54 protein-coding genes, 1 tRNA gene and 1 pseudogene (1 of these 56 cut by a window edge) are annotated in these 56,170 nt (G+C 62.7%); 37 read left to right on the top strand and 19 right to left on the bottom strand.

Going from position 1 to position 56,170, the window contains the following annotated elements:
- From O3297_RS26390 to O3297_RS26340, 11 genes are all read left to right on the top strand, one after another.
- Nucleotides 1-332: the 3' end of a ParA family protein gene (locus O3297_RS26390; RefSeq protein ID WP_034752687.1), read on the top strand. Its footprint begins 439 nt before the window's first position; the window shows 332 of its 771 coding nt (coding positions 440-771); its start codon lies off the left edge, out of view; it ends in the stop codon at nt 330-332.
- 64 nt (nt 333-396) lie between these two features.
- Nucleotides 397-1,284 (top strand): ParB/RepB/Spo0J family partition protein, encoded by an 888-nt coding sequence (locus O3297_RS26385; RefSeq protein ID WP_034783839.1) that lies wholly within the window; start codon nt 397-399, stop codon nt 1,282-1,284.
- Nucleotides 1,285-1,554: 270 nt separating this feature from the next.
- Nucleotides 1,555-1,923 carry an ATP synthase subunit I gene (locus O3297_RS26380; protein WP_305050876.1) on the top strand — a complete coding sequence of 123 codons (369 nt, stop codon included), beginning with the start codon at nt 1,555-1,557 and terminating at the stop codon, nt 1,921-1,923.
- 51 nt (nt 1,924-1,974) lie between these two features.
- On the top strand, nt 1,975-2,784 hold the full coding sequence (gene atpB, locus O3297_RS26375) for a F0F1 ATP synthase subunit A (protein ID WP_046681851.1): 810 nt from the start codon (nt 1,975-1,977) through the stop codon (nt 2,782-2,784).
- Nucleotides 2,785-2,843: 59 nt separating this feature from the next.
- The gene (gene atpE, locus O3297_RS26370) at nt 2,844-3,122 is read left to right on the top strand and encodes a F0F1 ATP synthase subunit C (protein WP_034752695.1); all 279 of its coding nucleotides are present in this window, start codon (nt 2,844-2,846) and stop codon (nt 3,120-3,122) included.
- Nucleotides 3,123-3,165: 43 nt separating this feature from the next.
- Complete coding sequence (locus O3297_RS26365; protein WP_034752697.1) at nt 3,166-3,636, top strand: F0F1 ATP synthase subunit B; 471 nt, start codon at nt 3,166-3,168, stop codon at nt 3,634-3,636.
- Between the two features lie 2 nt (nt 3,637-3,638).
- A complete protein-coding gene (locus O3297_RS26360; protein ID WP_034783838.1) occupies nt 3,639-4,184 on the top strand; it encodes a F0F1 ATP synthase subunit delta in 546 nt (181 codons plus the stop codon).
- Nucleotides 4,185-4,262: 78 nt separating this feature from the next.
- Nucleotides 4,263-5,804: a F0F1 ATP synthase subunit alpha gene (gene atpA, locus O3297_RS26355; RefSeq protein ID WP_034752701.1), complete on the top strand. Its 1,542-nt coding sequence runs from the start codon at nt 4,263-4,265 to the stop codon at nt 5,802-5,804.
- Between the two features lie 62 nt (nt 5,805-5,866).
- On the top strand, nt 5,867-6,742 hold the full coding sequence (gene atpG / locus O3297_RS26350) for a F0F1 ATP synthase subunit gamma (protein WP_034783836.1): 876 nt from the start codon (nt 5,867-5,869) through the stop codon (nt 6,740-6,742).
- Between the two features lie 29 nt (nt 6,743-6,771).
- Nucleotides 6,772-8,172 carry a F0F1 ATP synthase subunit beta gene (gene atpD, locus O3297_RS26345; RefSeq protein WP_034752705.1) on the top strand — a complete coding sequence of 467 codons (1,401 nt, stop codon included), beginning with the start codon at nt 6,772-6,774 and terminating at the stop codon, nt 8,170-8,172.
- Between the two features lie 62 nt (nt 8,173-8,234).
- Nucleotides 8,235-8,654: a F0F1 ATP synthase subunit epsilon gene (locus O3297_RS26340; RefSeq protein ID WP_034752707.1), complete on the top strand. Its 420-nt coding sequence runs from the start codon at nt 8,235-8,237 to the stop codon at nt 8,652-8,654.
- Nucleotides 8,655-8,711: 57 nt separating this feature from the next.
- Here the strand turns inward: O3297_RS26340 and rsgA are convergent, their stop codons facing one another.
- The 7 genes from rsgA to O3297_RS26305 form a co-directional block, all read right to left on the bottom strand.
- Nucleotides 8,712-9,776 (bottom strand): ribosome small subunit-dependent GTPase A, encoded by a 1,065-nt coding sequence (gene rsgA / locus O3297_RS26335; protein ID WP_305050872.1) that lies wholly within the window; start codon nt 9,774-9,776, stop codon nt 8,712-8,714.
- A gap of 356 nt (nt 9,777-10,132) precedes the next feature.
- The gene (locus tag O3297_RS26330) at nt 10,133-10,687 is read right to left on the bottom strand and encodes a hypothetical protein (RefSeq protein ID WP_305050871.1); all 555 of its coding nucleotides are present in this window, start codon (nt 10,685-10,687) and stop codon (nt 10,133-10,135) included.
- 64 nt (nt 10,688-10,751) lie between these two features.
- Complete coding sequence (gene speD / locus O3297_RS26325; protein ID WP_099389714.1) at nt 10,752-11,123, bottom strand: adenosylmethionine decarboxylase; 372 nt, start codon at nt 11,121-11,123, stop codon at nt 10,752-10,754.
- Nucleotides 11,124-11,125: 2 nt separating this feature from the next.
- On the bottom strand, nt 11,126-11,296 hold the full coding sequence (locus O3297_RS26320; protein ID WP_157814714.1) for a hypothetical protein: 171 nt from the start codon (nt 11,294-11,296) through the stop codon (nt 11,126-11,128).
- Complete coding sequence (locus O3297_RS26315) at nt 11,293-12,756, bottom strand: DUF4178 domain-containing protein (RefSeq protein WP_305050870.1); 1,464 nt, start codon at nt 12,754-12,756, stop codon at nt 11,293-11,295. The genes O3297_RS26320 and O3297_RS26315 overlap by 4 nt, the downstream gene beginning before the upstream one ends.
- Before the next feature lie 10 nt (nt 12,757-12,766).
- Nucleotides 12,767-13,813 (bottom strand): SPFH domain-containing protein, encoded by a 1,047-nt coding sequence (locus O3297_RS26310; protein WP_305050869.1) that lies wholly within the window; start codon nt 13,811-13,813, stop codon nt 12,767-12,769.
- A gap of 27 nt (nt 13,814-13,840) precedes the next feature.
- On the bottom strand, nt 13,841-14,227 hold the full coding sequence (locus O3297_RS26305) for a DUF350 domain-containing protein (RefSeq protein WP_034783828.1): 387 nt from the start codon (nt 14,225-14,227) through the stop codon (nt 13,841-13,843).
- A 59-nt stretch (nt 14,228-14,286) separates the two neighbouring features.
- On the opposite strand from O3297_RS26305, the gene O3297_RS26300 reads away from it, so the two are divergent.
- Nucleotides 14,287-15,798, top strand: coding sequence for a polyamine aminopropyltransferase (locus O3297_RS26300; RefSeq protein WP_070258319.1), 1,512 nt, complete (start codon nt 14,287-14,289; stop codon nt 15,796-15,798).
- Nucleotides 15,798-17,429 carry an NAD(P)/FAD-dependent oxidoreductase gene (locus O3297_RS26295; RefSeq protein ID WP_305050867.1) on the top strand — a complete coding sequence of 544 codons (1,632 nt, stop codon included), beginning with the start codon at nt 15,798-15,800 and terminating at the stop codon, nt 17,427-17,429. Before O3297_RS26300 ends, O3297_RS26295 begins: the two co-directional genes overlap by 1 nt.
- A gap of 61 nt (nt 17,430-17,490) precedes the next feature.
- Here O3297_RS26295 and mmsB read toward each other — a convergent pair whose 3' ends face one another.
- From mmsB to chvE, 3 genes are all read right to left on the bottom strand, one after another.
- Nucleotides 17,491-18,702 (bottom strand): multiple monosaccharide ABC transporter permease, encoded by a 1,212-nt coding sequence (gene mmsB, locus O3297_RS26290; RefSeq protein ID WP_034783824.1) that lies wholly within the window; start codon nt 18,700-18,702, stop codon nt 17,491-17,493.
- A complete protein-coding gene (gene mmsA / locus O3297_RS26285; RefSeq protein ID WP_305050866.1) occupies nt 18,692-20,233 on the bottom strand; it encodes a multiple monosaccharide ABC transporter ATP-binding protein in 1,542 nt (513 codons plus the stop codon). The genes mmsB and mmsA overlap by 11 nt, the downstream gene beginning before the upstream one ends.
- 113 nt (nt 20,234-20,346) lie before the next feature.
- Nucleotides 20,347-21,369, bottom strand: a complete 1,023-nt coding sequence (gene chvE, locus O3297_RS26280) for a multiple monosaccharide ABC transporter substrate-binding protein (RefSeq protein WP_223278970.1) — start codon at nt 21,367-21,369, stop codon at nt 20,347-20,349.
- A gap of 429 nt (nt 21,370-21,798) precedes the next feature.
- Here chvE and O3297_RS26275 point away from each other — a divergent pair, with 429 nt between their 5' ends.
- From O3297_RS26275 to gabD, 15 genes are all read left to right on the top strand, one after another.
- On the top strand, nt 21,799-22,956 hold the full coding sequence (locus O3297_RS26275; RefSeq protein ID WP_305050864.1) for a fumarylacetoacetate hydrolase family protein: 1,158 nt from the start codon (nt 21,799-21,801) through the stop codon (nt 22,954-22,956).
- A 28-nt stretch (nt 22,957-22,984) separates the two neighbouring features.
- A complete protein-coding gene (locus tag O3297_RS26270) occupies nt 22,985-23,752 on the top strand; it encodes an SDR family NAD(P)-dependent oxidoreductase (protein WP_305050863.1) in 768 nt (255 codons plus the stop codon).
- Nucleotides 23,749-25,536, top strand: coding sequence for an IlvD/Edd family dehydratase (locus O3297_RS26265; protein WP_305050862.1), 1,788 nt, complete (start codon nt 23,749-23,751; stop codon nt 25,534-25,536). The genes O3297_RS26270 and O3297_RS26265 overlap by 4 nt, the downstream gene beginning before the upstream one ends.
- A 153-nt stretch (nt 25,537-25,689) precedes the next feature.
- Nucleotides 25,690-26,664 (top strand): D-xylose ABC transporter substrate-binding protein, encoded by a 975-nt coding sequence (gene xylF / locus O3297_RS26260; RefSeq protein WP_099389834.1) that lies wholly within the window; start codon nt 25,690-25,692, stop codon nt 26,662-26,664.
- Between the two features lie 120 nt (nt 26,665-26,784).
- Nucleotides 26,785-28,356 (top strand): D-xylose ABC transporter ATP-binding protein, encoded by a 1,572-nt coding sequence (xylG, locus tag O3297_RS26255; RefSeq protein WP_151092015.1) that lies wholly within the window; start codon nt 26,785-26,787, stop codon nt 28,354-28,356.
- Nucleotides 28,353-29,495 (top strand): sugar ABC transporter permease, encoded by a 1,143-nt coding sequence (locus O3297_RS26250; protein WP_151092017.1) that lies wholly within the window; start codon nt 28,353-28,355, stop codon nt 29,493-29,495. The genes xylG and O3297_RS26250 overlap by 4 nt, the downstream gene beginning before the upstream one ends.
- A gap of 188 nt (nt 29,496-29,683) precedes the next feature.
- Nucleotides 29,684-30,883 carry a DNA-binding transcriptional regulator gene (locus tag O3297_RS26245; protein ID WP_034783809.1) on the top strand — a complete coding sequence of 400 codons (1,200 nt, stop codon included), beginning with the start codon at nt 29,684-29,686 and terminating at the stop codon, nt 30,881-30,883.
- Nucleotides 30,880-31,647: a hypothetical protein gene (locus tag O3297_RS26240; protein ID WP_305050859.1), complete on the top strand. Its 768-nt coding sequence runs from the start codon at nt 30,880-30,882 to the stop codon at nt 31,645-31,647. The genes O3297_RS26245 and O3297_RS26240 overlap by 4 nt, the downstream gene beginning before the upstream one ends.
- An 84-nt stretch (nt 31,648-31,731) precedes the next feature.
- Nucleotides 31,732-32,745, top strand: a complete 1,014-nt coding sequence (locus tag O3297_RS26235) for a 2-dehydro-3-deoxygalactonokinase (protein WP_305050857.1) — start codon at nt 31,732-31,734, stop codon at nt 32,743-32,745.
- Nucleotides 32,742-34,472, top strand: coding sequence for an L-arabinonate dehydratase (gene araD, locus O3297_RS26230; protein WP_034783805.1), 1,731 nt, complete (start codon nt 32,742-32,744; stop codon nt 34,470-34,472). Before O3297_RS26235 ends, araD begins: the two co-directional genes overlap by 4 nt.
- 13 nt (nt 34,473-34,485) lie before the next feature.
- Entirely contained in the window at nt 34,486-35,382 is an 897-nt protein-coding gene (locus tag O3297_RS26225; RefSeq protein WP_370385450.1) for an SMP-30/gluconolactonase/LRE family protein, read from the top strand.
- A 13-nt stretch (nt 35,383-35,395) separates the two neighbouring features.
- A complete protein-coding gene (locus tag O3297_RS26220) occupies nt 35,396-36,049 on the top strand; it encodes a bifunctional 2-keto-4-hydroxyglutarate aldolase/2-keto-3-deoxy-6-phosphogluconate aldolase (protein ID WP_305050855.1) in 654 nt (217 codons plus the stop codon).
- A gap of 66 nt (nt 36,050-36,115) precedes the next feature.
- Entirely contained in the window at nt 36,116-36,538 is a 423-nt protein-coding gene (locus tag O3297_RS26215; protein ID WP_305050854.1) for a CoA-binding protein, read from the top strand.
- Nucleotides 36,535-37,377, top strand: coding sequence for a PPK2 family polyphosphate kinase (locus O3297_RS26210; RefSeq protein WP_070279946.1), 843 nt, complete (start codon nt 36,535-36,537; stop codon nt 37,375-37,377). The genes O3297_RS26215 and O3297_RS26210 overlap by 4 nt, the downstream gene beginning before the upstream one ends.
- Nucleotides 37,378-37,457: 80 nt before the next feature.
- Nucleotides 37,458-38,912 carry an NADP-dependent succinate-semialdehyde dehydrogenase gene (gene gabD, locus O3297_RS26205; RefSeq protein ID WP_305050852.1) on the top strand — a complete coding sequence of 485 codons (1,455 nt, stop codon included), beginning with the start codon at nt 37,458-37,460 and terminating at the stop codon, nt 38,910-38,912.
- A gap of 6 nt (nt 38,913-38,918) precedes the next feature.
- Here the strand turns inward: gabD and O3297_RS26200 are convergent, their stop codons facing one another.
- Nucleotides 38,919-40,043 (bottom strand): poly(3-hydroxybutyrate) depolymerase, encoded by a 1,125-nt coding sequence (locus O3297_RS26200; RefSeq protein WP_305050851.1) that lies wholly within the window; start codon nt 40,041-40,043, stop codon nt 38,919-38,921.
- Nucleotides 40,044-40,224: 181 nt separating this feature from the next.
- On the opposite strand from O3297_RS26200, the gene O3297_RS26195 reads away from it, so the two are divergent.
- Together O3297_RS26195 and O3297_RS26190 are read left to right on the top strand one after the other, a co-directional pair.
- On the top strand, nt 40,225-40,818 hold the full coding sequence (locus O3297_RS26195; RefSeq protein WP_099389835.1) for a glutathione peroxidase: 594 nt from the start codon (nt 40,225-40,227) through the stop codon (nt 40,816-40,818).
- A 116-nt stretch (nt 40,819-40,934) separates the two neighbouring features.
- Nucleotides 40,935-41,294: a DUF1428 domain-containing protein gene (locus O3297_RS26190; RefSeq protein ID WP_070258351.1), complete on the top strand. Its 360-nt coding sequence runs from the start codon at nt 40,935-40,937 to the stop codon at nt 41,292-41,294.
- A 163-nt stretch (nt 41,295-41,457) separates the two neighbouring features.
- Here the strand turns inward: O3297_RS26190 and pabB are convergent, their stop codons facing one another.
- The 3 genes from pabB to O3297_RS26175 all read right to left on the bottom strand — a co-directional run bounded on the left by pabB (nt 41,458) and on the right by O3297_RS26175 (nt 44,736).
- Entirely contained in the window at nt 41,458-43,302 is a 1,845-nt protein-coding gene (pabB, locus tag O3297_RS26185; RefSeq protein ID WP_305050849.1) for an aminodeoxychorismate synthase component I, read from the bottom strand.
- Between the two features lie 21 nt (nt 43,303-43,323).
- Entirely contained in the window at nt 43,324-43,899 is a 576-nt protein-coding gene (gene slmA, locus O3297_RS26180; RefSeq protein WP_034752791.1) for a nucleoid occlusion factor SlmA, read from the bottom strand.
- 102 nt (nt 43,900-44,001) lie between these two features.
- The gene (locus tag O3297_RS26175; RefSeq protein ID WP_081345803.1) at nt 44,002-44,736 is read right to left on the bottom strand and encodes a pyrimidine 5'-nucleotidase; all 735 of its coding nucleotides are present in this window, start codon (nt 44,734-44,736) and stop codon (nt 44,002-44,004) included.
- Nucleotides 44,737-44,831: 95 nt separating this feature from the next.
- Here O3297_RS26175 and O3297_RS26170 point away from each other — a divergent pair, with 95 nt between their 5' ends.
- Nucleotides 44,832-45,701 (top strand): TraB/GumN family protein, encoded by an 870-nt coding sequence (locus O3297_RS26170; RefSeq protein ID WP_305050847.1) that lies wholly within the window; start codon nt 44,832-44,834, stop codon nt 45,699-45,701.
- 252 nt (nt 45,702-45,953) lie between these two features.
- Here the strand turns inward: O3297_RS26170 and O3297_RS26165 are convergent.
- Both O3297_RS26165 and argB read right to left on the bottom strand, forming a co-directional pair.
- Nucleotides 45,954-46,028, bottom strand: a tRNA-Thr gene (locus O3297_RS26165).
- A 65-nt stretch (nt 46,029-46,093) separates the two neighbouring features.
- A complete protein-coding gene (gene argB / locus O3297_RS26160) occupies nt 46,094-46,987 on the bottom strand; it encodes an acetylglutamate kinase (RefSeq protein ID WP_010393729.1) in 894 nt (297 codons plus the stop codon).
- Between the two features lie 231 nt (nt 46,988-47,218).
- On the opposite strand from argB, the gene O3297_RS26155 reads away from it, so the two are divergent.
- The 3 genes from O3297_RS26155 (at nt 47,219) to O3297_RS26145 (ending at nt 51,742) form a co-directional block, all read left to right on the top strand.
- Nucleotides 47,219-47,416, top strand: a complete 198-nt coding sequence (locus O3297_RS26155) for a cysteine-rich CWC family protein (protein WP_305050846.1) — start codon at nt 47,219-47,221, stop codon at nt 47,414-47,416.
- 95 nt (nt 47,417-47,511) lie between these two features.
- Nucleotides 47,512-50,559, top strand: a complete 3,048-nt coding sequence (locus O3297_RS26150) for a response regulator (protein ID WP_305050845.1) — start codon at nt 47,512-47,514, stop codon at nt 50,557-50,559.
- A 31-nt stretch (nt 50,560-50,590) separates the two neighbouring features.
- Nucleotides 50,591-51,742, top strand: coding sequence for a two-component system response regulator (locus O3297_RS26145; RefSeq protein ID WP_034783788.1), 1,152 nt, complete (start codon nt 50,591-50,593; stop codon nt 51,740-51,742).
- A 4-nt stretch (nt 51,743-51,746) separates the two neighbouring features.
- Here O3297_RS26145 and O3297_RS26140 read toward each other — a convergent pair whose 3' ends face one another.
- Both O3297_RS26140 and O3297_RS26135 read right to left on the bottom strand, forming a co-directional pair.
- Nucleotides 51,747-53,021: a PHB depolymerase family esterase gene (locus tag O3297_RS26140; RefSeq protein ID WP_305050844.1), complete on the bottom strand. Its 1,275-nt coding sequence runs from the start codon at nt 53,019-53,021 to the stop codon at nt 51,747-51,749.
- Between the two features lie 54 nt (nt 53,022-53,075).
- Complete coding sequence (locus O3297_RS26135) at nt 53,076-53,489, bottom strand: CopG family transcriptional regulator (RefSeq protein WP_034783786.1); 414 nt, start codon at nt 53,487-53,489, stop codon at nt 53,076-53,078.
- Between the two features lie 278 nt (nt 53,490-53,767).
- Here O3297_RS26135 and O3297_RS26130 point away from each other — a divergent pair, with 278 nt between their 5' ends.
- The 3 genes from O3297_RS26130 to O3297_RS26120 all read left to right on the top strand — a co-directional run bounded on the left by O3297_RS26130 (nt 53,768) and on the right by O3297_RS26120 (nt 55,986).
- On the top strand, nt 53,768-54,001 hold the full coding sequence (locus O3297_RS26130) for a DUF1289 domain-containing protein (protein ID WP_257217450.1): 234 nt from the start codon (nt 53,768-53,770) through the stop codon (nt 53,999-54,001).
- A 7-nt stretch (nt 54,002-54,008) separates the two neighbouring features.
- Complete coding sequence (locus tag O3297_RS26125) at nt 54,009-54,932, top strand: MBL fold metallo-hydrolase (protein WP_305050843.1); 924 nt, start codon at nt 54,009-54,011, stop codon at nt 54,930-54,932.
- Between the two features lie 100 nt (nt 54,933-55,032).
- Nucleotides 55,033-55,986 carry a nitronate monooxygenase family protein gene (locus tag O3297_RS26120; protein ID WP_034752807.1) on the top strand — a complete coding sequence of 318 codons (954 nt, stop codon included), beginning with the start codon at nt 55,033-55,035 and terminating at the stop codon, nt 55,984-55,986.
- An 80-nt stretch (nt 55,987-56,066) separates the two neighbouring features.
- Here the strand turns inward: O3297_RS26120 and O3297_RS26115 are convergent.
- A pseudogene (locus O3297_RS26115) lies at nt 56,067-56,170 on the bottom strand (IS110 family transposase); the annotation flags it as partial.

Genomic DNA, 56,170 nt, shown 5'->3' with positions numbered 1-56,170 from the left:
CGATGCAGTGCGAGTACTATGCGCTGGAAGGTTTGTCCGACCTGGTCAACACCATCAAGAAGGTGCATGCCAACCTGAACCCGGACTTGAAGATCATTGGGCTCTTGCGCGTGATGTTCGATCCACGCATGACATTATCGCAACAAGTGTCGGCGCAGCTGGAACAGCACTTCGGCGACAAGGTTTTCAATACCATCATCCCGCGCAATGTCCGCCTGGCCGAAGCGCCATCGTACGGCCTGCCCGGCGTGACCTTCGACCCCAGCTCGAAAGGTGCCCAGGCGTATATCGCCTTCGGCGCCGAGATGGTCGAACGCATCAAACATATGTAAACAAGGGGCGAGCGTCTGCACGATTCGATGTAAGCGCTTACTCTGAAAACACGATTAGGACAGCATGGCTACGAAAAAATTAAAAGGACTGGGTCGCGGACTCGACGCTCTGTTGGGCGGCGGGGGCGGCGACTTTGCCAGTCCGGACACGCATCAACCGTCGAACTTGCCCGTGTCGCAAATGCAAGCCGGCAAATACCAGCCGCGCACGCGCATGGACGAGGGGGCCTTGAATGAACTGGCCGCCTCGATCAAGGCGCAAGGGCTGATGCAGCCTATCCTGGTGCGCCCGATCGGGCAAGACACCTTGAGCGGCTTGATCAAATATGAAATCATCGCTGGCGAACGCCGTTTCCGCGCCTCGCAACTGGCTGGCCTGACGGAAGTGCCGGTGCTGGTGCGTGACGTGGACGACCTGGCCGCCGCAGCCATGGCGCTGATCGAGAACATCCAGCGCGAAGACTTGAATCCCCTGGAAGAAGCGCAGGGCATCCACCGCCTGATCGCCGACTTCAGTTTTACGCATGAGCAAGCGGCCACTGCGCTGGGACGCTCGCGCAGCGCCGTGTCGAACCTGTTGCGTTTGATGAACCTGGCCGCTCCCGTGCAGACCATGCTGATGGCCGGCGATATCGACATGGGCCATGCGCGCGCGCTGCTGGCCGTCGATGCGGCCAGCCAGATCACCCTGGCCAACCAGGTTGTGGCCAAGCGCCTGTCGGTGCGCGAAACGGAAAAGCTCGTGACGCGCTCGGTCGAGGAAGCGGCCAACCCGGTCGAGCCGCGGCAGAAGGAAAAGTCCGGCGACATCGCGCGCCTGGAAGAAGAGCTGTCCGATGCGCTGGCCACGCCCGTGGTGTTCAAGATGGGCAACAAGGGCCGTGGCCAATTGGTGATTGATTTTGCCGATCTTGACGTGCTCGATGGTTTGTTGACCCGCTTGCGTGGTTAAATAGCAAGCTGCAAAGACAGGGATCATGCGGGTGTGGACAATCCGGCCATGCTTTCCAGATGCACCACGTGATTCCTTGATAACACGGCTGGAAGCGGCCAGACAAGCGACTTTGCCATATAGTGGTGCAAATGGCGGCGAATAGTCGGTAAAGCGTCAGTTTCACGCAGCAATTGCCCTGCTGCGGTGCAGCAACGTTTGACTCTATAGATCAAAGCCAACTATAATCCCGTGTCTTTGCGTGTGTAGATTTTTCTGGGAACCTGGCAATTGAGTGATTCACAACAAAGTATTGCCAAACCAGTCTACAAAGTAGTTGCATTGCAGCTAGCAATCGCTATCAGCTTTGCCACGGTCACCCTGTTTTTCGGTGGCAGTGTCAGAGGCTGCTCCGCCGCATACGGCGGCGCTATCGCAGTCATCGGTAGCCTGGTGTATGCCCTGCTGGTGGTTCGCGGTTCTAGCGACGCCAACAAGGCATTCCGGGCGCATTTGCGCGCAGAAGTGGTGAAAATATTTATCACAGCGGTGCTGTTTATATTGGCACTGGTGTTGTTTCAGTCGGCCGCCTGGTTATGGCTGATCTTGGGTTTCGCGGTGGCAACCTTAGCATACTGGTTTTCATTGCTCGCTGTTTAATCATTGGTTTTGGGGCCTGTTGTGCTCTGAAACGACAAATCTAAATTCATTATGACCACAGAACACGCTATTGAAGCGGGCCATGCTGCCCCGGCCAACGCCACAGAATACATCAGTCACCATCTGGCCCACCTGAGAAGTGCCGACGGCATGATCAATCTGGATACGTTCTGGATTTCGGCCATTCTGGGCTTTGTTTTCCTGGCTGTTTTCTATATGGCGTCGCGCCGCGCGACGGCTGGTGTCCCTGGCAAGTTGCAAAACTTCGTCGAAATGGTCATGGAAATCGTCAATGACACTATTAATGGGGCCTTCCACGCGAAAAGCAAGGTCATCGCGCCGCTGGCCATCACTATTTTTGTGTGGGTCTGGTTGCTCAACGCGATGGACTTCCTGCCGGTTGACCTGTTGCCGAAGATTCTGAGCTGGTTTGGCGTGCATAAACTGCGCGCCGTGCCGACCGCCGACGTCAACCACACCTTCGCCATGTCGCTGTCGGTCGTGCTGTGCGTGATCGCCTTCTCGATCAAGGCCAAGGGCCTGGGCGGCTGGATCAAGGAACTGTTCACGGCACCGTTCCATGCGAGCGGCCTGATCGGCACGATCGCCCTGGCACCTGTCAATTTCCTGCTGCAAATGGTTGAGCTGGTTGCAAAACTGATCTCCCTGTCGCTGCGACTGTTCGGCAATATGTACGCCGGCGAACTGATTTTCATCTTGATCGCGTTGTTGCCTTGGTGGGCACAGTGGGCGTTGGGTGGTCCATGGGCAATTTTCCATATCTTGATTGTAACTTTGCAAGCTTTTGTGTTTATGGCGTTGACGGTTGTGTATCTGAGCCTTGCGGTTGAGAAACATTAATCATTAACTTTATATTTTGTTTTTTTAGTATCTTTCGTTTTTAAATTTAGGAGAATTTTATGCAAGCTCTGATCGCACAAGTACAAAGCATGACCGTTCTGGCAGCAGCAATCATCATCGGCCTGGCCGCAATCGGCACCGCTCTGGGCTTCGCTATCTTGGGTGGCAAATTCCTGGAAGCTTCGGCACGTCAACCAGAACTGATGCCACAACTGCAAACCAAACTGTTCGTTATCGCTGGTCTGCTGGATGCTATCTCGATGATCGGCGTTGGTGTTGCTCTGCTGTACACGTTCGCTAACCCGTTCCTGTCCGCTCTGACGGCTGTTGCTCAGTAATTCGCTCCAACCCTAGGAGAAACTTTTAGTTAGGAGCAAAGGTATGGACATCAATATGTCGCTCATCGGCCAGATGATCACCTTCGCGGTGTTGGTCTGGTTCTCGATGAAGTTCGTATTTCCAGCGCTGAACAATGCGCTGGATGAGCGTGCCAAACGAATCGCGGATGGATTGGCTGCGGCCGATCAAGGTCAAGCTTCGATGGCTGTCGCTGAAAAGCGTGCGCAAGAGGCATTGAACAGTGCACGTGAAGAAGCGTCGCAACGCGTTGCGGACGCTGAAAAGCGCGCGCAGCTGGTTGCTGAAGAGATCAAGCAAAATGCACAAGCTGAAGCTGCGCGTATCATTGCGCAAGCCCAGTCGGACGCCGAACAGCAACTGTCGAAAGCACGCGAACAATTGCGCGCTCAGGTGGCTGACCTGGCTGTCAAGGGTGCCGAGCAGATCTTGAAGCGTGAAGTTAACGCTACGGCTCACGCCGAAATGTTGCAGCGTCTTGCTGTCGAGCTGTAATCATGGCAGAACTCGCAACCGTCGCCCGTCCCTACGCGGAAGCTTTGTTCCGCGTAGCCCAAGCTGGTAAGGAGTCAAGCAACCTCGCGGCGTGGTCCGAGCTGGTGTCCGAACTGGCACAGATCGGTAGCCACCCCGAGGTACAGGCGTACGCGCGCAATCCGAAAGTTTCGGAAAGCGACGTCGCCGCCACCATCCTGTCGTTGTTGAAATCGCCGCTCAATGAGGAAGTGAAAAACTTCGTCACGATGTTGATCGAAAATGGCCGCATCAGCCTGCTGCCGGAAATCGGCGCGCAATTCCATACGTTGAAAAACGGTCTGGAAGGTGCGGCTGACGCCGAGATCACGAGCGCTTTCGATCTGAGCGAAGGCCAAACGGCCGAGCTGGTCGCAACGCTGGAAAAGAAATTCAGTCGTAAGCTCAACCCTGCCGTCACAGTGGATCCATCGCTGCTCGGCGGCGTGCGCGTGGTCGTTGGCGACCAAGTGCTCGATACCTCGGTGCGCGCCAAGCTGCAGCAACTGCACGCTGCACTGGTGTCGTAAGACACGCGCTTCGGCAGGCCAGCTAAGACAGACCCTTACCCCTCGCGCAAGCTGAGAGAAACACTTTTAGGAGTTAGTATGCAACTCAACCCATCTGAAATCAGCGAGTTGATCAAGAGCCGGATCCAAGGTCTTGACGGCGGCGCTGAAGTGCGTAATCAAGGCACGGTTATTTCCGTCGCCGACGGTATCTGCCGCATCCACGGTTTGTCGGACGTGATGCAAGGCGAGATGCTGGAATTCCCAGGCAATACGTTTGGCCTGGCAATGAATCTGGAACGCGACTCCGTCGGTTCCGTGATTCTGGGTGCCTACGAGCACATCTCCGAAGGCGACACGGTGAAATGCACCGGCCGCATTCTGGAAGTGCCAGTCGGTCCTGAGCTGCTCGGCCGCGTTGTCAACGCGCTGGGTCAGCCAATCGACGGCAAAGGCGCCATCGAGACGAAACTGACGGCCGCGATTGAAAAAATCGCTCCGGGCGTGATCGCCCGCGAGTCCGTTTCGCAACCAATGCAAACCGGCCTGAAGTCGATCGATGCGATGGTTCCAGTTGGCCGCGGCCAGCGCGAACTGATCATCGGTGACCGTCAAACCGGCAAGTCGGCTGTGGCGATTGATGCGATCATCAATCAAAAAGGCCAGGGCATGAAATGTATCTACGTCGCGATTGGCCAAAAAGCCTCGTCGATCAAGAACATCGTGCGCTCGCTGGAACAGCACGGCGCGATGGAATACACCATCGTTGTCGCCGCTTCCGCTTCGGAATCGGCCGCCATGCAATACATCTCGCCGTACTCCGGTTGCGCCATGGGCGAATACTTCCGTGACCGCGGTGAAGATGCACTGATCGTCTACGATGATCTGTCCAAACAAGCTGTTGCATACCGTCAAATCTCGCTGCTGCTGCGCCGTCCACCAGGTCGCGAAGCGTACCCAGGCGACGTGTTCTACCTGCACAGCCGCCTGCTGGAACGCGCAGCACGCGTGAACGCCGACTACGTCGAGAAGTTCACCGACGGCGCCGTCAAAGGCAAGACCGGTTCCCTGACGGCGCTGCCGATCATTGAAACGCAAGCTGGCGACGTGTCCGCATTCGTTCCAACCAACGTGATTTCGATTACCGACGGTCAGATCTTCCTGGAAACCTCGCTGTTCAACGCCGGTATCCGTCCTGCCATTAACGCCGGTATTTCCGTATCGCGCGTCGGTGGCGCCGCCCAGACCAAGGTCATCAAAAACCTGTCCGGCGGTATCCGTACCGACTTGGCGCAGTACCGTGAACTGGCTGCGTTTGCGCAGTTCGCTTCGGACCTGGATGAATCGACCCGCAAGCAGCTGGACCGCGGCGCGCGCGTAACGGAATTGCTCAAGCAAGCCCAATACTCGCCACTGTCGATCTCGCTGATGGCCGTATCGCTGTTCTCGGTGAACAAAGGCTTCATGGACGACGTGCCAGTCAAGCAAGTGCTGTCGTTCGAAGCTGGTGTCCACGCTTACATGAAGACCAAGCAAGCTGCTCTGCTGGCCAAGATCGAAGAAACCAAGCAACTCGACAAAGACAGCGAAGCAACTCTGTCGGCGGCCATTGCTGATTTCAAGAAATCCGGCGCATATTAAGCGGCCAGGCGGCGCCCACTTCGAGTGAGGCGCCGCCCTACGCGCAGAAGGAGTAAGGACTCATGGCATCAAGCAAAGAGATACGAGGCAAGATCAAGAGCGTAGAGAATACGAAGAAGATCACCAAGGCGATGGAAATGGTCGCCGCGTCCAAAATGCGCAAGGCGCAAGACCGGATGCGGGCCGCTCGTCCCTACAGTGACAAGATTCGGAATATCGCCGCCAATCTGGCGACCGCCAATCCGGAATACACGCACCCGTTCCTGGCAGCTGCCCAGGGTACGCAAGCGAAGGCAGTGGGTTTCATCGTTGTCACGACCGACAAGGGTCTGTGCGGCGGCATGAACACCAACATCCTGCGCCAGGTGACGTCGAAGTCGCGCGAGCTGGAAGCAGCTGGCAACCGGGTTGAAGCAGTTGCCATCGGTAACAAGGGTTTGGGTTTTTTGAATCGCATCGGCGTCAAGATCATTGCGCACGCCATTCAAACCGGCGATACGCCCCACCTGGACAAACTGATCGGACCTGTCAAGGTCATGCTCGAAGAGTTCCAGGCAGGCAAGATCGATGCAGTGTACCTGTGCTACACCAAATTCATCAACACGATGAAACAGGAACCAGTCGTGGAGCAATTGCTGCCCCTGACGGCCGACAAGATGGTCGCCGACAAGGGTGCCCACTCGTGGGATTACATCTACGAGCCGGACGCGCAAAGCGTGATCGACGAATTGCTGGAGCGCTATGTAGAAGCGCTGGTGTACCAGGCAGTCGCGGAGAATCTGGCGTCCGAGCAATCGGCACGGATGGTCGCGATGAAAGCTGCAAGCGACAACGCGGGTAGTGTGATCGGCGAATTGAAGCTGATCTACAACAAGACCCGCCAAGCTGCGATTACCAAAGAACTCTCCGAAATCGTCGCCGGTGCGGCTGCGGTTTAAACGAATTTAACTATATTGAAGGAACGAACATGGCTGATGGCAAAATCGTTCAGTGTATCGGCGCTGTGGTGGACGTTGAGTTTCCCCGCAACGCGATGCCTAAGGTATTTGATGCCTTGAAGATGGCAGGCTCGGAACTGACCCTGGAAGTACAACAGCAGTTGGGCGACGGCATTGTCCGTACCATTGCACTCGGTTCGTCCGATGGCTTGCGTCGCGGCATGATGATTCAAAACACCGGCAAACCTATCATGGTGCCAGTCGGTAAAGCAACCCTGGGTCGCATCATGGACGTGCTGGGCAACCCGATCGACGAATGCGGCCCAGTGTCGCACGAGCAGATCGCGTCGATCCACCGCACCGCTCCTGCATACGACGAACTGTCGCCATCGCAAGAACTGCTGGAAACCGGCATCAAGGTGATCGACCTGGTTTGCCCGTTTGCAAAAGGCGGTAAAGTTGGTCTGTTCGGCGGCGCTGGCGTAGGCAAGACCGTCAACATGATGGAACTGATTAACAACATCGCCAAAGCGCACAGCGGCGTGTCCGTGTTCGCCGGCGTAGGTGAGCGTACCCGTGAAGGTAACGACTTCTACCACGAGATGGCTGACGCGAAAGTGGTCGATCTGGAAAACCCGGAGAACTCCAAAGTCGCGATGGTCTACGGTCAGATGAATGAACCGCCAGGTAACCGTCTGCGCGTCGCGCTGACCGGCCTGACGATCGCTGAATCGTTCCGTGATGAAGGCAAGGACGTTCTGTTCTTCGTCGACAACATCTACCGCTTCACGCTGGCTGGTACCGAAGTATCGGCACTGCTGGGCCGTATGCCGTCGGCTGTGGGTTACCAACCGACCCTGGCGGAAGAAATGGGCCGTCTGCAAGAGCGTATCACGTCGACCAAGACCGGTTCGATCACCTCGATCCAGGCCGTCTACGTTCCAGCCGATGATTACACCGATCCGTCGCCTGCTACCACGTTTGCTCACTTGGATTCGACCGTTGCGCTGTCGCGTGACATCGCTTCCCTGGGTATCTACCCAGCCGTGGACCCACTGGATTCGACCTCGCGTCAGCTGGATCCGTTGATCGTTGGTCAAGAGCACTATGACACCGCGCGTGCCGTGCAAACGACCCTGCAACGCTACAAGGAATTGCGCGACATTATCGCGATTCTGGGTATGGACGAGCTGGCACCGGAAGACAAACTGCTGGTCGCCCGCGCACGTAAGATGCAGCGTTTCCTGTCGCAGCCTTTCCACGTCGCTGAAGTCTTTACCGGCGCGCCTGGTAAATACGTTTCGCTCAAAGACACGATCAAGGGCTTCAAAATGATCGCTTCGGGCGAACTCGATCACCTGCCGGAACAAGCGTTCTACATGGTCGGCACGATCGAAGAAGCAATCGAAAAAGCCAAGAAACTTAACTAAGTTAAGTCTGGGCCTAACCCCGCCGCTTACACGGCGGGGTTCTTCAACCCGATAGGACACACATGGCACACACAATTCACGTTGACGTGGTTTCCGCTGAAGAACTGATTTTTTCAGGCGAAGCAGAATTCGTCGCGTTGCCGGGTGAACAGGGCGAGCTGGGTATCTACCCACGCCACACGCCTTTGATTACCCGCATCCGTCCGGGCGCGGTCCGCATCAAGGTAGTCGGCCAGGCTGAAGAAGAGTTCGTCTTCGTTGCCGGCGGCCTGCTGGAAGTGCAACCGGATACCGTGACCGTCCTGGCCGATACCGCGATCCGCGGTCACGACCTCGACGAAGCGAAAGCGCTGGAAGCGAAGAAGTTGGCGGAAGAAAATATCCACAACAAGGATTCGGGCATCGACTACGCGCAAGCGCAAGCCGAGCTGGCCAGCGCGATCGCGCAGCTGGCAGCGATCCAGAAGCTGCGCAAGATGTAATCCATCTGCGCCGCACAAGAAAGGCAGCCTGCGGGCTGCCTTTTTTTTCAGCAAAAATTAGCGGCGCTTGTCCTTTCCCCTTTCCAGTCCCGCCTTCAATATCGTCTTCCACTTGGCGCGCGCGGCAATGCGTTCGAGCGGCGTTTCCTCGCTGCGGCGCGCGTCGCGCAGCAGCTTGTGATAATTACGCAGGCGGTCCCCATCGACGGCGCCGCGCACAGCGCAACCGGGCTCGCTGGCATGCTGGCAATCGCGGAACTGGCATGTCGCTGCCAGCGCCGCGATATCGTCGAACGTGGCAGCCAGCGTTTCCGCATCGGCGTCCGCGCGCCAGCTGCGCAAGCCCGGCGTGTCGATGATGCAGGCGCCGCTGGCGCACAGGTGCAGCGAGCGTGCCGTCGTCGTGTGCCGGCCACGGCCGTCGCCATGGCGCACGCCGTTGGTTGCCTGCTGCGCCGCAGCCAGGGTGTTGGTCAGGCTGGACTTGCCCGCGCCCGATGAACCGAGCAGTACCAGGGTCTGGCCGGCGTCCAGCCAGGGTTCCAGGATGGCCACGTCATACGCATGGCGCGTATCGATGGCAAACAGCGGCACGTGGGACGGCAGGCGCTGTTTGAGCTGCGCCAGCTTGCCCGGCACGTCATCGGCCACGTCGGCCTTGCTCAGCACCACCACGGGGCTGACCTGGGCCGCCAGCACGATGGCCAGATAGCGTTCCAGCCGGCGCGGGTTGAAGTCTTCGTCCAGTCCCATCACCAGCAGGGCCGTATCGACATTGCTGGCGAGCACTTGCCGCCGGCCGTCATTGCCGCGCCGGCCGATCTGCGTGACCGGGGATAAGTGCGCCGTTATCCACAGCATGCCGTAACCATCGTGTTCGGCGACAACCCAGTCGCCAACGGCAAGGATGGTGTCCTGCGCCTGCAGCTCGTGCAGCAGGCGTGGCAGGACCTGCGCCCCGTGTTCCAGGATGCCGTCGTGCACACCGATGCTGTCGCGGTGCACGGCGCTCACGCGCAGCAGCTGCGCGGCGGGGGAAGAGATGTCGAGTTGGGTGGCTGCGCTGGCGATGGCCTGCTGCAGCCCGATAAGGCGTAGTTGCGCAAAATCGAATGTGATCATGGTAGCGTGATTCCAGATTCTGTCGTCCGCGTGCGGACGTGAAGCCTGCGCGTGCAGGCACCGCCAGTCGCCATGACTGGCACGAAAGAAGAGGGAAGTCGGCTACGCGATCACGCGTATGGGGAAGGGCGAGCTAAGGGTGTTAGCGGGGAAAACAGTGAAAACAGTGATCAGGCAGCCGACAGCACGGCAGTATCCGAATGGCGCATGTTGTCTACTCCTGAGGTGTGATGGAAAACGCCAGTGTGCCAGCGGCGCGCGCCGCCGTCAATCGACGGTGTGGCTCAGCTGCACATGCCGTAGGTCGGATTAGTCCGCAGGGCGTAATCCGACACATTGTTGGCGCGATTGTTGAATTAGCTGCACATGCCGTAAGCGCTGCGTTCGGGGAAATAGCGGTAGGTAAACGTGCGCACCGGGTAGCGTTTGCCGGCGACGAGCATGTCGGGCATGGACAGGTCGAAACGCTGCGGCAGCTGGCGCGGCAGTTGCAGGCGCAGCCGCCACTGGGTTTCCTTGCTGTTGCCGACGGCGGCAAACATGATGGGCAGCTTTTCGATGACGTCGACGATTTCCGCCTTCTGGTTCATGCCGCGCTGGTAGATGGTCAGCACTTTCGCCTCGGCGAACGGCTGCTGTTTCGGCTCTTCCAGCAGGAAGGACAGGCGCGTGAAACTGGCTTGCGTGCCGACGGGTAAAGTAAAAATCAGTGCCAGTTCCGTGCCGCCTTCCTTCAGCGTGACGGGTGGTGTGGCATACACGCTGATACCGCGCGGCAGCTCGAAGCGCGAACCCTCCGTCCACGTCTTGCACTCGGGCGTGGTGGCCTGGTACAGGCTGGGCGTCGTGTAGTCATCGCAGGCGGAAACCAGCAGCAGCAGGGGCAGGGCAAGGAGGGCGGAACGGCGCATGGGAGTCACGGTTGGGGGAATGAGCCGACAGTGTAAGCGATCCCCACGCGATCCACCAGCGGGCCTAGGCTTGCCCAGGCGGCGCGCGGCGCACGGATTGCAGCTGGCAGTGCGCCGCCTGCAAGGCATCCTTGATGGCATCGAGCGCCAGTTGCGGCCGGGCCGCGCCGCACATGAAGATATCGACGGCGGCAAAGCCGCATTCCGGCCAGGTGTGGATGGAGATGTGCGATTCAGCCAGCAGCACCACGCCGGTGACGCCCTGGCCTGCGCCAAAGCTGTGGAAATGGCTGTGCAGCACCTGCGCGCCAGCCGTGATGGCAGCGTCGCGCAGCAGGCGCTCGAGCGCGGCGCCGTCGCGCAGGCGTGCCGGCGCGATGCCCGACAAATCGGCCAGCAAGTGGGTGCCCAGGGGCAGATGCGGTGTGGCAGCCATGCTTATTTGTGGCTGCCGCCGCTGGAGCCGCCGCCATAGCTGCCGCCGCCGCTGCCCGTGCGCGAACTCCAGCTGCTGCCGCTGCTGCTGCCGGCCACCTTGAACATGCGCACCCAGTTGGCGGCCGTGACACTGAAGGTCACCATCAGGGCATAGATCACGTATTTACTCATGGGGGATTCTTTGCATTCTTGTCGAGAAAAGCGGCAGGCAGGAACAGCGCCAGGCAGCCCAGCAAACTCCACATCAAGGTGCTGGAGAACGAGACAAACATGGGAATCGCATTCAAGACCAGCACGATGATGATGAAGACCTTGGCGATGCCGCGATGGCTCAGCTGGATATTCTGCACTTTGTCGCCGCCATGGAAGGCGCTGCCGAACCAGGCGGCCATCTGGTCATAGGCGACGGGCACGGAGCGCGACCAGGTCATTTCCTCGCCGGTGAGCTCCGCCGCCAGCTTGGTCTGCCCCTGCTCGAATTCAAACACGCGCGTGCTGTCGCCGACGGCCACCTTCCAGTTGAAGGCGCCCGCCGCATACACGACCTGCGAGCCGTAGTCATATAGTTTGCGGTAGGTGGCGCCATCGAGCGTGCAGGTATCGGCGTCCAGCGACGCCCAGTTGGGCCAGTTCGGCAGCACGTTCGAGCGCGACCAGCCATCGTCCGTCTCCACCAGCCAGAAGAAGCCGGCGCGCGCGTTGTACAGCAGGTATTCATTCCACTCGCTGCCTTCGTCGTCGGCGCGGCGCATCATGCCGATCACCGTGAAGTCCACATTGCTGATCTTCGCGCTGGCGCCCAGCTCCAGCGTGATGTCGGCGTTGTCGTGCACCTGCTTGCCGATGGCCAGCACCTGCGCTTCCGGGCCGCTGGCGTCGAGCTGCGCATGGCAGGCGGGACACACCAGCTGCGCCGCCGCGCCGGGTACATAGCCGATGCCGCTGCCGCAGGACGGGCAGTCGAGCGCGTCGAGCTTGCCGCGGTACTTGCCGGCGCTCCTGGCGATGGCGTCGTCGTCGCGCAGCAGCTGGCACTGCAAGCCCTCCAGGGTGACGGCAACGCCCTGGTAGACGACGGGTTGCGGGCCATCCGTGTAGTCGAGCGTGACAAAGCTGGCGTAGTTGCGGAAGTCCGCCACCTGGATGCGCCAGCCGGCGCCCACCTTGAACGGCAATTCTCCCTGGCCGGCGATGCATTCGGCGCTGCGGATCTCGGCCGCCGTGTACGGTTCGCCGCAGATCGTGTAGCGCCTGCCCGGCGTCAGCTCGGCAAAGGCGGGCAGCGCGTCTTGCGTGCTGCGTACGCGCGTCAGCGTGTACAGGCCGGACGAGTCGCCCAGCCACGCCGTGCTGGCGTCGTCGAACAGCAGATACCACTCGTTCCACGTGCCGGCGCTGTAGCGCTGCTGGATGCGGCCGACGACGGTGAAGTGCACGCCATCGTGCACGCCGGCCGTGCCGACCTGGATCGGCGAGTAATCCTCGAGGACGGCCGACATCTTGCCCACGTCCTTGACGGAATCGGCGTCCTTGAGGATGGTGCTGTGGCAGTACTCGCACACGGCGAGCACGGAAGCGTGCGAGCGGAAGTGGACTTCCGCGCCGCAGCTGGGACAGGAAACAGTTTGCATGCAGTCGCGTTTAGCCGATCAGTTTTTTCAGCAGTTCAGCCTTGGCGCCGTCGTAGTCGGCCGGCGAGATGAGCCCCTTGTCGAGTAGACCCTTGAGTTTTTCCAGGCGCGCCTCGATCGGTTCTTCCGCAGGGGCCGGTGGCGCCGCAGGCGGCGCGGCCGGGGCAGGCGTCGGCTGCTGTAGCGCTCCGCCCATGCTTTGCGCCATCACCTGGCCGATCGACAGCCCGGCGCCCAGTCCCGCGCCGATGCCGGCCATGCCGCCTTCGTTTTGCGCCGCCAGCGGGATCGCATTGGCCACCTGGAATTTCGTGTAGCCGCTCATCTTGTCGGCGCCCAGGCCGCCCTTCATGCCGGCCGAGATGCGCTCGTCCAGCGCCGCCTGCAATTCCTCGGGCAGGCTGATGCTGGCCACATTGAATTCATCGAGACCCACGCCATAGCGTGCAAAGGCCTGCGCCAGGCCATCCTTGACCTCTTGCGCCATCAGCGCCTGGTTGGCCGCCATGTCGAGGAAGGGGACATTCGCGCCGCCCAGCGAGCTGGCCATGCTCGACATCAGAATGCCGCGCAATTGATCTTCGACCTCGTCGCGCGTATAGACTTCGCGCGTGCCGCTGATCTCGGTGAAGAAGGTGCGGGCGTTGGCGATGCGGTACGAGTACATGCCGAAGGCGCGCACGCGGATCATGTCGAAATCCTTGTCGCGGATGGTGATCGGCTGCGGCGTGCCCCATTTGCGGCCAGTCTGCACGCGCGTGCTGAAGTAATACACGTCCGACTTGAAGGGCGAATCGAACAGCTTGTCCCAGTTTTTCAGGTTGGTCAGCAACGGCAAGGTCTGCGTCGTCAGCTTGTGCGTGCCGGGACCGAAGACATCGGCGATCTTGCCTTCATTGACGAAGACGGCCACCTGCGATTCGCGCACATTCAGGATGGCGCCGTTCTGGATCTCGAAATCCTGCATGGGAAAACGCCAGGCCAGTACGCCTTCCGTTTCTTCGTTCCACTGCAGTACGTCGATAAACTGCTTCTTGATAAAGCTGCCGAGGCTCATGATGGTGTCCTTGAATGAGGTAAAACGTCAGGAAATGCAGGCGGCGTTGATGGCGCCGATCGACAGGGAAATGGCGGCCAGCAGGCCGCCGAAGGCGCTGTTGTTCGATTCGATCTGGTCTTTCGACATGCGCAGCAGGCGCGTGGTGACCACATAGGCGAGCAATTGCACCACCATGGCGCCAAAGGCCCAGGCGAAGAACTGCTGGTAGTCGGCTGTGTGCATCAGGGACGAGGCGATGGTGGCGGAAAAGCCCAGCATGGCGCCGCCCAGCGACAGGGCCGCCGCCTGGTTGCCCTGGCGGATCAGCAGCACTTCGTTATACGGCGTGACGCGCGTGTAGATGATAAAAAATACAATCAGCAGCCCGGCGGCCAGTAAAAGATGGATCAGATAGTTTAGGATGGCGGGCACGGCATTCCTCACAATGAGTATTTGATAACGTCAACGCATATTAGAACAAAAAAAGTCCAATGAACAAAAAGATTCTGATTTTGTCCGTCTTCGTGGTCGCTTCCTGCGGCCTCGCGTATGAGCTGATTGCCGGCGCCATGTCCAGCTACCTGCTCGGCGACTCCATCCTGCAGTTTTCCACCATCATTGGCTGCTACCTGTTCGCGATGGGTGTGGGCGCTCACTTTTCCAAGTATGTAAAGGACGACGATGTGCTTTCGCGCTTCGTCGACATCGAACTGGCCGTGGGCTTGATCGGTGGCCTGTCGGCGGCCATCCTGTTCATGACCTTTTCGTGGATGGCCGCGCCATTTCGCACCTTATTGTATGTGATGGTGTTCCTGATCGGCGCACTGGTCGGCATGGAAGTGCCGCTGGTGATGCGCGCCCTGAACACGCGCCAGACGGAATTTTCTGAACTGGTCAGCCGCGTGCTGACATTCGATTACCTGGGCGCGCTGGCCGTGTCCCTGCTGTTCCCGCTGGTGCTGTCGCCGTACCTGGGTCTGGTGCGCACGGGCTTCCTGTTCGGCATGCTGAATGTGGGCGTGGGCCTGTGGAGCATTTATGTGTTCCGCGCCGAGCTGAAAAATCTCACAGGACGTTTGCTGCGCGCCTGTGCCGTGATGCTGTTGCTGATCGCCGGCTTTGCCATGTCGGACCGCATGGTGGCCTGGGGCGAACACGGGCTGTTCGGCGACCAGATCGTGTATTCCACCACCACGCCCTACCAGCGCCTGGTGATCACGCGCTGGAAGGACGATACGCGGCTGTACATCAATGGCAACCTGCAGTTTTCCTCGCGCGACGAGTACCGCTACCACGAAGCGCTGGTGCACCCCGTGCTGGAAGCGTTGCCGTGGGCGCGCCGCGTGCTGGTGCTGGGCGGCGGCGATGGCCTGGCCCTGCGCGAAATCCTGCGTTATCCACAGATCGAACACGTCACCGTCGTCGACCTCGACCCTGCCATGACGGCCGCGTTTACCACGCGCCCGGAACTGGCAAAGCTGAATAACAAGTCGTTCTCGGACAAGCGGGTTACCGTCGTCAATGCCGATGCCGCCGTCTGGCTGCGCAACAACGGCGACATGTTCGACGCGGCCATCGTCGATTTCCCCGACCCGTCCAGTTTCGCGCTCGGTAAACTGTATTCGGTGCCGTTCTACGACCTGGTGAAAAAGCACCTGGCGGCCAAGGGCCTGATGGTGGTGCAATCGACGTCGCCCTTCTTTGCGCCGCACGCTTACTGGACCATCAATTCGACCCTGCGCGAAGTGGGCATGCGCACCTGGCCCTATCACGCCTACGTGCCCTCGTTCGGCGAATGGGGTTTTATCCTGGCCTCGCCCCAGCTCGACTACAAACCGCCCACCAGCTATCGTCTGCCGATGCGCTACCTGAATGCGGACACCACGCGCGAGATGTTCATCTTCCCGCCCGACATGCAGCCGCTGCCCATGGCGCCGAATCGCTTGAATACCCAGTCGCTCGTGCATGAATTCGAGCAGGACTGGAACCGGGTGATCCGCTGATGCAGCGCCGCTCCTTCATGCTGTGGGCTGCCGGCGGCACGGCAGCGGCAGCCGCTGGCATCGGCAGCATCGCCGCGTATCTGCGCTGGCAGGAAATTACGCCCAAGGTGCTGTATCCGGGCCGCAGCGAGGGGCATTACTTGCGCAAGCTGCTGCGCGAGCGCACGGCGCTGCCGGCGCCTTCGGCAACCGTCACCACGGATGTCGCCATCCTCGGCTCCGGCATCGCCGGCCTGACGGCGGCCTGGCGCTTGAATAAACTGGGGCACAAGGATTTCCTCATGATCGATGGGCCGCAGCCGTATGGCAACGCGGCCGGCGGGCAGTTCGGCGACCTGGCCTATCCGACCGGCGGCCATTACCTGCCGCTGCCTTCGCCCGAATCGACCCATGTGCGCGAGATCCTGTTCGATTTGGGGATCATCCAGCGCGATCCGCAGGCGGAAAAGCCGACTTACGACGAGCGCTACATCCTGCACGCGCCGGAAGAGCGCCTGTTGTTCAACGGTCACTGGCAGGCTGGCTTCATTCCCACCGAAGGCGTTTCCGCCGAAGAACTGGCGCAGCACGAGCGCTTCTTTGCCGACGTGCGGCGCCTGCGCCAGGCGCATGGCAACGATGGCAAGCGCGTCTTCGTTTTTCCTACCGTGGAGTCGTCGCAAGACCCGGCCTGGCAGGCGCTCGACACCATCACCTTGAAGCAGTGGATGGAGCGCGAAGGCTATACCTCGCCCACCCTGCACTGGTATTTGAATTACTGCTGCCGCGACGACTACGGCACGCGCTACGACCAGGTCTCGGCCTGGGCGGGCCTGCATTACTACTGCAGCCGCTGGGGACAGGCGGCCAATGCCGGCAATGGCGCGTGGCTGACCTGGCCGGGCGGCATGCAACCGGTCGCCACGGCCATGGAGCAGGCCTCAGGTGTCAAACGTCATGCGGGCACCGTGGTTTCCGTGCGGACGACGGAGCAGGGCGTGGAGGCGCTGTGCCTGGAACTGGTCGACGGCCAGCCGCGCACTTACCTGGTCAAGGCGCGCAAGGCCATCTGCGCCATGCCTTTGTTCGTGGCCGCGCGCGTGGTGAACAATATCGCCGAGTATGGCTTTGACGCGCAGCGCGATACGCCCGCGTATGCGCCGTGGCTGGTGGCGAATTTTTTACTGAAACGCTTTCCCGACGAACTGCCGCATGCGCCGCTATGCTGGGACAACGTGGTGTACCAGGAACCGGGCCTCGGCTATGTCGTCTCCACGCACCAGGATATCCGCGTGCGTCCGCCCGAGAAAACCGTCTTCAGCGCCTATGTTGCCCTGTCCGACCGCACGCCGCAGGAAGCGCGCAAGTGGTTAGATGTGGCCACGCCCGAGCAATTGCTCGCGCTGGCCAGCGTCGATTTGAAGACGGCGTATGGACGCGATTTTGCCAGCTGCGTCGAACGGGTCGACATCACCGTGCGCGGCCACGCCATGGCCGCACCGTTGCCGGGATTTCGCAGCAATGCGGGGCTGAAGGCGCTGCGCGAACACGACGGCGCCATCCTGTTTGCGCATGCGGATCTGTCGGGCTTTTCCGTGTTCGAGGAAGCGGCGTGGTGGGGTGACAGGGCGGCGCGCCTGGCCTCCACATGAGGATATCAATGAAAAAGGCCGGCGCAAGCGCCGGCCAGAGCCCCCTAAGGCTCGAACCGGTCTACTTGTTCTTGTTGATCACGTCGATGAAGACGGCCGCCAGCAGCACCAGGCCCTTGATCACTTGCTGGTAATCGATGCCGATGCCCATGATGGACATGCCGTTGTTCATCACGCCCATGATGAAGGCGCCGATCACGGCCCCCATCACCTTGCCCACGCCGCCCGAAGCCGAGGCGCCGCCGATGAAGCAGGCGGCGATCACGTCCAGCTCGAAACCCGTGCCGGCCTTTGGCGTGGCCGTGTTCAGGCGCGCCGCGAAGATCAGGCCGGCCAGCGCGGCCAGCATGCCCATGTTGACGAAGGTGTAGAAGCTGACCCGTTCCGTCTTGATGCCGGACAGGCGCGCCGCCTTCTCGTTGCCGCCCACGGCATATACGCGCCGGCCCAGCACGGTGCGGTTGGTAATGAAGGTGTAGGCGACGATGAGCAGCGACATCACGGCCAGCACGTTGGGAAAGCCGCGGTACGACGCCAGCAGGTAGCTGAAATACACCATCACGGCGGCGAAGATGGCGTTTTTCAGCAGGAAGAAGGCGCGCGGTTCGTTTTCCATGCCGTGCTTCAGTTGCTTGGCGCGGCTGCGCAGCGAAGTGATAATCAGCGCCGCGGCGGCGATCACGCCCAGCAGCAATGACAGGCCGCGCAGGTTTTCGCCGCCGAACGGGTCGGGCAGGAAGCCCGAACTGAGCATCTGGAAGCCTTCCGGGAAGGGACCGACCGACTGGCCCGCCAGCAGGGCCAGGGTCAGGCCCTTGAACACCAGCATGCCGGCCAGGGTGACGATGAAGGACGGAATTTTAAAGAAGGCGACAAAATAGCCTTGCGCGCCGCCGATGACGGCGCCGGCCAGCAGGCAGATGATGCTGGCGGCGACAAAATTCATGTTGTAGTTGACGATCAGGACGGCCGCCAGCGCGCCGACGAAGCCGACCACCGAGCCGACGGACAAATCGATATGGCCGGCCACGATGACCATCAGCATGCCCAGCGCCATGATGACGATGTAGCTGTTTTGCAGCACCAGGTTCGTCAGGTTGAGCGGCTGCATCAGGGTGCCGTCGGTCATGTACTGGAAAAAGCCCATGATGACGATCAGGGAAAGCAGCATGCCGTAGTCGCGCATATTGTTCTTCAAAAAGCCGGCATAGCTTTTCGCTTGCGGCGCCGCGGCTGGCGTTGCTGGCGCGCCTGCTGTCAATTTATTGTCCATTGTTTTCTCCGTGTGTAACGATCGCGCGCATGATGCGTTCCTGCGATGCTTCTGCCGCGCTCAGTTCTGCCGCGAAGCGGCCTTCGTTCATGACATAGATCCGGTCGCACATGCCCAGCAATTCAGGCATTTCCGAGGAAATCATGATGATGCATTTGCCTTCGGCGGCCAGCTCGCTGATGATGCTGTAGATCTCGTACTTGGCGCCCACGTCGATGCCGCGGCTCGGTTCATCGAGGATCAGGATGTCGGGGCGCGAAAACAGCCATTTCGCCAGCACCACTTTCTGCTGGTTGCCGCCGGACAGGTTGACCACCTTCTGCGCCACGCTCGAGCAACGGGTCTTGAGCTTGCGGCGGAATTCCTCGGCCACGCCGAATTCACGCTGCTCGTCGATCACCATGTGCTTTGAAATCGCGTCCAGGTTGGCCAGGCTGGTGTTCTTCTGGATGTCTTCCTCGAGGATCAGGCCCAGGCCCTTGCGGTCTTCCGTGACATACGCGAGGCCGTGGGCGATCGCCTTGCCGATGCTGCTGACGTCGATTTCCTGGCCATTCTTGAGCACCGTGCCGCTGATGCGCTGGCCGTAGGCGCGGCCGAAAATGCTCATCGCCAGTTCCGTGCGCCCGGAGCCCATCAAGCCGGCGATGCCGATGATCTCGCCCTTTTTGGCATGCATGTTGATGCCCTTGATGACGGGGCGGTCGGCATGCTCGGGATGGAACACGCGCCAGTCGCGCACTTCGAAAATGGTCTCGCCGATGGTGGGCGTGCGCGGCGGATAGCGGTCGGCCATCTCGCGCCCGACCATTTTTTCGATGATGCGGTCTTCGCTGACGGGCTCCATGCGGCAGTCGAAACTGTCGACCGTGTTCCCGTCGCGCAGCACCGTGATGGCATCGGCGACCCGTGAAATTTCATTGAGCTTGTGCGAGATCAGGATCGAGGCGATGCCCTGGGCTTTCAGGCCCAGCAGCAGGTCGAGCAGGGCCGCGCTGTCGCTTTCGTTCAGGCTGGCCGTCGGCTCGTCAAGGATCAGCAGCTTGACGTCCTTGCACAGCGCCTTGGCGATTTCGATCAGCTGCTGCTTGCCCACGCCCAGGTTGGTGATCAGGGTGTCGGGGGACTCTTTCAGGCCCACTTTGTGCAGCAGTTCGCGCGTCTTCGCTTGCGCGTATTCCCAGTCGATGACGCCCATGTGGGCCGGCTCGTTGCCGAGGAAGATATTCTCGGCGATCGACAACTGGGGCACCAGCGCCAGTTCCTGGTGGATGATGATGATGCCGATTTCTTCGCTGTCCTTGATGCCGCGGAAGTGCCGCGTCTGGCCCAGGTAATCGATGTCGCCCGTATAGCTGCCATGGCCGTAGACGCCGCTCAGCACTTTCATCAGTGTGGATTTGCCGGCGCCGTTTTCGCCGACGATGGCGTGGATCTCGCCGCTGCGTACCCGCAGGTTGACATTGTCGAGCGCAACGACGCCCGGGAATGTTTTGCGTATCCCGCGCATTTCCAGGATAGTGTTCGTCATATAACCTCTCTGGCACGGCCGCGCTGGTCGGCATCGGTCGTGCGGCAGTCTTGTTCTTGATCGTGCATGAAGCGAAAGGCCCGGCAGCGCCGGGCCTTCAGTACCTTGGATGCTTATTTCACTTGCGCTTCCGTGTAGTAGCCGCTGCCGGTGACGAGCACCTGCTTCCAGTTCGCCTTGTCGACGGTGACGGGTTTGAGCAGATAGGACGGCACGACTTTCACGCCGTTGTTATAGGTCTTGGTATCGTTGACGGTCGGCGTCTTGCCGCTCATCATCGCGTCGACCATGTTCGCCGTCACCTTGGCCAGTTCGCGCGTGTCCTTGAACACGGTCGATGCCTGTTCGCCGCGGATGATGGATTTCACCGAGGGGATTTCCGCATCCTGGCCCGTCACGACGGGGAAGGGCTGTTTCGGCGTGCCATAGCCGACGCCCTTGAGCGACGACAGGATGCCGATGCTCAAGCCGTCATACGGCGACAGCACCGCGTCGACGCGCGCATTGCCGTAGTAGGCGCTGAGCAGGTTGTCCATGCGCGCCTGCGCCACGGCGCCATCCCAGCGCAGGGTGGCGACCTTTTCCATGCCCATCTGCTTCGAGCGCACCACCAGCTTGCCGCTGTCGATGTACGGTTTCAGCACCGACAGCGCGCCGTTGTAGAAGAAGTGCGCGTTGTTGTCGTCGGCCGAGCCGCCGAACAGTTCAATGTTGAACGGACCCTTGCCTTCCTTGAGTTTCAGCGCCGATTCGATATAGCCCGCTTGCAGCACACCGACCTGGAAGTTGTCGAAGGTGGCGTAGTAATCGATATTTTTCGTACCGCGGATCAAACGGTCATACGAGATGACCTTGATGCCCTTGTCGGCCGCCTTTTGCAGCACGTTCGACAAGGTGGTGCCGTCGATGGCGGCGATCACCAGCACCTTGGCGCCCTTGGTGATCATGTTTTCCACCTGCGCCAGCTGGTTCGGGATATCGTCGTCGGCAAACTGCAAGTCCGTCTTATAGCCGCGCTCCTTGAATACCTTGACCATGTTGTCGCCATCGGCGATCCAGCGCATGGACGACTTGGTTGGCATCGAGATGCCGATCGCGCCCTTGTCGGCGGCGCTTGCCACGGGCATTACCGCCATGCCGGAGATGGCCAGCGCCAGGCTCGCGGTCAGCATTTTCATTGTTGTTTTCATTTCAGGTCTCCACCGTCTTCGATAGTTGAATGTGCCAGGGCCGTCGTCCAGTGGGCGGGCTCCGTGCGGATGGCCGATTGCAGGCCACGGCTGATACTAGTTTGTCCATCCATCCCTCACCAATCACTTTTTTCGCATTGGCGATATCCAAAACGGTATCGATAAGCCAATTGATGCAATGCGCCATTGCGCGCCTTCCCGCCTGCTGGCAGGGCGGAAACGGGGGCCGGTCGGCGGCTTTTTTTGGTGCACTGCAATACCAATAATCATCATTCAATTTGGTGATTTTCGTAATTGCGGCGACACAGGGCGGCGCGCAGAATCGGTCCGAACTTGAAGACCAGCCATCCCGTCACGACCTTTTGAAAGCATGCCATGCAGCCGATTTCTCCCGCCTCCCTGTTGCCCGCCGACCTGGCGCAGGCCCTCCTCATCGGCCGCATCTGGCGTGACGGCCCCTGCGTCGTCGCCGTGCGTGGCGGCGAGGTGGTCGACATCACGCAGACGGTGGCGACGGTGGCCGAGCTGTTCGAGCGCAGCGATGCGCTCGATATCGCCCGCCATGCACCCGGAATCGCGCTTGGCTCCGTGCAGGCGCTGCTGGAGCAGGCGCTGGCCGCACCGGCAGGCGAGCTGCTGCTGGCGCCGTGCGACCTGCAGGCAGTCAAGGCCTGCGGCGTGACCTTTGCCGTCAGCCTGCTCGAACGGGTGATCGAGGAACAGGCGGGCGGCGACGCGGCGCGCGCGGCGAGCTTGCGCGCTGCACTGCAAATGACCCTGGGCGGTGATTTGTCGGCGTTGAAGCCCGGCTCGGACGCGGCGCAGCGCCTGAAACAGCAGCTGCAGCAGCGCGGCGCCTGGTCGCAATACATGGAAGTGGGCATCGGCCCCGATGCGGAAGTGTTTACCAAGGCGCAGCCGATGTCGTCGGTGGGCTGCGGCGCGCAGGTGGGCTTGCTGCCATCGTCCGCCTGGAACAACCCGGAGCCGGAGATCGTTCTGGCCGTCAACAGCCGCGGCGAGGTGCTGGGGGCGACCTTGGGCAACGACGTCAACCTGCGCGACATCGAAGGGCGCAGCGCCCTCTTGCTGGGCAAGGCCAAGGACAACAACGGTTCCTGCGCCATCGGCCCCTTCATCCGCCTGTTCGACGAACACTTCACGCTCGACACCGTACGCCAGGCGGAAGTGTCGCTGCTGATCGAGGGCGTGGACGACGGCTTTGTGCTCGAAGGAGCCAGCTTCATGCGCGAGATCAGCCGCGACCCGCTGGACCTGGTGCGCCAGACGGCAGGCCAGTACCACCAGTACCCGGACGGTTTCATGCTGTTCCTGGGGACCATGTTCTCGCCCGTGAAGGACCGCGGCGCGCAGGGCGGCGGCTTTACGCACCACCTGGGTGACCGCGTCACCATCGCCAGCGCCGCGCTGGGCGCGCTGGTCAACGAAGTGCAGCGCTGCGATGCGATTGCCCCCTGGACGTTCGGCGTGCGCGCGCTGTACCGGAGCCTGGCGCAGCGCGGCCTGATCTGATTTCCCAATTCCTATAACGAGAGACACCATGCAACATGCAATCTATCCCAGCCTGGCAGGTCAGCGCGTCGTCATCACGGGCGGCGGCACCGGCATCGGCGTGGCCATCGTCGAAGCGTTCGCGCGCCAGGGCGCCCACGTCACCTTTCTCGATATCGCCCGCGAGGCGTCGCTGGCGCTGCAGCAAAAGCTGGCCGACCTGCCGCAGCCGCCCGTTTTCCGTTATTGCGACCTGACGGACCTGGGCGCCCTGGCCGCCACCTTCGCCGAGATTGAACACAGCGCGGGCGCCACGGATATCCTCATCAACAACGCGGCCAATGACGACCGCCACCAGTTGCAGGACGTCACGCCCGCCTACTGGGACGAGCGCATCGCGGTCAACCTGCGCCACCAGTATTTCTGCGCTCAGGCAGTGGCGCCGGCCATGCGCGCCAAGGGCAGCGGCGTGATCCTCAACCTGGGTTCGATTTCCTGGCACCTGGCGCAAGCGAGGCTGTCGATCTACATGACGGCGAAAGCCGGTATCGAGGGCTTGACGCGCGGCCTGGCGCGCGACCTGGGTGTCGACGGCATCCGCGTCAATTGCATCATTCCCGGCGCCGTGCGCACGCCGCGCCAAGAGCGGCTGTGGCATACGCCGGAGGCGGAAGCCGTGATCCTGCAGGGACAATGCCTGCAACTGCGCGTGGAGCCGGAAGACGTGGCGGCGCTGGCGCTGTTCCTCGCGTCGGACAACGCGGCCAAGTGCGCCGGACGCGAATACTACGTCGACGCAGGCTGGTACGGCGCATGAACATTCCGGCCCAACCCCAGGCGCGGCGCTTCCGCTCGCAGGACTGGTTCGACAATCCCGACCATATCGACATGACGGCGCTGTACCTGGAGCGCTTCATGAACTACGGCATCACGGCAGAGGAGCTGCGTTCGGGCCGGCCCATCATCGGCATTGCGCAAAGCGGCAGCGATATCAGCCCGTGCAACCGCATCCACCTGGAACTGGCCCAGCGTGTGCGCGACGGCATCCGCGACGCGGGCGGCATCCCGATGGAATTCCCGCTGCATCCGATCTTTGAAAACTGCCGCCGTCCCACCGCCGCGCTGGACCGCAACCTGGCATATCTGGGCCTGGTGGAAATCCTGCATGGCTACCCGATCGACGCCGTGGTGCTGACGACGGGCTGCGACAAGACGACGCCGGCGCAATTGATGGCCGCCGCCACGGTGGACATTCCCGCCATCGTGCTGTCGGGCGGCCCCATGCTCGACGGCTGGATGGACGGTGAATTGGTGGGTTCCGGCGCCGCCATCTGGAAAGGCCGCCGCCAGCTGTCCGCCGGCTTGATCGACAACGACAAATTCCTGCAGATCGCTGCCGCCTCGGCGCCGTCGGCCGGCCACTGCAACACCATGGGCACGGCATCGACCATGAATGCGCTGGCCGAGGCGCTGGGCATGTCCCTGACGGGCTGCTCGGCCATCCCCGCGCCGTACCGCGAGCGGGGCCAGATCGCCTATGAAACGGGGCGCCGCATCGTCGGCATGGCGCATGACGACGTGCGCCCGTCGAGCATCCTCACGCGCGAGGCGTTTTTGGACGCGATCATCGTCAACGCGGCCATCGGCGGCTCCACCAACGCCCAGCCGCACCTGATGGCCATGGCGCGCCATGCAGGCGTGGCATTGCACTCGAGCGACTGGATGGCGCACGGCTACGATGTGCCCCTGCTGTTGAACATGCAGCCGGCCGGGAAGTATCTGGGCGAACGCTTCCACCGGGCCGGCGGCGTGCCGGCCGTGATGTGGGAGCTGCAGCAGGCGGGCTTGCTGCATGCCGAGCGGCCCACCGTCACGGGACAGAGCATGGCGCTAAACCTGGCGGGCCGTGAAAGCGCGGACCGCGAGATGATCCGCCCGTTTGCCGCGCCATTGAAGGAAAAGGCCGGTTTCATGGCCTTGCAGGGCAACTTGTTCGATTTTGCCATCATGAAGACCAGCGTGATCTCGCCCGCTTTCCGCGAGCGCTACCTGTCGCGTCCCGGCAGCGAAGGCGTGTTCGAAGCGCGCGCCATCGTCTTTGACGGTTCTGCCGATTACCACGCGCGCATCAATGACCCGGCGCTCAATATCGACGACAGCTGCATGCTGGTCATGCGCGGCGCAGGTCCCGTGGGCTGGCCCGGTTCGGCCGAAGTGGTCAACATGCAGCCGCCCGATGCGCTCCTCAAGGCCGGTATTTTGAATCTGCCGACCCTGGGCGACGGGCGCCAGTCGGGCACTTCGGACAGCCCGTCGATCCTGAACGCGTCGCCGGAAAGCGCCGTGGGTGGCGGCCTGGCGCTGCTGCGCACGGGCGACATCATCCGCGTGGACTTGAGCGCGGGCCGGTGCGACATGCTGGTCGATGCTGACGAACTGGCGCGCCGCGCCACGGCGCTGCCGCCGCCTGTCAACGACAGCGCCACGCCGTGGCAGGAAATCTACCGCGCCAGCGTGGGCCAGCTGGAAACGGGCGCCTGCATGGAGCTGGCGCTGAAATACCGCGCCGTGGGCCAGACCCTGCCGCGCCACAACCATTAGCAGGCAGGTCGGGGTAGGTCGGGTTAGCGCTCCGCGCGTAACCCGACACCACCACAGACATAAAATTTTTCAGCAGTACCCCGTAGTGAAAAAACGTTGTTAATAAAATCCACAAGGAGACACACAATGAACAAGATCATCAGTGCAGCCATCATGACCGCCATGCTGGCATTGAGCAGCAGCGCCGCTCTGGCCGATGCGAAAAACCCGAAGATCGGCTTTTCCATCGACGATTTGCGCGTGGAACGCTGGACGCGCGACCGTGATTTCTTTATCGCCGCCGCCGAAAAGCAGGGCGCCAAAGTCTTCGTGCAGTCGGCCGACGCCAGCGAGCAGCGCCAGATTTCGCAGATCGAAAACCTGATCTCGCGCGGCGTCGACGTGCTGGTGATCGTGCCGTTCAACGCGACAGTGCTCAACAACACCGTCAAGGAAGCGAAAAAGGCCGGCATCAAGGTGCTGTCGTATGACCGCCTGATCCTGAATGCCGATATCGACGCGTATATCTCGTTCGACAACGAGAAAGTGGGCGAAATGCAGGCCGAGGGCGTGACCAAGCTGCAGCCGAAGGGCAATTACTACCTGCTGGGCGGCTCGCCGACCGACAACAACGCCAAGATGCTGCGCGAAGGCCAGATGAAGGTGCTCAAACCGTTCATCGACAAGGGTGACATCAAGATTGTCGGCCAGCAGTGGGTGAAGGACTGGAGCGCCACCGAAGCGCTGTCCATCGTGGAAAACGCGCTGACGGCCAACGGCAACAAGATCGACGCCATCGTCGCCTCGAACGACGGCACGGCCGGCGGCGCCATCCAGGCCCTGGCCGCGCAAAAGCTGGCCGGCAAGGTGCCGGTCTCGGGCCAGGACGCCGATCTGGCGGCGGTGAAACGCGTCATCGCCGGCACGCAATCGATGACCGTCTACAAACCCCTGAAAACCATCGCATCGGAAGCGGCCAAACTGGCCGTGCAACTGGCGCGCAATGAAAAGCCAGCCTACAACTCCAGCTATGACAACGGCCTGAAAAAGGTCAGCACGGTGCTGCTGAAGCCTACGCCGCTGACCAAGGCGAATGTGAACATTCTCGTCGACGATGGGTTCTATACCAAGGCGCAACTCGGTAATTGATCGCCTGTGTCATGTCGGGTTACGCGCCTTGCGCTAACCCGACCTACCCGTTTTTACCGGTAGGTCGGATTAGCGTAGCGTAATCCGACATTTTTCCCCGTATCAGCAACGAGAGCAAGAATGTCCGACTATCTGCTTGAAATGAAAGGCATCGTCAAACAGTTTGGCGGTGTCCGCGCGCTTGACGGCATCGACCTGCAGGTGCGGGCCGGCGAGTGCATCGGCCTGTGCGGCGAGAATGGTGCCGGCAAGTCGACCCTGATGAAGGTGCTGTCCGGCGTGTACCCGCACGGCACCTGGGAGGGCGACATCCTGTGGGATGGCCAGCCCCTGCGCGCGCAATCGATCCGCGACACGGAAGACGCGGGCATCATCATCATCCACCAGGAACTGATGCTGGTGCCGCAGCTGTCCGTGGCCGAGAATATCTTCATGGGCCGCGAGCTCACCCTGCCCGGCGGGCGCATGCATTACGCGGCCATGTACAAACGCGCCGACGAGCTGCTGCGCGAACTGAAAATTCCCGAACTGAACGTGGCGCAGCCCGTGATGAATTACGGCGGCGGCCACCAGCAACTGGTGGAAATCGCCAAGGCGCTCAACAAGAATGCGCGTTTGCTGATCCTCGACGAGCCGTCGTCGTCGCTGACGGCGTCGGAAATCGCCGTGCTGCTCGATATCCTGCGCGCACTGAAGGCCAAGGGCGTCACCTGCATCTATATTTCGCACAAGCTCGATGAAGTGGCGGCCATCTGCGACACCATCGTCGTCATCCGCGACGGCAAGCACATCGCCACCACGCCGATGGCGCAGATGAACGTCGAACGCATCATCGCGCAGATGGTGGGCCGCGAAATGAGCCAGCTGTATCCGCAGCGCGCGCAGCCGCCGGCCATTGGCGAGGTGCTGTTCGAGGCGCGCCACGTGACCTGCATCGATGCCGACAACCCGCAGCGCAAGCGGGTCGACGATGTGTCATTCACCCTGCGCAAGGGCGAGATCCTCGGCATCGCCGGCCTGGTGGGGGCGGGGCGCACGGAGCTCGTCTCGGCCCTGTTCGGCGCATATCAGGGGCCGTGCCAGGCCGAAGTGTGGCTCGATGGCCGCAAGATCGATACCCGCTCGCCGCAAAAGGCCATCGCCATGGGCTTGGCGATGGTGCCGGAAGACCGCAAGCACCACGGCATCGTGCCCGACCTCGACGTGGGGCAGAACATCACCCTGGCCGTGCTGGAAGAATTCGCGCACGCCACGCGCATCGATGGCGAGGCGGAATTGACGGCCGTGCGCGGCGAGATCGCCCAGCTGGAGCTGAAGGCGGCCAGCCCTTCGCTGCCCATTACGAGCCTGTCGGGCGGCAACCAGCAAAAGGCCGTGCTGGCCAAGATGCTGCTGACGCGCCCGCGCGTGCTGATCCTCGACGAACCTACGCGCGGCGTGGACGTGGGCGCCAAATATGAAATCTATAAATTGATGCTGGCGCTGGCCGACCGGGGCGTGGCCATCATCATGGTCTCGTCGGAACTGGCCGAAGTGCTGGGCGTGTCCGACCGCGTGCTGGTGATGGGCGAAGGCCGCCTGCGCGGCGACTTTATCAACGATGGCCTGAGCCAGGAAACCGTGCTGGCGGCGGCGCTGGACCAGCGTCCGGCACCCGCCGCCAACACCGCAAACAAGGAACCCGCAGCATGAAACCGCACAGTATCAAACAGCTGTTCACCCAATACAAGATGCTGGCCCTGCTGATCGCCGTGGCGCTGATCTGGGCCTTCTTTTCGTGGAAGACGGAGGGTAGTTTCCTCACGCCGCGCAACCTGTCGAACCTGCTGCGCCAGATGTCCGTCACCGGCATCCTCGCCTGCGGCATGGTGCTGGTGATTATCGCCGGCGAGATCGACCTGTCGATCGGCTCCCTGCTGGGGCTGCTCGGCGGCATCGCCGCCGTGCTGGACGTGACGCAGCACTGGCCGCTGGCCCTGAACCTGGCGGCCGTACTCGGCTGCGGCCTGGTGATCGGTTTGCTCAATGGCTACCTGACGGCCTACCGGGGCATCCCCTCCTTCATCGTGGGACTGGGCGGCATGCTGGCGTACCGCGGCATCCTGCTGGGCATCACGGGCGGCATCACGATCGCGCCCGTCTCCGAGCCGATGGTCTACCTGGGGCAGGGCTACCTGCCCGCTGTGCCCGGCATCGTGCTGGGCATCGGCCTGTTCCTGCTGGCCGCCTTCCTGACGTGGCGCGCGCGTGCCAGCCGCTCACAGCATGGCTTGCCGCAGACGGCGCCCTGGGCCGACGGCTTGCGCCTGGCCGTCATCGGCGCCGTGCTGTATGCCTTCGTGCAAACCCTGAACGGCTATGAAGGCATCCCGCTGCCCGTGCTGTTGCTGCTGGCCTTGCTGGGACTGTTCAGCTACATCACCAGCCAGACCGTGTTTGGCCGGCGCATCTACGCTGTCGGCAGCAATATGGAAGCGACGCGCCTGTCCGGCATCAACGTGAAAGCCGTCAAGCTGTGGATCTTCGGCATCATGGGCCTGATGTGCGCGCTGGCGGGCCTGATCAACACGGGCCGCCTGGCGGCCGGTTCGCCCTCGGCCGGCACCTTCAGCGAACTCGATGCGATTGCCGCCTGCTTCATCGGCGGCACCTCGATGCGCGGCGGCTCGGGCACCGTGTACGGCGCCCTGATCGGCGCGCTGGTGATGGCCAGCCTGGATAACGGCATGTCCATGCTGGACGTGGACACCTACTGGCAGATGATCGTAAAAGGCAGTATCCTCACCCTCGCCGTGTGGGTCGATGTCAGCACCCGGGCCGGACGCAGATAGCGTGGACCCTCGACAAACCTACTGCGCGCCCCACTATCGCCTCTGCGTTGCTCAGCGTACCTTTGTACGCTTGCGCTACTCAAGACGATATTGGACCGCTCGCTACGGTTTTTCGAGGTCCCGAAAGGCCTGACTACGTCGTGCGGCCAGAGATACTTCTTTGGCCGCCACATGGAGGAGACACCTGCATGAAACTGCCGACCGCGCACCGGATCGCGCTGCTGTTTAACGGGAATAAAATCTATGACCGCGACATCATCGCCGGCATTGCGGCGTATCTGAACACCACGCGCGTATCCTGGGACCTGTTCCTGGAAGAGGACTTCCGCTGCCGCCTGCCCGGCATCGAACGCTGGCAGGGCGACGGCATCATCGCCGATTTCGACGACCCGGCCGTCTGCGCGGCGCTGGCCAACAGCCACCTGCCGGTGGTGGCCGTCGGCGGCTCGTACGCAAAGGAGGAGGGCTATCCGGCCAATATTCCCTATGTGGCGACCGATAATTTCAAGATCGTCAAGCTGGCCTATGAACACCTGGTGGAAGCGGGATTGAGCCGCTTTGCCTGTTTCAGCCTGCCCGAGGCCGATGTCAACCGCTGGGCGCAGGAGCGCGAAACGGCATTTTGCGCCTTGATGGAGCGCGACCATATGCGCGCCGACGTGTACCGTGGCGTCGCCACCAGCGCGCCCTCGTGGGACGAAGCGGTGGAGCAGCAGATCGCCTGGCTCAACAGCCTGGAAAAACCCGTCGGCATCATCGCCGTCAGCGACGCGCGCGCGCGCCAGCTGCTGCAGGCATGCATGCATGCGGGGATCGCCGTGCCGGAGCAAGTGGCCCTGATCGGCATCGACAACGACCCGCTGGCGCGCATGCTCACGCGCATTCCATTGAGTTCCGTGATCCAGGGCACGGAGGAAATGGGCCGCACGGCGGCGCATTTGCTGCACCAGATGTTGAATGGCGCGCGCCTGTCCGGCACACGCATCCTCGTGCCGCCGGCCGGCCTGAACGTGCTCGCTTCCACGCGCCACCAGCCCTTCCAGCATCCACAGGTGATGCAGGCGCGCCACTTCATCCGCCAGTACGCCTGCCAGGGCATCAAGACGGAGCAGGTGGCCGATTACGTGGGGGTCTCGCGCTCCTCGCTCGAAGCGCACTTCCGCCACGAGCTGGGGCGTAGCGTGCACGATGAAATCCTGCATTTCAAGCTCGATGCGGCCAAGACCCTGCTGGCGCGCGGGCCGGGGCAGGTGGCCGAGGTGGCCGTGCGTTGCGGCTTTACCACGGTGCAGTACATGCATGCCGTCTTCAAGCGCGAACTCGGTTGCACGCCGCGCGAATTCCAGCAGCGCAGCCGGCCGCCGCCAGCGCCCGGGCCGGCGCCATGATGCATCTGCTGCGCAATGCGCGCGGCATGTGCGTGGCCATCGACGCGCACGATGCCAGCGTGCGGGCCTGGTGGGCGCCCGACCGCTATGGCCGTCTGGCCGATGTGCTGGGCGCGGTGCCCCCGGCGGCGCGTGCGTCCACGGGCTGGCAGGGCGCAGCGCCAAACGACGGCCACTTGCGGCTGCACCTGGCGCAAGATGGTCTGTCGGTGCGCCTGGCCTACCGGCTTGACGACGATGGCAGCCTGTACCTCGATTGCGATGCCACGGCCGAGGCGGCTTCCCGTTTCTCTCTTGCCGCGCCCCTGTTCAATCTGCAGGGTGGCCGTGCCGGCGTGGGCGACCATGTACTGCGCCTGGCCGCCGACCGCTACCGGCCCGGCGGCTGCGCGGGCGGCGCTCCGCTCGATGTGGCGGGCAGCGCATTCGACTTCCGTCACGCGGCGCCGCTCGCTTCGCGCCTGGCCTGGCCCGCGCTGGCGCAATCGCCGGGATTCCGGCATGACTTTTACTGGACGGGCAGCGGCCAGCTGCGCGAGGCGGCACGGGTTGCCGACCCCGCGTCGGGCCGGGTCTTGCGTTTTTCCAGCACCCAGGACAGCTGCCATCTGTATTCCGATGCGCGCTGTTTTTCCCTGCTGGCGCAGGGCGTGCAACTGCAGCCGGGAGAGGCGAGGCGCTTCAACCTTGCCTACCGTTTGGGCGTGCAGGATATCGATGCGTTTGACATATCCGAACCGGTATCAATGATGTCAAATAAGTGATTGGTCAGATATGCGGGGCAGTTCTACCATGGGGTAGTTTTTCCCTCATTTATTTTTGTCCTGACCGACGCTGCGAACCTGCCCATGAACATACTCACCATCGATGCCGGCACTACCAATACGCGTACCTTGCTGTGGCGCGCGGGCGCCGTCGTCGCCCAGGCGCAGCTGGAAACGGGCGTGCGCAATACCGCCATCGATGGCCATAACGGCGCGCTGAAACAGGCGCTGCGCGACACCATCGCCAGCGTGCTGGCCGGTGCCGGCATCGCGCCATCCGAGGTGGATCTGGCGCTGGCGTCTGGCATGATCACTTCGCCCATGGGGGTGCGGGAGGTACCGCATTTGCCGGCGCCTGCCGGCCTGGCCCAGCTGGCGCAAGGCATGCAGGCGGTGGACTTGCCCGACGTGCTGGCGCAGCCCCTGTGGCTGATTCCCGGCGTGCGCAACCAGCATGGCGCCGTCGGCCTGCATAACGTCGAAGCGATGGATATGATGCGCGGCGAAGAGACGGAAGTCGTCGCGCTGCTCGAGCGCCTGCAGTTGCGGGGCGCGGCGACCCTGATCATGCCCGGCTCGCATACCAAACTGATCAGCGTGGACGAGCAGCGTCGCATCCTCGGCTGCAGCACCACCATCGCGGGCGAGCTGCTGCAGGCGATCACGCAGCACACCCTGATCAAGCAATCGGTCGAGGGCGGATTTGCCCAGACCCTGGTGCCGAAAATGCTGCTGGCCGGCGCGGCCGCGGCGCAAAAAACGGGGCTGGCGCGCGCCTGCTTCAGCGTGCGCACCCTGGGCCAGTTCAGCGCTGTCGAATGCAATGAGCGGGCCAATTTCCTGATGGGTGCCGTCCTCAGCGGCGACCTGCTGGCGCTGCGCAACAGCACCGCCATCCAGATGCGGCCCGATACGCCACTCGTCATTACCGGTAAACCCATGCTGCGCCAGGCGCTCGGGCTGCTGATCGAAGAACACGGATTTTTTTATGGCAAGCGCATCATCGTCGACGACCAGCAGCAAGACTATCTGGCCGGTCACGGTGCGCTGCTGATCGCCGCCGCGCGCGGCTTGATTTCCCCGCAGGAGACAGTATGAGCAGCAACAAGAACAAGCGTCCCTTGCGTTCGCAAGCGTGGTTTGGCGGCGACGACAAGGACAGTTTTATTCACCGCAGCTGGATGAAGAACCAGGGCTATCCCAGCGACGCTTTCGATGGCCGCCCCGTCATCGGCATCTGCAATACCTGGTCCGAGCTGACGCCCTGCAATGGCCATTTCCGAGACTTGGCCGAGATGGTCAAGCGCGGCGTGCTCGAAGCGGGCGGCTTTCCCGTCGAATTTCCCGTCATGTCGCTGGGCGAGACGAATCTGCGCCCGACGGCCATGCTGTTCCGTAACCTGGCCAGCATGGATGTGGAAGAATCGATCCGCGCCAACCCGATCGACGGGGTGGTGCTGCTGACGGGCTGCGACAAGACCACCCCGGCCCTGCTGATGGGCGCGGCCAGCGTGGATTTGCCGACCATCGTGCTGTCGGGCGGTCCCATGTTGAACGGGAATTACCGCGGCAAACCGATCGGTTCAGGTACGGACGTGTGGAAGTTTTCCGAAGACGTGCGGGCAGGGCGCATGACCTCAAACGAATTCAAGCAGGCCGAATCGTGCATGTCGCGCTCCGCCGGTCACTGCATGACGATGGGCACGGCTTCCACCATGGCCAGCATGGTCGAAGCGCTGGGCGTGACCTTGCCCGGCAACGCGGCCATTCCCGCCGTCGATGCGCGCCGCAAGCTGCAGGCGCAGCTGACGGGCCGGCGCATCGTCGATATGGTGCATGAAGACCTGAAACTGTCGCAGATCCTCACGCGCGAAGCGTTTGAAAACGCCATCATGGTCAACGGCGCCATCGGCGGCTCGACCAATGCCGTGATCCACCTGCTGGCCATCGCCGGGCGCATCGGCGTGGACATGCGCCTGGGTGACTGGGACCGCCTGGGCCGCGACATTCCCTGCCTGCTGAACCTGATGCCGTCGGGCCAGTACCTGATGGAAGATTTTTACTATGCGGGCGGCCTGCCCGTGATCATCCGCGATCTGCTGGGCAAATTGCATGGCGAGGCGCTCACCGTCACGGGCGCCAGCATGGCCGTCAACGTGGCCGAAGCGGAAAATTTCAATCCCGAGGTGATCACGCCGCTGGCGCAGCCCTTCAAGGACGAAGGCGGCATCGCCGTCCTGCATGGCAACCTGGCCCCGCGCGGCGCCGTCATCAAGCCGTCGGCCGCCTCGCCGGAACTGATGCAGCACCGTGGCCGCGCCGTCGTCTTCAACAGCATCGAGCATTATAAAAAACGCGTCGACGATCCCGCGCTCGATATCGACGCCAGTTGCGTGATGGTGCTGCAAAATTGCGGCCCGCAGGGCTATCCGGGCATGGCGGAAGTGGGCAATATGGGACTGCCGAAAAAACTGCTGGAGCAGGGCGTGCGCGACATGGTGCGCATCTCGGACGCGCGCATGAGCGGCACGGCCTACGGCACGGTGGTGCTGCACGTGGCGCCGGAAGCGGCCGTGGGCGGGCCGCTGGCATTGGTGCGCGATGGCGACATGATTGAACTGGATGTGGCGGGGCGCCGCTTGCACCTGGACGTCGACGAGGCCGAACTGGCGCGCCGGCGCGCCGAGTGGAGCGCGCCGCCGCCGGCCATGAAGGGCGGCTACCAGTCGATGTATATCAAGCACGTGACGCAGGCCGACGAAGGCGCGGACCTGGACTTTCTCGTCGGCTGCCGCGGCTCCGCGGTTCCGCGCGAATCACACTGAAAAACAAGGAAAAATGATGGGGACACAGGCCCAACTACTGGTCGATGCGCAGCACTTCCTGGGCGAGGGCGTGCGCTGGTGCGAACGCAGCGGCCGCGTTTTCTGGACGAATATCGAAGGCTGCCAGCTGCATGCGCTGGTGCTGGACACGGGCGAGCGCCAGAGCTGGGCCATGCCCGAGCGCCTGGCGTGCTTCGCGCTGACGGATAGCGACGATGTGTTGTTGCTGGGACTGGCTTCCGGACTGGCCTGGTTTGACGCGCGCAGCGGGGCCGTCACGCGCTTGCACACGGTGGAGGGGGACTTGCCCATGACGCGACTGAACGATGGCCGCTGCGACCGCCAGGGACGCTTTGTCTTCGGCACGCTCGATGAACGCCCGTGCCGCGATGCGATCGCCAGCTTCTATCGCCTCAACCTGGACTTGACCCTGGAGCGCTTGCCGCTGCCGCAGATCGCCATCTCGAACAGCATCTGCTTCAGCGTTGACGGCACGGCCATGTACTTCTGCGATTCGATGAAAAAGGCGATCTATCGCTGGGATGATTACCTGGGGGGCGACGCCAGCCGGGTGCGCGTGTTTGCCGTGCTCGATCCGGGGCCGGGCGCCGCCGACGGCGCCACCATCGACGCGGATGACTACCTGTGGAGCGCGCAGTGGGGCGCCGGCAGGGTCTTGCGCTTCGCGCCGGACGGCAGCGTCGAGCGCAAGATCAGCCTGCCTGTCTCGCAGCCCAGCTGCGTGAGCCTGGGTGGGCCGCACTACGACGAATTGTTCGTCACGACGGCGCAGGAGAGCTTGACCCCGGCCCAGCTGGCGAGCGAACCGCTGGCCGGGGGATTGTTTCATGCGCGCCAGGTGGGCGTGCGCGGTTTGCCGGAAGTGCGCTTTGGCGCCCTGCCGGCCTGACAGGAGAGAGCAAATGCAGAAGCACACGGTTTTCGAGGGCATTATCGAACGGGGCATGGTCGGCATCGTGCGCGCCTCTTCGGCGCAGGCGGCCGTGCAGATTGCCGAGGCATGTATCGCCGGCGGCATCACGGCGCTGGAAGTGGCGTTCACCACGCCCGATACCCTGGGCGTGCTGCGCACCCTGCGCGAACGCCATGGCCATGACGTGCTGCTGGGCGCGGGCACGGTGCTCGATACGGAGACGGCACGCGCCGCCATCCTGGCCGGTGCCCAATTCATCATCTCGCCCGGCGTGAACGTGGAGACCATCACGCTGTGCCAGCGCTACCAGGTGCTGTCCATGCCGGGGGCGATGACGCCGACGGAGATCGTCACGGCCCTGCAGGCCGGCGCCGACATCGTCAAGGTCTTCCCCGCCGAGATGTTCGGTCCCGCCTACATCAAGGCCCTGCGCGCGCCCCTGCCGCAAGCGCCGCTGATGCCCACGGGCGGCGTGACGGTGGAAAACCTGCATGCATGGTTTGCCAGCGGCGCCGTGGCCGTGGGCATCGGCAGCAGTCTGAGTGGCCCGGGCGCCACGGGAGATTACGCGGCCGTGACGGCGCGCGCGCAAGCCTTCGTGGCGAAGATGACGGCCGTGCGTAAGGCTAAGTCTTCTGGCTAGCTCCCGGCGGGACGGGAATCTGCTACGCTAGGCGGGCAATGTCGCACGCCTAACTACGACCCGAATATGCCCAACATCGCCCGCATCCTGCAAGACAGCCGCATCATCGCCATCGTCGGCATGTCCGACAAGCCCGAACGCGCCAGCCATGAAGTGGCCGACTACCTGCTGCAGCAGGGCTACAGCGTATTGCCCGTCAATCCGGCCCTCGCCGGGCGCGATGTGCTGGGACAGCGCGCCTATGCCAGCCTGACGGAGGCTGCGGCAGCCGTGGCGCCGGCGCGCATCGACATCGTCGACTGCTTCCGCAAGTCGGCAGACATCCTGCCCATCGCCGAGGAAGCCATTGCCGTCAAGGCCGGCTGCCTGTGGCTGCAGCTCGATGTCGTCAACGAACAGGCGGCGCAGGTGGCACGGGCGGCGGGGCTGGAGGTGGTGATGGACCATTGCACAAAAATCGAGCACCGCAAGCTGGCGGTGGCGGCATGAAGGCGCGCACACAATTTCGTGCCGGCAAGGATTTTGAGCTGAACGAGGATTTCGCCGGCAAGCGCCTGCTGGGCGCTGCCACCAAGGCGGCGAACAAGAAGCTGACTGCAGCCCAATGCAAGGCCCTGGACCGCGAGGAAACCGTGGCCCTGACGGCGCAGATCGCCGAGTGCCAGAGCATGCTGTATGCGCAGCACAAAAAGAAGGTGCTGCTGGTCTTGCAGGGCATGGATACGTCGGGCAAGGATGGCACGGTCAAGGCGATCTTCAGCAACATCAATCCGATGGGCATCCGCGCCGTGGCGTTCAAGGGGCCTACCGATATCGAACTGGCGCACGATTACCTGTGGCGCGTGCACCAGCACGTGCCCGTCAAGGGCGAGATCGCCATCTTCAACCGCAGCCATTACGAGGATGTGCTGATCACGCGCGTGCAGGACATGATCGACAAGGCCGAATGCCAGCGCCGCTACGCGCAGATCCGCGATTTCGAGCGCATGCTGAGCGAAACAGGTACCGTCATCCTGAAAATCTTCCTGCATATCTCGAAGGACGAGCAGCGCGGACGGCTGCAGGAGCGGCTCGACGATCCCGACCGCCAGTGGAAGTTCGATCCCAACGATATCGCCCAGCGCAAGAAGTGGGATGGCTACCAGCGCGCCTATGAAACGGCGATCCGCGAGACGGATGCCGACCACGCGCCGTGGTACGTGGTGCCATCGAACTCCAAGACGCAGCGCAACCTGGTGGTGGCGTCCCTGCTGCTGGAAACCCTGCAGGGCATGAAGCTGGAATACCCGGCGCCGGACCCGAAACTGTCGTCTTTCAAGGTCGAGTAGTTCCGCGCATCGCCTGCGGAATCGGCCGCGCTGTGGCATAGTATCCCTCGTCGATAATTCAAACCAGACCGGAGATCCATATGCTGCAGTTGAAAGATCCTACCTTGTTGCGTCACCAGGCTTACGTGAATGGAGCCTGGGCGGATGCCGATGGTGGCCAGACGATTAATGTGAGCAATCCCGCCACGGGCGAGCATATCGGCACGGTGCCCCTGATGGGCGCAGCCGAGACGCGCCGCGCCATCGAGGCGGCCAATGCTGCCTGGCCCGCCTGGCGCAAGAAGACGGCCAAGGAGCGCGCGGCCGTGCTGCGCCGCTGGCATGACCTGATCCTGGAAAACGCCGACGACCTGGCGCTGATCATGACCACCGAGCAGGGCAAGCCCCTGCCGGAAGCGAAAGGCGAAGTGCAGTTCGGCGCCTCGTTCATCGAGTGGTTTGCGGAAGAAGGCAAGCGCGTGGCGGGCGATACCCTGCAATCGCCGTGGCCAGACCGCCGCCTGGTCATCACCAAGGAGCCGATCGGCGTATGCGCCGCCATCACGCCGTGGAACTTCCCCGCCGCCATGATCACCCGTAAAGTCGGCCCGGCCCTGGCTGCCGGCTGCCCGATGGTCCTGAAACCGGCCGAAGCGACGCCGTTTTCCGCGCTGGCGCTGGCCGTGCTGGCCGAGCGCGCAGGCGTGCCTGCGGGCGTGTTCAGCATCGTCACGGGCGCGCCGCAAGACATCGGCGGCGAAATGACGTCGAACCCCATCGTGCGCAAGCTGACGTTCACTGGCTCGACCCAGGTGGGCCGCCTGCTGGCCGAGCAGTGCGCGCCGACGATCAAGAAACTGTCGCTGGAACTGGGTGGCAATGCGCCATTCATCGTCTTCGACGACGCCGACCTGGACGCCGCCGTGGAAGGCGCCATCGCCTCGAAATACCGCAATGCGGGCCAGACCTGCGTGTGCGCCAACCGCCTGTACGTGCAGGACAGCGTGTATGACGCGTTTGCCGAAAAATTGGTGGCCGCCGTGGCCAAGCTGAAGGTCGGCAATGGCATCGAGGCGGGCGTCACGCAAGGCCCGCTGATCGACGCCAAGGCTGTCGCCAAGGTGGAAGAACACGTGGCCGACGCGCTGGGCAAGGGTGGCCGCCTGCTGGCCGGCGGCAAGCGCCATGCGCTGGGTAACGGCTTCTTCGAGCCGACCATCATCGCCGATGTGACGAACGACATGCGCGTGGCCACCGAGGAAACCTTCGGCCCGCTGGCGCCCCTGTTCCGCTTCAAGACGGACGATGAAGTGATCGCCCTGGCCAACAACACGGAATTCGGCCTGGCCGCCTACTTCTATTCGCGCGACATCGGCCGCATCTGGCGCGTGGCCGAAGGCCTGGAAACGGGCATGGTCGGCGTCAACACGGGCCTGATCTCGAACGAGATCGCGCCCTTCGGCGGCGTCAAGCAATCGGGCCTGGGCCGTGAAGGGTCGACCTACGGTATCGAGGACTATCTGGTCATCAAGTACATCTGCATGGGCGGTATTTAAGGTCGCCTAGCGCGAGCCGCGGCGCGCGGCGAGGCGGTCCAGCATGCCCTTGACCGCTTCCATCTGCGTGCCGCTCTTGCGGTAGAAATCCGGGTCGATCGGATTGATGCTGGTGTAGCCCCAGAAATCCCAGCAGCCTTTCGGGTTGTACGGGTAGACGGGGCTCGGTTCGGCCTGCGGATACAGCACGATGATCTTGTTGGCGTCCGCCACCTGGTTGTAGCCGGTGCTGGTATAGAAGCGGTCGCCGATGGCCTGCGTCGTTTGCAAACAACCGTGGAACACCACGTGCACGCGGCAGCTCTCGCTGTCGCAGGCTTTCGGGATGTAGGCGTAGCCCGTATTGTTCATGCTGGAGTACGCGTTCTGGATGAAGGCGCGCTGGTTGAAGGATATCAACTTGCCCGTCAGCGTGGTCGACGACGGCTGCAGGTCCGGATACAGGTGCTGCAGGATGTCGCGCGCCTGCACGAAGTCGCAGTCATTGATGAAGGGCGACGCCGTTACGTCGCAAGCCTTGTCCTGGTTGTTGTCCGTGATGATGGCATGGCCTGCCCCGACCGTGTCGACGAAGCGGATATGCTCGGCCGGCGTGCCCGCCAATGCATAGAATTTTCCCACCTGCTCCACCACCGGCCGCGTCACGGTCTGGTCTTTCGTTCCGCTGAACAGATACACGCGCTGGCGTTTCAGGTTGGCCGTGTCGTCGATGAGACGGGCGCGCGCAAAATCGTTCGCCGCGCGCAGCAATTCGCTGGCCACGGGTGGCGCCACCTGCGCGCTGCCCGGATTCATGCAGGTGGTCAGGGCATTCGTCAGGTAGGGAATGTAGGGGAAACGGCCTGGCTGGCCCGAGCAGAAATACGGGCCGCCCGCAATGATGCCGGCGCCGGCCACCGTGGCCGAGTAGGCGACGGCAAATTGCGCCGCCATGAAGCCGCCCGAGGACAGGCCGGATACGGTGGTCTGGCTCAGGTCGGCCTGGTAGCCGGGCAGGGCGGGGGCGTCCCTGCTCGCGGCGGGCTTGACGGCTTTGGCCGTCGTGGCGGCGTGCGCGCCGCCTGGCGCCAGGATGAGCAGGCTGGCAGCCAGCAGGGCGGAGGGTAGTACGGTCAGGTGCGGGAAGGGCATGGCGACTCCACAGGGCAAGAAAAGGGACAGGAAGGCCGAGCATAGGTAAAAAAACTGTGCGCTGGGCAAGTACTGCACTGTCGTTGATGTCGCTCAAGCAATCGCTGTTGTTGTCCGTCTCATACGCGCGCGCGGCGTTTGACATAGAATGGTTTTTTTCCGTTCAACCATGGTGCCCTTCATGTCCAAGACCCTTGCCCAGCTGTTTGCGCTCACCACCCTTGCCGCCAGTGCCAGCCTGGCCATGCCGGCCCATGCTGCCGAAGCCGCTACAGCTACCGCTGCTCCGGCCGCCTGCCCCGCCATCCTCAAGCAAACCTTCAACCGCCTGCAGGATGAAGCGCCGCAAAACCTGTGCCAGTATGCGGGCAAGGTGGTGCTGGTGGTGAATACAGCCAGTTATTGTGGTTTTACCAATCAATATGAAGGGCTCGAGGCGCTGTACGCCAAGTATGGCAGCAAGGGCCTGGTAGTGCTGGGTTTCCCGTCGAACGATTTCGGCAAGCAGGAACCCGGCAACAGCAAGGAAATCGCCGATTTCTGCTACAACACCTACGGCGTGAAGTTCCCCATGTTTTCGAAGTCCGTCGTCTCCGGTCCCGCGCCGAACCCGCTGTATGTGGACCTGATCAAGCAGACGGGCAAGACGCCAGCCTGGAATTTCCATAAATACCTGATCGACCGCCACGGTAAAGTGGTGGAAAGCTTCCCCAGCAAGGTGACGCCGGACGACAAGAAACTCGTCGGCGCGGTGGAAAAAGCGCTGGCGCTGTAAGTTGCCGAGACGCAAGCAGGCTTGAACGCCTGCTTTTTTTTTAATGTTGCGCTTGTCGTCTTGCTATCATTGTCCTAAGCTGGTTGTTCGCGTTTGTCACAACAAAGGAGAACATCATGGCGTATGTCGATGGATTTGTGGTGCCCGTACCGAAAGCCAAGCTCGATGCCTACCTGGCCATGTCGCGCAGTTGCGGCGCCGTCTGGCGCGAGTATGGCGCGCTGGAATTTCGCGAATGCGTGGGCGACGATGTCAAGCCAGGCAAGCTGACCTCGTTCCCGCAGGCGGTGGACTTGCAGGATGGCGAAGTGGTGGTGTTTTCATGGATCGTGTATGCGTCGCGCGCCAAGCGCGATGAAATCAACGACAAGGTCATGAAAGATCCGCGCCTGGCCGAGATGATGGACCCGGCCAAGCTGCCGTTCGATGGCAAGCGGATGATCTACGGCGGTTATGAAATGCAGGTGGACCTCTAGCGGCTGAAACAGTCCATGGCGGCGTTGCAATGCCTCGTCGTGCAGTTGCACTGCCTTCGGCAATGCGCCTTGCCCTGAACTGTTTCAGGAGTCCATGGCGGCGTTGCAGTGCCTCGTCGTGCGTTCGCACTGCCTTCGGCAATGCGCCTTGCCCTGAACGGTTTCAGGCGCTAGCGATAATATGTGCCGGCAGCGCCCCGCGCAGCGCGTTGCATACGACAATCGCTTCGGCCTGCGCCAGCATGGTCCGCGTGATGATGGTTTCCTGCGCGTTCCATGCGGGATCGGCCAGCATGGCCGCGCGCTGCACGCCGGGCAGCAGGCCGCAGGACAGGGGCGGCGTATGCCAGCGGCCGTCCAGCCGGACGAAGACATTGCTGCGCCCGCCCTCCGTCAGTTCGCCCCGTTCGTTAAAGAACAGCATGTCGAAGCCGCCCTGCGCCTCGGCCGCGCGCCAGGCCGCGTCATAGCGTGCACGCACGCTGCTCTTGTGGCGCAGGAACAGGTCGTCCGCCACGGTGGCGTCGGGCGCCAACAGGATGTTGACCGTGTCCGGCAAGGCGGTGAGCGCGCCGCTTTGCGTCGTGAACTGGCCATCCTGGCGCAGCGCCAGGCGCAGGCGGAAGGGGGCATCGTCGGGGCGTGCCGCGCAGGCGGCCTGCAGCGCGGCACGCGCGGCACTGTCACTCCAGGCAAAACCGAAGTAGGCGCAGGAGGCGGCCAGGCGCGCCAGGTGGCGCGCTTGCTGGCGGCAGCCACCGGCACGGCTGGCGTGCAGGGTTTCGAACAGTTCAAAGTCGTTGCTCAGCCCCGTCAGGAAGCGGGCCTTGAGCTGGCACTCCGCAAATTCCTCCTGCGGGTCGCTGTCGAGCACGATGCCGGCGCCCACGCCCATCTCGCCGCGCCGGATGCCGCCATGGCCAGCCGCTTGCAGGGCCAGGGTGCGGATCGGCACGGACATGCAGAAGTCGCCTACCGCGTGGGCAGCGCCGGCGCCCGGCGGATCGAACCAGGCGATGGCGCCCGTATAGATCCCGCGTGGCGCCGCTTCCAGTTCGGCGATGATTTCCATGGTGCGGCGCTTCGGCGCGCCCGTGATCGAGCCGCATGGATACAAGGCCTGGAAGATGTCGGCCAGGCTGGCGTCGTCGCGCAAGCGCGCCTGCACGGTGGAGGTCATTTGCAGCACGCTGCTGTAGCGCGTCACCTCGAACAGGGCCGGCACCTTGACGGAACCCGTGGCGGCGATGCGGCCGATGTCGTTGCGCAGCAGGTCGACGATCATCAGGTTTTCTGCGCGGTTCTTCGGATCATGGGCCAGGGCGGCGGCGCGGCGCGCGTTTTCTGCTACTTGGTCCGCAGGGGCGGCCGGCGCCGTGCCTTTCATGGGGCGCGCCATCAGCTCGCCCTGGGCATGGCGCACGAACAGCTCCGGCGACAGCGACAGCAGGGCGCCGCCATCGGGCAGCATCACCAGCGCGCCATACGGCACGGGCTGGCGCGCGCGCAGCCGCGCATACAGGGCCAGGGGCGAACCGAAGGCGTCGAAGCGCAAACGATAGGTGTAGTTGACTTGATAGGTGTCGCCGGCCACGATGTAGTCGTGGATGTGGTGCAGCGCCTGCGTAAATTGCGCCTGGTCGACATTCGCGCGGATGCCGGCGATGCCGGCCGGCGTTGCCGTCGCCGGCGTACGTTCGGCCAGCCACTGCAGCACCTCATCCTGCGACAGCTGCGTGCAATGTTCAAAGACGAGCACTTGCGCCAGCGGCGGCGCGCCGGGATCTGCCGCGCGCGGTGGCATGCCCAGCAAGTGGGCCCCCAGTTCGTAGCTGCACACGCTGACGGCGTACTGGCCGCGTTGTAAGGCCTCTTGCAGCCCCGCGAGCAGGGTGGGCCACTGTTGCCCCTCGGTGCACTGCAAGACTGCCGCCAGGCCCGTGTACAGGCGCGAACCGGCGCCGGGCGTGCTGGCGTCGTCGAGCAGGGCGAAACAGTCGGTGTGCATGGGGACAGCCGCGGCGGTGACTTACCCCAGCAGCATGGCGATTTGCAGCGCCGCTTCCTGGGATGGGTTGATCTTGAAGCCGCTCTTGGCGTAGCGGTGCCAGCGTCCGATGACGAAGCTGACGATCAGGGTGGCGCGCGCCGCCACTTCGCTTTCCTTGCCATGGCCTTCGGCGGCTGCCACGCGCAAGGCTTGCTTGAGCGCCAGTTCCACGCGGTCGTAGAACTGGTTCATGCGCACTTGCAGGCGCTCGTCCTCATTGACCAGCGCATCGCCGATCAGCACGCGCGTCATGCCCGGATTGCTGATGGCGAAATTGAGCAGCATGCCGATGATGTCGCGTGTTTGCGTCATGCCGTCGCTGTGCTTTTCCGCGATCTGGTTGATCAGGCCGAAGACGCTCGACTCGATGAATTCGATCAGCCCTTCGAACATTTGCGCCTTGCTGGCGAAATGGCGGTACAGGGCCGCTTCCGACACGGTCAGTCTGGCCGCCAGTGCGGCAGTGGTGATCTTTTCGCCTTTCGGCTGCTCCAGCATTGCGGCGAGGGCCTGAAGAATTTGTAGCCTGCGTTGGCCCGGCGGTGTGCTTGCCATATTTTCTCTTGTCGTTAAAAAAAATGCTGCCTCGATGGGGAGGTCCGTCACCGCCGCTAGCGGTGCGGCTTCCGGCGTCAACCGGAAGCCCAGGAGTCCCCTTCAACGCAGACGGTGAAGGCGGCGTGCCAAATGCCGGACAGATTTTACTTTGACATCGACGTAAGCGGGGCGATTTAACGCCTTGGGCAACTTCGCCACGCCGATCGGATCGGCCATTTTCAGGTATTGCGTGATCCAGGCCGTGCGCAGGCCCAGTTTTTTCGCGCCCTTCAGGTTGGCCAGGGTGTCTTCCACCAGGATGCAGCGGCCAGGGCGGATCTGGTGCTTGCGCATCAGTTTGCGCAGCATCAGTGTCGATGGCTTGGGCCGCAGCTGGCGGTGCACATGCATCGCCTCGATGGCGATATGCTGCGCAAAGTGCTGGCGCAAGCCCAGGTGGCGCATCACGTCGCTCGAATAGCGCAGCGGCGCGTTGGTGAGTAAAATTTTACGGCCAGGCAGGCGTTTGAGTAAAGCCCCCAGTCCCCGCTCGGCGCGTATCATGGCGCGCAAATCGTCGAAGCTATGCGTCTCGTGCAAAAAATGGGCTGCCTGTACCTGATGGTGCTTGACCATGCCCAGCAAGGTGGCGCCGTAGCGGCGCCAGTAGGCCGCGCGCGCCGCATTGACGATGGCGTCGTCGGCCGGCGTGACGCCATCGCCCAGCACGCGGGCAATATACGTGTTCATATTGGCCGTGATGGTGGGGAAGATGGCGTGCGAGGCATTGTGCAGCGTGTTGTCGAGGTCAAACAGCCAGACCGGCGACGAGCGGTTAAGATGGGACACAGGCACAGGAGTCTTTAGGCAAGATGATAAGCAAGATGAAAAATTCAACAATCAGGAAAACCATGCGACGCCAGATTATAGTGATGTTTTGCGGATTATTCTTGCTGCCGTTGCCGGCGGCCTTTGCCGAAGCACCGCCGGTGGCGCAAAACCGGGGCGCCCTGTTCAAGGTGCAGGATGCCAGCCATACCCTGTATCTGTTCGGCACCATCCACGTCGGCGCGGCCGATTTTTATCCGCTGGAACCGACGGTGACGCAGGCGCTGCACCAGGCTGGCGCGCTGGCGCTGGAGATCGATCCCGGCGCCGATTCGCGTGCCGCCCTGGGCGCCGTGCTGAAATACGGCATGGAAGCGCCGGGCAGCAAAGTGCCTGCCGACTGCCGCCAGACGCTGGCGCCGCGCCTGGCGCCGTTGTTGCAAAAATACGGCATTCCAGCCGAGTCGGTGGCGCCGATGAAGCCGTGGATGCTGGCCAGCATGCTGGCCATCGGCGAATTTTCCACGCTCGGCTACCGCTCCGACCTGGCCGTCGACAATTATCTGTCGCAGCAGGCCAAGGCGCGCAAGATCCCCGTGCTGGAACTCGAGTCGATGGAAGGCCAGATGGCGCTGTTTGGCTCCATGTCGCCGGCCGACCAGTGCCGCTTCCTGGAAGACGGCGTGGCGTCGATCGAGGACCAGGAGCAAAGCCAGGAAGCGCGCGAGATCGCCAACGCCTGGCGCACGGCCGATGCCGCCGCCTTCGACAGGCTGGCCGCCAAGGCAGCGACAGACCCGTCGTTCGCCGCCCAGTTCGTGCAAAAGGTGTTGCTGGATGGCCGCAACCCGGCCCTGGCCGACGGCATCGCCAAACTCCTGGCGCGCGAAAAGTCCAGCCTGGCCGCCATCGGCGTGCTGCACCTGGTGGGAACGAAAAGCGTTCCGGATTTATTGCGTCAGAAGGGCTTGAAGGTCGAGCGGGTGTATTAGCGCTGGCTTAGCCGCGCAGCAACCGGCAGCAGAGCAGATGGAAAAGTGTTCAGGGCAAGGCGGACTGACGAAGACAGTACGCATGTACGGCGAGGCAGTACAACGCCGCCATGGACATTTTTACTATGGGGAGATGACGGCAGAGTAGATGAAAAGTGTTCAGGGCAAGGCGCCGAGCCGAAGACAGTACGCATGTACGGCGAGGCGAGGCAACGCAGCCATGGACATTTTTCAGATACGGGGATATATAGTTGGTGCCCTTGACGTGGATCGAACACGTGGCCTCTCCCTTACCAAGGGAGTGCTCTACCACTGAGCTACAAGGGCAAATTAAAAGCGGCGCCAGGTGATCTGCGCCGCCAAACTACTCGCTGTGATGCGTTGCGATTTTTTTAGTGCGAACGGATCATAGTACCAAAAGCCTGCTCGGTCAACACTTCCAGCAATAATGAGTGTTCGATACGGCCGTCGATGATGTGCACCGTGTTGACGCCGGACTTGGCGGCGTCGAGCGCGGACGAGATCTTCGGCAGCATGCCGCCCGAGATCGTGCCATCGGCGAACATCTCGTCGATTTCGCGCGCGGACAGGTCGGTCACCAGGTTGCCCTGCTTGTCCTGGACGCCGGCGATGTTGGTCATCATGATCAGCTTTTCCGCTTTCAGGATTTCCGCGATCTTGCCCGCTACCACGTCGGCGTTGATGTTGTAGGCTTGGCCATCCTGGCCGAAACCGATCGGCGAAATGATGGGAATGAAGGCGTCGTCCTGCAGCGCCTTGACGACGGCCGGGTTGATCGCGTCGATCTCGCCGACAAAGCCGATGTCGAGGAATTCGCCCGGATGTTCGCGGTCCGGCATCTGCATCTTGCGCGCGCGGATCAAGCCGCCATCCTTGCCCGTCAGGCCCACAGCCTGGCCGCCGTAATGGTTGATCAGCATGACGATATCCTGCTGCACTTCGCCGCCCAGCACCCACTCCACCACTTCCATGGTTTCTTCATCGGTGATGCGCATGCCTTGCACGAAGGTGCCTTGCTTGCCGATTTTCTTCAGCGCGTTGTCGATCTGCGGTCCGCCGCCGTGCACCACGACCGGGTTCATGCCGACCAGCTTGAGCAGGATGACGTCGCGCGCGAAGCCGTGCTTCAGGCGTTCGTCCGTCATGGCATTGCCACCGTACTTGATGACGATGGTCTTGCCATGGAAATTGCGGATGTATGGCAGGGCCTCGGCCAGAATCTGCGCCTTGATTTGCGGCGACACCGCCGTCAAGTCGTCATTCATGTCCAGGTTCAAGTTAGCTAGTTGATTCATGGCGAGTCCGGAAAATAGATTTGTGCGATTTTACAGGGAAGAAGAAAATCCTGGAGGCATTATAGGGCGATCTTGTTGTATTTTCCCTGATGATCCTATAGTCTGGCCCGATATGTCCCCCAGCCAGCCCTTTTCCTGCCAGTTACATCTGCGTCGCATGCCGGCGCAGCATGACACACACTTGCCAATTCACACACAGCCATGAGCCAGTGCACTCTCTGCGGCGCCACCTTCCAGTGTGGCCAGCTCGATCCGGCCGCCAAGGAACCCTGCTGGTGCGTGGCCCTGCCGCCGGCCGTTCCCGTGCCCGGCAGCCTCGCCGTCGGCTGCTGGTGCCCCGCCTGCCTGCAAGCCCGCATCGCCACCTTGACGCCCCCGGCAGCAACGCCGGCCAAATAAGAGCTGCGGCACGCCTTTTCCTTTGCAAAAGACCTTGCATTTTGTAGGGGAATACGTTCAGACTTCGATTTTCAAGAATTTCTTATAGGAAAGTCATGCGCTTCAGGGATATCAGTATCGGCGTGCGCATCAATGCCGGTTATGCCATGTTGATCGTGCTGATGCTGGTTGTTATCGTCCTGGCGGGTAGCCGCATCTATGCCATCCGCGCCGAGACCGACGATATCCTGCAGCGCGACTGGGTCGCCGCCAAGGCCACCAGCAAGATCCATGGGCTGGCGCGCGAGGCGGCCACGCGCATCGGCAACCTGCCGAACCAGCACGAGCTGGCGCTGCGCCAGGCGAATCAGGCGCGCCTGGAAGCGATCAAGCAAGACATCGATGAGCAGGTACGCATCCTCGACGGTCTCGATGCGCGGCCCGAGGAGCGGCGCCTGCTGGAGCAGATGCACCTGGCCCGCGCCGGCTACTATGTGTCGCTCCAGACGATGTTCGAACTGGTCGAGCGCGGCGAGGATGCCCGCGCCGAGCAGGCCATGCAGACGCAGACCTTGCCGGTGCTGGAAAAGGTGCTGCTGTACGTGGGCCAGCTCGACGATCTGCAGCAGCAGCAGATCCGCGACAGCGCGGCCCGGATACGCAACGACATCGACACCTCGCTGCTGCTGATGGGCGGCATCGGTCTGGCGGCCCTGCTGACGGGGCTTGCCTTTGCCTGGTCGGCGCGCTCGATCACGCGTCCGTTGGGCGAGGCGGTGGCGATCGCCACGCGCGTGGCCAACGGCGACCTCAGTTCCGTCATCGAAGTGACATCGCGCGACGAGACGGGCGAACTGCTGCAGGCGCTCAAGGACATGAGCACCAGCCTGGCCGTGGAACAGGACCTGCGCCACGCCGTCGAGGTGGCCGAGGATGCGACCAAGATGAAGTCGGACTTCCTGGCGAATATGTCGCATGAAATTCGCACGCCGATGAACGGCATCATCGGCATGACCCACCTGGCGCTGCAGACGGAGCTCACGTCGACCCAGCGCAACTACCTGGAGAAGGTGGAATCGGCTTCGAAGAACCTGCTGGCCATTATCGACGACATCCTCGATTTCTCGAAGATCGAGGCGGGCAAGATGGCCTTTGAAAAAGTCGATTTCTTCCTCGAGGACGTGCTGGCGCAGATCGCCGACCTGTCCGTGATGCGGGCGCAGGACAAGGGCCTGGAACTGCTGTTCGACATCGCCCCCGACGTGCCGAACGCATTGCAGGGCGACCCGCTGCGCCTGGGCCAGGTGCTGATCAATCTGACCAACAATGCGATCAAATTTACGGACAAGGGCGAGATCGTCGTCACCATCCGCCTGCAGCAGCTGGAAGAACATGCGGCTGTCTTGCGCGTCGATGTGCGCGACACGGGCATCGGCCTGACGCCGCCCCAGCGCAGCAAATTGTTCCAGGCCTTTACCCAGGCCGACACTTCCACCACGCGCCACCATGGCGGCACGGGCCTGGGACTGACCATCAGCAAGCGCCTGGTGGAAATGATGGAAGGCGAGATCGACCTGGTCAGCGAAGCGGGCGTGGGCAGCACCTTTTTCTTTACGGCCCGCTTCGGCCTGGCCGCCGTGCCGCGCGACAGCCTGCTTGCTCCGCAGCGCTTTGAGGGCTTGCGCGTGCTGGTGGTCGACGACAACCCCAGCGCGCGTGAAATCTTCGTCAGCATGCTGACGGCGCTGGGCTTCGAGGCGCGTGCCGTGTCTGGCGGCGTGCTGGCCATCGGCGCCGTGGCGCAGGCGCGCGCCGAGGGGCGTCCGTACGGGCTGGTGCTGATGGACTGGAAAATGCCGGGCATGAACGGCCTCGATACCCTGGCCGGCATCCGTGCCGATGCCGTCGGCATCGATGCGACGCCGGCCTGCATCATGGTCACGGCCTTCCATCGCGAAGCGCTGCTGGAGGCGGCGCGCCAGCGCGACTTGCCGCTCGACGGCGTATTGAACAAGCCGATCAGCGCCTCGACCCTGCTCGACCAGATAGCGTTCGTGTTTGGCGGCGTGACGGGACAGAGCCGCAAGACGCAGCGCCAGAGCAGCTACCGCGACGACGAGCGCGCCCTGCGCGGCGCCTGGCTTCTGCTGGTGGAGGATAATGAAGTGAACCAGGAAGTGGCGCAGCATATTCTCAACGACGCCGGCATCCGCGTCGATATCGCGGGCAATGGCGCCATCGCGCTGGCGAAGATCGAGGAAAACGCCTATGACGGCGTGCTGATGGATTGCCAGATGCCGGTAATGGATGGCTACCAGGCGACGCGCAAGCTGCGCCAGGATCCCAGGTATTCGAATTTGCCCGTGATCGCCATGACGGCCAATGCCATGGTGGGCGACAAGGAAAAATGCCTGGACGCCGGCATGAACGATTTCATCGCCAAGCCGATCGACGTGGCGCAGCTGTTCGGCACCCTGGCGCGCTGGATCGCGCCGGCCACGCCGCAGGAAATGACGGCGGTGGTGGCGCAGCCGGAAGCGGAGCTGCCCGTGATCGCCGGCCTGAAAATGGCGGAAGCCATGCGCCGCGTGGGCGGAAATACCGCTTTGATGCGAAAATTGCTGGACCGTTTTGTGGAAACCCAGTTCGATGCCATGCAGCGCATCGTTGCCGCCATCGAGAACAACCAGCTCGAGACGGCGATCCGCGAAGCGCATACCCTGAAGGGCCTGGCCGGCAATATCGGCGCCGGCGGCCTGGCCGACAGCGCCGCGCGGGTCGAGCACTTGCTCAGCCTGGGATCGCACGACGGCTTGCCGCAGGCGCTGGCCGCCTGCACCCTGGCGCTCGACGAGCTGGTGCCGAAGATCGTGCTGGCCATGCAGTCGCGCGGCCATGTGGCCGAGGCGGGCGGCGCGCCGGTGGCGCACGTGGCGCCGGTGGACCGGGCGTACCTGGAAGCGGGCTTGCGCGAACTGTCGCAGCTGCTGCAGCAGGACGACGCGCAGGCCGTCAAGCACCTGGACGGCATCGGCCCCGTGCTGGTCGCGGCCGGGCAGGCGGAACACGCGCGCCAGTTGAAGCGCATGCTGGGACAATACGATTTCGAAGGTGCGCTGGCGCAGCTGGGCGAGGTGGCCGATGCGCTGGAGCTGACACTGTGACAAGGATAACTATGCAGAGCGAAGGAAGGGCATGAAAGCGCCGGCAAGCAAGCCAACCATCCTGGTGGTCGACGACACGCCAGACAATATCGACCTGCTGCGCGCGGTGCTGGAAGACGATTACCGCACCAAGATCGCCGTCAATGGCGAGCGCGCCCTGAAGATCGCCGCCGGCAGCGACCAGCCCGACCTGATCCTGCTCGACATCATGATGCCGGGCATGAGCGGCTACGATGTGTGCCGCGCGCTGAAGGCCGATCCCGCCACGGCCGGCATCCCCGTGATTTTCGTCACCGCCATGAGCGAGGTGGCCGACGAGCAGCTGGGCCTGGCCCTGGGCGCCGTCGATTACATCACCAAGCCGATCTCAGCGCCCATCGTGCTGGCGCGCATCAGGACGCAGCTGGCGATGAAGCAGATGCAGGATTTCCTGCGCGACCAGAATCATTACCTGGAAACGGAAGTGGAGCGCCGGGTGCAGGAAGTGGCAGCGCTGCAGGACGTCACCATTCACGCCATGGCGTCGCTGGCCGAAACGCGCGACAGCGAGACAGGCAACCATATCCGCCGCACTTCGCATTACCTGAAGGCGCTGGCCGAGAAGGTGCGCGGCTTGCCGCGTTTCCGCGATTTTTTGACGGACAAGAATATCGAACTGCTGTTCAAGACGGCGCCGCTGCACGATATCGGCAAGGTGGGCATCCCCGACCATATCCTGCTCAAGCCGGGGCGTTTCGAACCGCATGAAATGGCCATCATGAAGACCCATACCACGCTCGGGCGCGACGCCATCCTGGCGGCGGAACACGAGCTGGGCATCGAAGTCGATTTCCTCAAGTACGCGAAAGAGATCGCCTACAGCCATCACGAGAAATGGGATGGCAGCGGCTACCCACAAGGCCTGGCTGGCGAAGCCATCCCGATTTCGGCGCGCCTGATGGCGCTGGCCGACGTGTATGACGCCCTGATCAGCCGTCGCATCTACAAGCAGGGCATGGACCATGCGCAGGCCGTGCAGATCATCGTCGAGGGGCGCGGCTCGCACTTCGACGCCGAGATCGTCGACGCCTTCCTGCAGATCCAGGACCAGTTCATCGCCATCTCCCACCGCTACGCCGACGGCGTGTGCGAGATCGCCGACAAGCAGCGGCAGATCGCGCCCTACACCGAAAACATCAGCTGACGGATCAGCTGACCGTCTTGAAGAAGCGCAGCATCTCGCGGCTGGCGTCCGGTCCCTTGCCATCCGTGTAGCTGCCGTTATTGCTGCCGCCGGACCAGGCATGGCCGGCGCCGTGGATGACCCAGTGTTCGCCCAGCGGCGAGCCATCGGCCTGGCTGTGCGTGGTGCGCGTGTAGCGGTGGCCATTCGGCACGCTGCCGTCGATGGATGCGGCCTTGGCCGCCTTGCCGCCCGCCTGGCTGCGCACGCCCTGGGCGATCAGTTCATCGCCATTGCGCGGGTTGACGGTGGTGTCGCGGTCGCCGTGGAAAACGATGATGGGCACGCCGCCCGCCGGCGCCTTGCGCTGGGCATTGGGCATGGCGCCGCCCTTCATGGCTGCCAGTGCCGACGGCAAGTCCTGCGCCGAGGCGAACGGCAGGCCCGAATGCACGCCGACGGCGGCAAACAGGTCCGGATACAGGGTGCCGACGATGACGGCCATGGCGCCGCCTGCCGACAGGCCGGCGACGAACACTTCGCGTTCATTCACCGGGTAGTCGTCGATGACTTGCCGGGCGATGCCGGCGATCAGCGACGGTTCGCCCTGGTCGCGCTGCTGGTCGATGGCATTGAACCAGTTCCAGCAGCGCGAACTGTTGGCGCCCTGCGTCTGCGCCGGGTAGACGACAAAGCATTCCTTTTCTTCTGCCAGCGCATTCATCTGCGTGCCGGCGGCGAAATCGTCGGGATTTTGCGTACAGCCGTGTAGCATGACGATCAGCGGCATGGCCTGGCCGTGGTAGCTGCTGGGGATATACAGCTTGTAGGAGCGCGTGCCCGCATGGTTGCGGTACACGCCGTCGATGAACTGCGCGCCAGCGGGCACCTCCGCCGGCGTGGTGGCCGGCGCGTTGAAGCCGGGCGGATGGAAATTCGGCAGCTCGAAGCTGGGCATGTCGAAGCTGTGCTGGCCCAGGCCGGCCGGCACGCCCAGGCGCGCCATGAAATCCTGCGCGAAGTCCTGCGCCGCTTGCGCGGGCGTGGGCGGCGCATCAGGCGTTTCTGGCGCGGCGGCAGCTTGCGGCTGTTCGGCTCGGGCTCGGGCTTGCGCTGGTGGTGGCGGATTAATGTCGCGGATGGTCTGCGGCGGCGGCGCTTGCGTGGCTGTCGCCTGCGGTGCCAGGCCGGCGGCAGACAGCGCCTGCTGGATCGCTTCGGTGGCGGCGGCGGGACCGCGGCCCATCAGATTACGGGTTGCTGCGCGCATCTGCGCCAACATGTTGAGAGGGAGTTTCATGACCATCCTTAACGGTGCCGCGCATCGGCCGGGTCATCGCCGCGAACCAATACGCTAGTGAATTCGCCCTGCGAGCGCCGTCTTGACGACGGTGCTGGCGTGCAGGGCACCTAATACGAAAATCGACTCGATGGTGGCCAGTGCCAGTTCCACGGAGACGTCGCTGGCGATGCTGGCCAGTCCCAGCACCTGTATCTGCAGGCGCTGGCCGGCTGCCTGGATCGCTTCCAGGTCGGCGCGCGAATAGTGCTGCATGCCCAATACCAGGCTTTTACGGGCGACGGTTTGTTTCACCACGTCGGCGTGGATACCCAGCTGGTTGCGTATGGCCGTACGGATCAGATCCGTGCGGTTGGAATAAAATCCCTCCTGGACCAGCAGATCGATCTGCCCCAGGTCGATCAAGCCGAGGTTGATCGTGATTTTCTCGGATTCCCCAATTTTGGGCTTGCTGTCTTGCTTGGCCATATCTCTCCAAAAACTCCACGTGGCATCCAATTGCCATCTGTATGGATGGTAGTATAGTTGTGAAATATCTCAAGTCAAGCAGGATCTGACCTGATCGTGTTGTAGGACGGGTACTCGCAGAGTGAGAATGGGCTGCAAAATAAATTCCTGGAAGATGGTTTTTTGATCATATTTTTGCTTGAAAATATATTCACAGAAACATTGCATGGCGATGCCACCGACTCGCCGGCACGGTTTCGCGGCATAATGCAAGCCTGTACCTACACCGATGCCGCTCCATGATGGTTGTTCCCCCACCTCCGCCCGCCGTTCCGCTCCCCTTGCCGTCGCCGGTGCCGTCGCCCTGCGTCAGCCTGTGCAAGATGAACCGCAACAGCGGCTTGTGCGAAGGCTGCTTGCGCACGCTCGACGAGATCATCGCCTGGAGCAAGGCCGACGACGACTTCAAGCGCGCTGTGTGGGCCGAATTGCCAGGACGCGAATCCCAGCTCGATTTCGAGCCCGACTACTGAGGAAGCCATGCCGCGATCGCCAGCGCTGTTCCCCGATGCCATGCAGGTGTTCGAACGCGGCTGGCTGTCGTCGAATAACATCCTGTTCCAGGGCCGGGACGACACGGCGCTGATCGACAGCGGCTATGCCACGCATGCGCCGCAAACGCTGGCCCTCCTGCGTCATAGCCTGGCTGGCCGTCCCCTGGACCGCCTGTTCAACACCCATCTGCATTCCGACCATTGCGGCGGCAACGCGCTGCTGCAAGCGGAATACGGCTGCCATACGGCCATTCCCGTGTCGGAGGCGGACAAGGTGCGCGCGTGGGACGTGGACGCCCTGAGTTTCCAGGCCACGGGCCAGCAATGTCCGCGCTTCGGCTTTGATGACACCGTCTCGCCCGGCGACACGTTGACGTTGGCCGACATGCGCTGGCAGGCGCTGGGCGCGCCGGGCCACGATCCGCACTCGCTGATTTTTTACTGCGCCGAGGAGGGCATCCTGATCTCCGCCGACGCGCTGTGGGAAAACGGCTTTGGCGTGATCTTCCCCGAACTCGATGGCGGCTCCGGCTTCCCTGAAGCGCGCGCCACGCTGGACCTGATCGCCAGCCTCGATGTGCAGGTCGTCATTCCCGGCCACGGGCGGCCGTTCCAGGACGCCGCCGGCGCCCTGCAGCGCGCGTATTCACGTCTCGATTACCTGGCGTCCGATCCCGTGCGCAATGCGCAGAATGCGGTGAAAGTGCTGCTGAAATTCCTGCTGCTGGAACGCCAGCGCATCGCCCTCGCCGAGATACCGACCCTGCTGCGGGGCATGCCCGTCTTCGAAGAGGCCAACCGGCGCTTCCTGCGCCAGGAGGCGGCCGCGCTGGCCGAGTGGGCCGTGTCGCAGCTGGTGAGGGCTACAGCGGCACGCGTCGAGGGTGAGTACTTGCTTAACGAGGGCTGACACGGATAGGCGATAAATTCAGCACGACCGTACTTTTTCTGCACTATAATCAACGTTCAGTGTGTTTTTCACGTCCGATCAACTTTCCAGCGAGTCCGCCATGGCATTGCCTGTTGCGTTGCAAAACCTTTCCTTACCCGTTATCGCGTCGCCGATGTTCATCGCCAGCGGCCCGGCCCTCGTCGCGGCGCAGTGCAAGGCCGGCATCGTCGGTTCCTTCCCGGCCCTGAACGCGCGTCCCGCCGAATTGCTCGACACCTGGCTCACCGAGCTGCAGGCCGAGCTGGCCGCCTTCCAGGCCGCCAATCCCGATAAAAAAGTGGGACCGATCGCCGTCAACCAGATCGTGCACCAGTCGAACGACCGCCTGGCACATGACGTGGAAGTGTGCGTGAAACACCAGATTCCCATCATTATTTCCTCGCTGCGCGCGCCGCCCAAGGAAATGCTCGACGCCATCCACAGCTATGGCGGCATCGTGCTGCATGACGTGATCTCGATCCGTCACGCGAAAAAGGCCCTGGAGGCGGGCGTCGATGGCTTGATCCTGGTGGCCAGCGGCGCCGGCGGCCACGCGGGCACCCTGTCGCCGTTCGCGCTGGTGGGCGAAGTGCGCAAGTTCTTCGACGGCCCGCTGGCGCTGTCGGGCTCCATCGCCACGGGCGACGCCGTGCTGGCCGCGCAAGCGATGGGCGCGGACTTTGCCTACATCGGCTCGCGCTGGCTGGCGACCAAGGAGTCGAACGTCAGCGATGGCTACCGCGACGCCATCGTCGATTCCAGCGCGGCCGACATCGTCTACACGAACCTGTTTACGGGCGTGCACGGCAATTACCTGAAAAAATCGATCGAAGCGGCCGGACTCGATCCGGAAGCCTTGCCCGAAGCGGACAAGAGCGCGATGAATTTCGGTTCCGGCAGCGCCAAGGCCTGGCGCGACATCTGGGGCGCGGGCCAGGGCGTGGGCTTGATGGATGACGTGCCGAGCGTGGAAGAGATGGTGGCGCGCCTGAAGGCCGAATACGATGCGGCGCGCGCGCGGTTGAAGCTGTAACGTTGGTGAGGATGTCGGATTACGCGCTGCGCGCTAATCCGACCTACTCGAACCTGGTGGCGTAGATACTGTTATCCCCGTCAAGCGGCGTGCAAGGTCGGATCAAATATTTTCCCCGACCTGAGCACGCCGAATGCCACGTGCACCAGCTTGCGCATCATGGCGCCAATGATCAGTTTGGGTG

This window comes from Janthinobacterium sp. SUN128, from assembly GCF_030587275.1.
Lineage (GTDB): Bacteria > Pseudomonadota > Gammaproteobacteria > Burkholderiales > Burkholderiaceae_D > Janthinobacterium > Janthinobacterium lividum.
Note: the sequence above shows the minus strand (reverse complement) of the source record. Positions and strands in the feature narration are given on the sequence as shown.

What these genes read in the sequence shown, in the direction of transcription:
- O3297_RS26385 (WP_034783839.1), top strand. Translation starts at nt 397, where the DNA reads ATGGCTACGAAAAAATTAAAAGGACTGGGTCGCGGACTCGACGCTCTG.
- atpB (WP_046681851.1), top strand. Translation starts at nt 1,975, where the DNA reads ATGACCACAGAACACGCTATTGAAGCGGGCCATGCTGCCCCGGCCAAC.
- atpE (WP_034752695.1), top strand. Translation starts at nt 2,844, where the DNA reads ATGCAAGCTCTGATCGCACAAGTACAAAGCATGACCGTTCTGGCAGCA.
- O3297_RS26365 (WP_034752697.1), top strand. Translation starts at nt 3,166, where the DNA reads ATGGACATCAATATGTCGCTCATCGGCCAGATGATCACCTTCGCGGTG.
- O3297_RS26360 (WP_034783838.1), top strand. Translation starts at nt 3,639, where the DNA reads ATGGCAGAACTCGCAACCGTCGCCCGTCCCTACGCGGAAGCTTTGTTC.
- atpA (WP_034752701.1), top strand. Translation starts at nt 4,263, where the DNA reads ATGCAACTCAACCCATCTGAAATCAGCGAGTTGATCAAGAGCCGGATC.
- atpG (WP_034783836.1), top strand. Translation starts at nt 5,867, where the DNA reads ATGGCATCAAGCAAAGAGATACGAGGCAAGATCAAGAGCGTAGAGAAT.
- atpD (WP_034752705.1), top strand. Translation starts at nt 6,772, where the DNA reads ATGGCTGATGGCAAAATCGTTCAGTGTATCGGCGCTGTGGTGGACGTT.
- O3297_RS26340 (WP_034752707.1), top strand. Translation starts at nt 8,235, where the DNA reads ATGGCACACACAATTCACGTTGACGTGGTTTCCGCTGAAGAACTGATT.
- rsgA (WP_305050872.1), bottom strand. Translation starts at nt 9,776, where the DNA reads ATGATCACATTCGATTTTGCGCAACTACGCCTTATCGGGCTGCAGCAG.
- O3297_RS26330 (WP_305050871.1), bottom strand. Translation starts at nt 10,687, where the DNA reads ATGCGCCGTTCCGCCCTCCTTGCCCTGCCCCTGCTGCTGCTGGTTTCC.
- speD (WP_099389714.1), bottom strand. Translation starts at nt 11,123, where the DNA reads ATGGCTGCCACACCGCATCTGCCCCTGGGCACCCACTTGCTGGCCGAT.
- O3297_RS26320 (WP_157814714.1), bottom strand. Translation starts at nt 11,296, where the DNA reads ATGAGTAAATACGTGATCTATGCCCTGATGGTGACCTTCAGTGTCACG.
- O3297_RS26315 (WP_305050870.1), bottom strand. Translation starts at nt 12,756, where the DNA reads ATGCAAACTGTTTCCTGTCCCAGCTGCGGCGCGGAAGTCCACTTCCGC.
- O3297_RS26310 (WP_305050869.1), bottom strand. Translation starts at nt 13,813, where the DNA reads ATGAGCCTCGGCAGCTTTATCAAGAAGCAGTTTATCGACGTACTGCAG.
- O3297_RS26300 (WP_070258319.1), top strand. Translation starts at nt 14,287, where the DNA reads ATGAACAAAAAGATTCTGATTTTGTCCGTCTTCGTGGTCGCTTCCTGC.
- O3297_RS26295 (WP_305050867.1), top strand. Translation starts at nt 15,798, where the DNA reads ATGCAGCGCCGCTCCTTCATGCTGTGGGCTGCCGGCGGCACGGCAGCG.
- mmsB (WP_034783824.1), bottom strand. Translation starts at nt 18,702, where the DNA reads ATGGACAATAAATTGACAGCAGGCGCGCCAGCAACGCCAGCCGCGGCG.
- mmsA (WP_305050866.1), bottom strand. Translation starts at nt 20,233, where the DNA reads ATGACGAACACTATCCTGGAAATGCGCGGGATACGCAAAACATTCCCG.
- chvE (WP_223278970.1), bottom strand. Translation starts at nt 21,369, where the DNA reads ATGGCGGTAATGCCCGTGGCAAGCGCCGCCGACAAGGGCGCGATCGGC.
- O3297_RS26275 (WP_305050864.1), top strand. Translation starts at nt 21,799, where the DNA reads ATGCAGCCGATTTCTCCCGCCTCCCTGTTGCCCGCCGACCTGGCGCAG.
- O3297_RS26270 (WP_305050863.1), top strand. Translation starts at nt 22,985, where the DNA reads ATGCAACATGCAATCTATCCCAGCCTGGCAGGTCAGCGCGTCGTCATC.
- O3297_RS26265 (WP_305050862.1), top strand. Translation starts at nt 23,749, where the DNA reads ATGAACATTCCGGCCCAACCCCAGGCGCGGCGCTTCCGCTCGCAGGAC.
- xylF (WP_099389834.1), top strand. Translation starts at nt 25,690, where the DNA reads ATGACCGCCATGCTGGCATTGAGCAGCAGCGCCGCTCTGGCCGATGCG.
- xylG (WP_151092015.1), top strand. Translation starts at nt 26,785, where the DNA reads ATGTCCGACTATCTGCTTGAAATGAAAGGCATCGTCAAACAGTTTGGC.
- O3297_RS26250 (WP_151092017.1), top strand. Translation starts at nt 28,353, where the DNA reads ATGAAACCGCACAGTATCAAACAGCTGTTCACCCAATACAAGATGCTG.
- O3297_RS26245 (WP_034783809.1), top strand. Translation starts at nt 29,684, where the DNA reads ATGAAACTGCCGACCGCGCACCGGATCGCGCTGCTGTTTAACGGGAAT.
- O3297_RS26240 (WP_305050859.1), top strand. Translation starts at nt 30,880, where the DNA reads ATGATGCATCTGCTGCGCAATGCGCGCGGCATGTGCGTGGCCATCGAC.
- O3297_RS26235 (WP_305050857.1), top strand. Translation starts at nt 31,732, where the DNA reads ATGAACATACTCACCATCGATGCCGGCACTACCAATACGCGTACCTTG.
- araD (WP_034783805.1), top strand. Translation starts at nt 32,742, where the DNA reads ATGAGCAGCAACAAGAACAAGCGTCCCTTGCGTTCGCAAGCGTGGTTT.
- O3297_RS26225 (WP_370385450.1), top strand. Translation starts at nt 34,486, where the DNA reads ATGATGGGGACACAGGCCCAACTACTGGTCGATGCGCAGCACTTCCTG.
- O3297_RS26220 (WP_305050855.1), top strand. Translation starts at nt 35,396, where the DNA reads ATGCAGAAGCACACGGTTTTCGAGGGCATTATCGAACGGGGCATGGTC.
- O3297_RS26215 (WP_305050854.1), top strand. Translation starts at nt 36,116, where the DNA reads ATGCCCAACATCGCCCGCATCCTGCAAGACAGCCGCATCATCGCCATC.
- O3297_RS26210 (WP_070279946.1), top strand. Translation starts at nt 36,535, where the DNA reads ATGAAGGCGCGCACACAATTTCGTGCCGGCAAGGATTTTGAGCTGAAC.
- gabD (WP_305050852.1), top strand. Translation starts at nt 37,458, where the DNA reads ATGCTGCAGTTGAAAGATCCTACCTTGTTGCGTCACCAGGCTTACGTG.
- O3297_RS26200 (WP_305050851.1), bottom strand. Translation starts at nt 40,043, where the DNA reads ATGCCCTTCCCGCACCTGACCGTACTACCCTCCGCCCTGCTGGCTGCC.
- O3297_RS26195 (WP_099389835.1), top strand. Translation starts at nt 40,225, where the DNA reads ATGTCCAAGACCCTTGCCCAGCTGTTTGCGCTCACCACCCTTGCCGCC.
- O3297_RS26190 (WP_070258351.1), top strand. Translation starts at nt 40,935, where the DNA reads ATGGCGTATGTCGATGGATTTGTGGTGCCCGTACCGAAAGCCAAGCTC.
- pabB (WP_305050849.1), bottom strand. Translation starts at nt 43,302, where the DNA reads ATGCACACCGACTGTTTCGCCCTGCTCGACGACGCCAGCACGCCCGGC.
- slmA (WP_034752791.1), bottom strand. Translation starts at nt 43,899, where the DNA reads ATGGCAAGCACACCGCCGGGCCAACGCAGGCTACAAATTCTTCAGGCC.
- argB (WP_010393729.1), bottom strand. Translation starts at nt 46,987, where the DNA reads ATGAATGACGACTTGACGGCGGTGTCGCCGCAAATCAAGGCGCAGATT.
- O3297_RS26155 (WP_305050846.1), top strand. Translation starts at nt 47,219, where the DNA reads ATGAGCCAGTGCACTCTCTGCGGCGCCACCTTCCAGTGTGGCCAGCTC.
- O3297_RS26150 (WP_305050845.1), top strand. Translation starts at nt 47,512, where the DNA reads ATGCGCTTCAGGGATATCAGTATCGGCGTGCGCATCAATGCCGGTTAT.
- O3297_RS26145 (WP_034783788.1), top strand. Translation starts at nt 50,591, where the DNA reads ATGAAAGCGCCGGCAAGCAAGCCAACCATCCTGGTGGTCGACGACACG.
- O3297_RS26140 (WP_305050844.1), bottom strand. Translation starts at nt 53,021, where the DNA reads ATGAAACTCCCTCTCAACATGTTGGCGCAGATGCGCGCAGCAACCCGT.
- O3297_RS26135 (WP_034783786.1), bottom strand. Translation starts at nt 53,489, where the DNA reads ATGGCCAAGCAAGACAGCAAGCCCAAAATTGGGGAATCCGAGAAAATC.
- O3297_RS26130 (WP_257217450.1), top strand. Translation starts at nt 53,768, where the DNA reads ATGATGGTTGTTCCCCCACCTCCGCCCGCCGTTCCGCTCCCCTTGCCG.
- O3297_RS26125 (WP_305050843.1), top strand. Translation starts at nt 54,009, where the DNA reads ATGCCGCGATCGCCAGCGCTGTTCCCCGATGCCATGCAGGTGTTCGAA.
- O3297_RS26120 (WP_034752807.1), top strand. Translation starts at nt 55,033, where the DNA reads ATGGCATTGCCTGTTGCGTTGCAAAACCTTTCCTTACCCGTTATCGCG.